At 75.6% G+C, this 48,238-nt stretch carries 48 protein-coding genes; 25 read left to right on the plus strand and 23 right to left on the minus strand.

What is annotated here, in order from left to right:
* Positions 1 to 31 precede the first annotated feature (31 nt).
* Positions 32 to 1,576, minus strand: a complete 1,545-nt coding sequence (locus ACRYM0_RS07610; protein ID WP_432503674.1) for an alpha-N-arabinofuranosidase — start codon at positions 1,574 to 1,576, stop codon at positions 32 to 34.
* 88 nt (positions 1,577 to 1,664) lie between these two features.
* Between ACRYM0_RS07610 and ACRYM0_RS07615 the strand changes: the two genes are divergently transcribed.
* Entirely contained in the window at positions 1,665 to 1,982 is a 318-nt protein-coding gene (locus tag ACRYM0_RS07615; RefSeq protein ID WP_432503676.1) for a GNAT family N-acetyltransferase, read from the plus strand.
* A gap of 106 nt (positions 1,983 to 2,088) precedes the next feature.
* Positions 2,089 to 3,207: a LacI family DNA-binding transcriptional regulator gene (locus tag ACRYM0_RS07620; protein WP_432503763.1), complete on the plus strand. Its 1,119-nt coding sequence runs from the start codon at positions 2,089 to 2,091 to the stop codon at positions 3,205 to 3,207.
* Here the strand turns inward: ACRYM0_RS07620 and ACRYM0_RS07625 are convergent.
* Positions 3,137 to 5,191 carry a protein kinase domain-containing protein gene (locus ACRYM0_RS07625; RefSeq protein WP_432503678.1) on the minus strand — a complete coding sequence of 685 codons (2,055 nt, stop codon included), beginning with the start codon at positions 5,189 to 5,191 and terminating at the stop codon, positions 3,137 to 3,139. The two genes, ACRYM0_RS07620 and ACRYM0_RS07625, sit on opposite strands and share 71 nt — an antisense overlap.
* A 196-nt stretch (positions 5,192 to 5,387) precedes the next feature.
* Here ACRYM0_RS07625 and ACRYM0_RS07630 point away from each other — a divergent pair, with 196 nt between their 5' ends.
* On the plus strand, positions 5,388 to 6,848 hold the full coding sequence (locus ACRYM0_RS07630) for an alpha,alpha-trehalose-phosphate synthase (UDP-forming) (RefSeq protein WP_432503680.1): 1,461 nt from the start codon (positions 5,388 to 5,390) through the stop codon (positions 6,846 to 6,848).
* Complete coding sequence (gene otsB, locus ACRYM0_RS07635) at positions 6,845 to 7,636, plus strand: trehalose-phosphatase (RefSeq protein ID WP_432503682.1); 792 nt, start codon at positions 6,845 to 6,847, stop codon at positions 7,634 to 7,636. The genes ACRYM0_RS07630 and otsB overlap by 4 nt, the downstream gene beginning before the upstream one ends.
* Before the next feature lie 22 nt (positions 7,637 to 7,658).
* On the opposite strand, the gene ACRYM0_RS07640 is transcribed toward otsB, so the two are convergent.
* A complete protein-coding gene (locus ACRYM0_RS07640; RefSeq protein WP_432503684.1) occupies positions 7,659 to 8,846 on the minus strand; it encodes a cation:proton antiporter in 1,188 nt (395 codons plus the stop codon).
* Between the two features lie 51 nt (positions 8,847 to 8,897).
* Positions 8,898 to 9,380: a cation:proton antiporter regulatory subunit gene (locus ACRYM0_RS07645; protein ID WP_432503686.1), complete on the minus strand. Its 483-nt coding sequence runs from the start codon at positions 9,378 to 9,380 to the stop codon at positions 8,898 to 8,900.
* A 386-nt stretch (positions 9,381 to 9,766) separates the two neighbouring features.
* On the opposite strand from ACRYM0_RS07645, the gene ACRYM0_RS07650 reads away from it, so the two are divergent.
* The 3 genes from ACRYM0_RS07650 (at position 9,767) to ACRYM0_RS07660 (ending at position 13,122) form a co-directional block, all read left to right on the plus strand.
* Positions 9,767 to 10,843, plus strand: a complete 1,077-nt coding sequence (locus ACRYM0_RS07650; protein ID WP_432503688.1) for an ABC transporter ATP-binding protein — start codon at positions 9,767 to 9,769, stop codon at positions 10,841 to 10,843.
* Positions 10,844 to 10,952: 109 nt separating this feature from the next.
* Entirely contained in the window at positions 10,953 to 12,215 is a 1,263-nt protein-coding gene (locus ACRYM0_RS07655; protein WP_432503690.1) for a DUF4032 domain-containing protein, read from the plus strand.
* Between the two features lie 22 nt (positions 12,216 to 12,237).
* Positions 12,238 to 13,122 carry an NAD-dependent epimerase/dehydratase family protein gene (locus ACRYM0_RS07660; RefSeq protein WP_432503692.1) on the plus strand — a complete coding sequence of 295 codons (885 nt, stop codon included), beginning with the start codon at positions 12,238 to 12,240 and terminating at the stop codon, positions 13,120 to 13,122.
* 55 nt (positions 13,123 to 13,177) lie between these two features.
* Here the strand turns inward: ACRYM0_RS07660 and ACRYM0_RS07665 are convergent, their stop codons facing one another.
* From ACRYM0_RS07665 to cysS, 4 genes are all read right to left on the minus strand, one after another.
* On the minus strand, positions 13,178 to 14,041 hold the full coding sequence (locus ACRYM0_RS07665) for a phosphatidylinositol-specific phospholipase C/glycerophosphodiester phosphodiesterase family protein (RefSeq protein WP_432503764.1): 864 nt from the start codon (positions 14,039 to 14,041) through the stop codon (positions 13,178 to 13,180).
* Positions 14,042 to 14,288: 247 nt separating this feature from the next.
* Positions 14,289 to 15,113, minus strand: a complete 825-nt coding sequence (locus ACRYM0_RS07670; protein WP_432503695.1) for a DUF559 domain-containing protein — start codon at positions 15,111 to 15,113, stop codon at positions 14,289 to 14,291.
* A 257-nt stretch (positions 15,114 to 15,370) separates the two neighbouring features.
* Positions 15,371 to 16,342 carry a 23S rRNA (guanosine(2251)-2'-O)-methyltransferase RlmB gene (gene rlmB, locus ACRYM0_RS07675; RefSeq protein ID WP_432503697.1) on the minus strand — a complete coding sequence of 324 codons (972 nt, stop codon included), beginning with the start codon at positions 16,340 to 16,342 and terminating at the stop codon, positions 15,371 to 15,373.
* Positions 16,342 to 17,760, minus strand: a complete 1,419-nt coding sequence (cysS, locus tag ACRYM0_RS07680) for a cysteine--tRNA ligase (protein ID WP_432503699.1) — start codon at positions 17,758 to 17,760, stop codon at positions 16,342 to 16,344. The genes rlmB and cysS overlap by 1 nt, the downstream gene beginning before the upstream one ends.
* Before the next feature lie 100 nt (positions 17,761 to 17,860).
* Here cysS and ACRYM0_RS07685 point away from each other — a divergent pair, with 100 nt between their 5' ends.
* From ACRYM0_RS07685 to ACRYM0_RS07695, 3 genes are read left to right on the plus strand one after another with little or no spacing between them, the layout of a single operon-like run.
* A complete protein-coding gene (locus tag ACRYM0_RS07685; protein WP_432503701.1) occupies positions 17,861 to 18,985 on the plus strand; it encodes an S-(hydroxymethyl)mycothiol dehydrogenase in 1,125 nt (374 codons plus the stop codon).
* Positions 18,982 to 19,635, plus strand: a complete 654-nt coding sequence (locus tag ACRYM0_RS07690) for an MBL fold metallo-hydrolase (protein WP_432503703.1) — start codon at positions 18,982 to 18,984, stop codon at positions 19,633 to 19,635. The genes ACRYM0_RS07685 and ACRYM0_RS07690 overlap by 4 nt, the downstream gene beginning before the upstream one ends.
* A 47-nt stretch (positions 19,636 to 19,682) precedes the next feature.
* A complete protein-coding gene (locus tag ACRYM0_RS07695) occupies positions 19,683 to 20,891 on the plus strand; it encodes an AI-2E family transporter (protein ID WP_432503705.1) in 1,209 nt (402 codons plus the stop codon).
* Between the two features lie 82 nt (positions 20,892 to 20,973).
* Here ACRYM0_RS07695 and ispF read toward each other — a convergent pair whose 3' ends face one another.
* From ispF to ACRYM0_RS07710, 3 genes are read right to left on the minus strand one after another with little or no spacing between them, the layout of a single operon-like run.
* On the minus strand, positions 20,974 to 21,465 hold the full coding sequence (ispF, locus tag ACRYM0_RS07700; protein ID WP_432503707.1) for a 2-C-methyl-D-erythritol 2,4-cyclodiphosphate synthase: 492 nt from the start codon (positions 21,463 to 21,465) through the stop codon (positions 20,974 to 20,976).
* A complete protein-coding gene (gene ispD / locus ACRYM0_RS07705; RefSeq protein ID WP_432503710.1) occupies positions 21,462 to 22,088 on the minus strand; it encodes a 2-C-methyl-D-erythritol 4-phosphate cytidylyltransferase in 627 nt (208 codons plus the stop codon). The genes ispF and ispD overlap by 4 nt, the downstream gene beginning before the upstream one ends.
* Before the next feature lie 53 nt (positions 22,089 to 22,141).
* Positions 22,142 to 22,624, minus strand: coding sequence for a CarD family transcriptional regulator (locus tag ACRYM0_RS07710; protein WP_167581000.1), 483 nt, complete (start codon positions 22,622 to 22,624; stop codon positions 22,142 to 22,144).
* Between the two features lie 281 nt (positions 22,625 to 22,905).
* Between ACRYM0_RS07710 and ACRYM0_RS07715 the strand changes: the two genes are divergently transcribed.
* A complete protein-coding gene (locus ACRYM0_RS07715; protein ID WP_432503712.1) occupies positions 22,906 to 23,556 on the plus strand; it encodes a hypothetical protein in 651 nt (216 codons plus the stop codon).
* Between the two features lie 71 nt (positions 23,557 to 23,627).
* Here ACRYM0_RS07715 and ACRYM0_RS07720 read toward each other — a convergent pair whose 3' ends face one another.
* Together ACRYM0_RS07720 and ACRYM0_RS07725 are read right to left on the minus strand one after the other, a co-directional pair.
* Positions 23,628 to 24,308: a winged helix-turn-helix domain-containing protein gene (locus ACRYM0_RS07720; protein ID WP_166610668.1), complete on the minus strand. Its 681-nt coding sequence runs from the start codon at positions 24,306 to 24,308 to the stop codon at positions 23,628 to 23,630.
* Complete coding sequence (locus ACRYM0_RS07725) at positions 24,305 to 25,597, minus strand: sensor histidine kinase (protein ID WP_432503715.1); 1,293 nt, start codon at positions 25,595 to 25,597, stop codon at positions 24,305 to 24,307. Before ACRYM0_RS07725 ends, ACRYM0_RS07720 begins: the two co-directional genes overlap by 4 nt.
* 179 nt (positions 25,598 to 25,776) lie before the next feature.
* Here ACRYM0_RS07725 and phoU point away from each other — a divergent pair, with 179 nt between their 5' ends.
* Complete coding sequence (gene phoU / locus ACRYM0_RS07730) at positions 25,777 to 26,451, plus strand: phosphate signaling complex protein PhoU (RefSeq protein WP_432503717.1); 675 nt, start codon at positions 25,777 to 25,779, stop codon at positions 26,449 to 26,451.
* Positions 26,452 to 26,507: 56 nt separating this feature from the next.
* Positions 26,508 to 27,197, plus strand: a complete 690-nt coding sequence (locus ACRYM0_RS07735; RefSeq protein ID WP_432503719.1) for a hypothetical protein — start codon at positions 26,508 to 26,510, stop codon at positions 27,195 to 27,197.
* A 9-nt stretch (positions 27,198 to 27,206) separates the two neighbouring features.
* Here ACRYM0_RS07735 and ACRYM0_RS07740 read toward each other — a convergent pair whose 3' ends face one another.
* Positions 27,207 to 27,959: a phosphoglyceromutase gene (locus ACRYM0_RS07740; RefSeq protein WP_432503722.1), complete on the minus strand. Its 753-nt coding sequence runs from the start codon at positions 27,957 to 27,959 to the stop codon at positions 27,207 to 27,209.
* A 78-nt stretch (positions 27,960 to 28,037) separates the two neighbouring features.
* Entirely contained in the window at positions 28,038 to 29,276 is a 1,239-nt protein-coding gene (gene mshA, locus ACRYM0_RS07745) for a D-inositol-3-phosphate glycosyltransferase (RefSeq protein WP_432503766.1), read from the minus strand.
* Between the two features lie 107 nt (positions 29,277 to 29,383).
* On the opposite strand from mshA, the gene ACRYM0_RS07750 reads away from it, so the two are divergent.
* Both ACRYM0_RS07750 and ACRYM0_RS07755 read left to right on the plus strand, forming a co-directional pair.
* Entirely contained in the window at positions 29,384 to 30,289 is a 906-nt protein-coding gene (locus ACRYM0_RS07750; RefSeq protein ID WP_432503725.1) for a class I SAM-dependent methyltransferase, read from the plus strand.
* The gene (locus ACRYM0_RS07755; protein ID WP_432503727.1) at positions 30,286 to 31,383 is read left to right on the plus strand and encodes a LacI family DNA-binding transcriptional regulator; all 1,098 of its coding nucleotides are present in this window, start codon (positions 30,286 to 30,288) and stop codon (positions 31,381 to 31,383) included. The genes ACRYM0_RS07750 and ACRYM0_RS07755 overlap by 4 nt, the downstream gene beginning before the upstream one ends.
* Here ACRYM0_RS07755 and dtd read toward each other — a convergent pair.
* Complete coding sequence (gene dtd / locus ACRYM0_RS07760) at positions 31,346 to 31,771, minus strand: D-aminoacyl-tRNA deacylase (RefSeq protein ID WP_432503728.1); 426 nt, start codon at positions 31,769 to 31,771, stop codon at positions 31,346 to 31,348. The two genes, ACRYM0_RS07755 and dtd, sit on opposite strands and share 38 nt — an antisense overlap.
* 94 nt (positions 31,772 to 31,865) lie before the next feature.
* Here dtd and ACRYM0_RS07765 point away from each other — a divergent pair, with 94 nt between their 5' ends.
* Positions 31,866 to 32,192: a hypothetical protein gene (locus ACRYM0_RS07765; RefSeq protein WP_432503730.1), complete on the plus strand. Its 327-nt coding sequence runs from the start codon at positions 31,866 to 31,868 to the stop codon at positions 32,190 to 32,192.
* On the opposite strand, the gene ACRYM0_RS07770 is transcribed toward ACRYM0_RS07765, so the two are convergent.
* Positions 32,177 to 32,533 (minus strand): DUF2516 family protein, encoded by a 357-nt coding sequence (locus tag ACRYM0_RS07770; protein WP_432503732.1) that lies wholly within the window; start codon positions 32,531 to 32,533, stop codon positions 32,177 to 32,179. The two genes, ACRYM0_RS07765 and ACRYM0_RS07770, sit on opposite strands and share 16 nt — an antisense overlap.
* Positions 32,534 to 32,581: 48 nt before the next feature.
* On the minus strand, positions 32,582 to 34,246 hold the full coding sequence (locus tag ACRYM0_RS07775) for an FUSC family protein (RefSeq protein ID WP_432503734.1): 1,665 nt from the start codon (positions 34,244 to 34,246) through the stop codon (positions 32,582 to 32,584).
* A gap of 63 nt (positions 34,247 to 34,309) precedes the next feature.
* Between ACRYM0_RS07775 and ACRYM0_RS07780 the strand changes: the two genes are divergently transcribed.
* Positions 34,310 to 34,825: a MarR family winged helix-turn-helix transcriptional regulator gene (locus ACRYM0_RS07780; RefSeq protein ID WP_432503736.1), complete on the plus strand. Its 516-nt coding sequence runs from the start codon at positions 34,310 to 34,312 to the stop codon at positions 34,823 to 34,825.
* Positions 34,826 to 34,879: 54 nt separating this feature from the next.
* Here the strand turns inward: ACRYM0_RS07780 and ACRYM0_RS07785 are convergent, their stop codons facing one another.
* From ACRYM0_RS07785 to ACRYM0_RS07805, 5 genes are all read right to left on the minus strand, one after another.
* On the minus strand, positions 34,880 to 35,473 hold the full coding sequence (locus ACRYM0_RS07785; RefSeq protein ID WP_432503738.1) for an RsiG family protein: 594 nt from the start codon (positions 35,471 to 35,473) through the stop codon (positions 34,880 to 34,882).
* Between the two features lie 117 nt (positions 35,474 to 35,590).
* Entirely contained in the window at positions 35,591 to 36,697 is a 1,107-nt protein-coding gene (gene ygfZ / locus ACRYM0_RS07790; protein ID WP_432503740.1) for a CAF17-like 4Fe-4S cluster assembly/insertion protein YgfZ, read from the minus strand.
* Entirely contained in the window at positions 36,694 to 37,122 is a 429-nt protein-coding gene (locus ACRYM0_RS07795; RefSeq protein ID WP_432503742.1) for a Fur family transcriptional regulator, read from the minus strand. Before ACRYM0_RS07795 ends, ygfZ begins: the two co-directional genes overlap by 4 nt.
* 29 nt (positions 37,123 to 37,151) lie before the next feature.
* Positions 37,152 to 37,700 carry a nitrobindin family protein gene (locus tag ACRYM0_RS07800; RefSeq protein WP_432503744.1) on the minus strand — a complete coding sequence of 183 codons (549 nt, stop codon included), beginning with the start codon at positions 37,698 to 37,700 and terminating at the stop codon, positions 37,152 to 37,154.
* 213 nt (positions 37,701 to 37,913) lie between these two features.
* On the minus strand, positions 37,914 to 38,699 hold the full coding sequence (locus ACRYM0_RS07805; RefSeq protein ID WP_432503747.1) for a hypothetical protein: 786 nt from the start codon (positions 38,697 to 38,699) through the stop codon (positions 37,914 to 37,916).
* Positions 38,700 to 38,843: 144 nt separating this feature from the next.
* On the opposite strand from ACRYM0_RS07805, the gene ACRYM0_RS07810 reads away from it, so the two are divergent.
* From ACRYM0_RS07810 to pstB, 8 genes are all read left to right on the plus strand, one after another.
* Positions 38,844 to 39,641 carry a winged helix-turn-helix transcriptional regulator gene (locus ACRYM0_RS07810; RefSeq protein ID WP_432503749.1) on the plus strand — a complete coding sequence of 266 codons (798 nt, stop codon included), beginning with the start codon at positions 38,844 to 38,846 and terminating at the stop codon, positions 39,639 to 39,641.
* A 14-nt stretch (positions 39,642 to 39,655) separates the two neighbouring features.
* Entirely contained in the window at positions 39,656 to 40,567 is a 912-nt protein-coding gene (gene mshD / locus ACRYM0_RS07815) for a mycothiol synthase (protein ID WP_432503751.1), read from the plus strand.
* A gap of 130 nt (positions 40,568 to 40,697) precedes the next feature.
* The gene (locus ACRYM0_RS07820) at positions 40,698 to 42,866 is read left to right on the plus strand and encodes an RNA degradosome polyphosphate kinase (protein ID WP_432503753.1); all 2,169 of its coding nucleotides are present in this window, start codon (positions 40,698 to 40,700) and stop codon (positions 42,864 to 42,866) included.
* A complete protein-coding gene (locus ACRYM0_RS07825; RefSeq protein ID WP_432503755.1) occupies positions 42,863 to 43,831 on the plus strand; it encodes an NUDIX hydrolase in 969 nt (322 codons plus the stop codon). Before ACRYM0_RS07820 ends, ACRYM0_RS07825 begins: the two co-directional genes overlap by 4 nt.
* Before the next feature lie 268 nt (positions 43,832 to 44,099).
* Entirely contained in the window at positions 44,100 to 45,206 is a 1,107-nt protein-coding gene (pstS, locus tag ACRYM0_RS07830) for a phosphate ABC transporter substrate-binding protein PstS (RefSeq protein WP_432503756.1), read from the plus strand.
* Between the two features lie 166 nt (positions 45,207 to 45,372).
* The gene (gene pstC / locus ACRYM0_RS07835) at positions 45,373 to 46,281 is read left to right on the plus strand and encodes a phosphate ABC transporter permease subunit PstC (protein WP_432503768.1); all 909 of its coding nucleotides are present in this window, start codon (positions 45,373 to 45,375) and stop codon (positions 46,279 to 46,281) included.
* Complete coding sequence (gene pstA, locus ACRYM0_RS07840; RefSeq protein WP_432503758.1) at positions 46,278 to 47,360, plus strand: phosphate ABC transporter permease PstA; 1,083 nt, start codon at positions 46,278 to 46,280, stop codon at positions 47,358 to 47,360. Before pstC ends, pstA begins: the two co-directional genes overlap by 4 nt.
* A gap of 46 nt (positions 47,361 to 47,406) precedes the next feature.
* The gene (gene pstB / locus ACRYM0_RS07845) at positions 47,407 to 48,186 is read left to right on the plus strand and encodes a phosphate ABC transporter ATP-binding protein PstB (RefSeq protein ID WP_432503760.1); all 780 of its coding nucleotides are present in this window, start codon (positions 47,407 to 47,409) and stop codon (positions 48,184 to 48,186) included.
* Positions 48,187 to 48,238 lie beyond the last annotated feature (52 nt).

Consider the following 48,238-nt stretch of genomic DNA (forward strand, 5'->3'; position numbering starts at 1 on the left):
CGTCCGCCGGCGGACGGGGAACCGGCGGGGCTCAGCCCACCAGCGGCAGCTGCACCGTCGCGAAGGAGTGCGGCGGCAGCTCCACGGTCAGGGTGGAGCCCTCCACGCGGACGCCGTCGAGGGCGCGCGGTTCAACCGCCGTCGCCTGCCCCGGCACGTTGTGCGCGGTCAGGTCCGCGGCGGTGAGGACCTCACCGGTGGGCTCGCCGACGGTGCGGCCGCGCAGGTCCACGGTGAGGGTGACGGGCGCCTCGGCGTCCAGGTTCGTCAGCGACAGCAGGGCCACGTCGTCGCGGACGGACGCGGAGGCGGAGAAGGTGCGCAGCTGCTCGCCGTCGACGTCGCGCGCGGGGGCGTCCTCGCGCAGGTGCACCGCCAGCGACGCGGCGCCCTGGTGGCGGCGGTTCATCCGGAACACGTGGTACGTCGGCGTCAGGACGAGGTCGGCGCCGTCGGTGAGGACCACCGCCTGCAGCACGTTGACGGTCTGGGCGATGTTCGTCATGACGAGGCGGTCCGCGAAGCGGTGGAACACGTCGAAGTGCAGGCTGGCGACCAGCGCGTCGCGCAGGGTGTTCTGCTGGTACAGGAACCCCGGGTTCGTGCCGGGCTCGACGTCGAACCAGGTGCCCCACTCGTCGCAGACGAGACCGATCCGCTTGTCCGGGTCGTAGGCGTCCATGACGCGCGCGTGGCCGCCGAGGACGCGCTCCATGCCCTGCGCCTTGAGCATGGTGCGGTAGTAGTCGTCGGTGCCGAACTGCGTCGCCGAGCCCTTCTGGTCCCAGGTCGGCCCGGTCCACGTGTAGTAGTGGAACGAGACGGCCTGGATGGGCGCGTGCCCGTGGCGCTCCTCGACGCCCTTGCCGCCCAGGCCGCTGACGGTCTTCATCAGCGCCTCGGTCCAGCCGTAGTCGTCGTCGCTGGCGCCGGCGGCGATCCGGTACAGCCGGTTGTCGTCCTGGTCGCGGCAGTAGGTGGCGAACGTGCGGGCCTGCTCGGCGAACTGCTCGGCGGTCATGTTGCCGCCGCAGCCCCAGGCCTCGTTGCCGATGCCCCAGAACTTCACCTTCCAGGGCTCCTCGCGGCCGTTCTCCTTCCGCAGCCGCGCCATCGGGGAGTCGCCGCGGCGGGTGAGGTACTCCACCCACTCGCTCATCTCCCGCACAGTGCCCGAGCCCACGTTGCCGGAGACGTACGGCTCGGTGCCCAGCAGCTCGCACAGGGCCATGAACTCGTGGGTGCCGAAGTGGTTGTTCTCCTCCACGTCGCCCCAGTGGGTGTTCACCATGCGCGGGCGGTCCTGCTTGGGACCGATGCCGTTCATCCAGTGGTACTCGTCGGCGAAGCAGCCGCCCGGCCAGCGCAGGTTCGGGATGTCCAGGGCCTTGAGGGCCTCGACGACGTCCAGGCGGATGCCCCCCTCGTTGGGGATGTCGGAGTCCTCCCCGACGTAGAAGCCCTCGTAGATGCACCGCCCCAGGTGCTCGGCGAAGTGCCCGTAGACGTGGGGGTTGATCGTGGGGCCGGCGACGTCCAGGTCGACGACGGCGCTCACGGGAACGGGTGCGGACACTGATTCCTCCAACGTTGTAAGGACCCGGCGGGACACGACGCTACCCGCGCCGGGGAAGCCCGTCAGCCCCCGGGGCGTTCCCCAGCCCGTGAGCACTCCCCCGAACGACCCCGCCGCCCGCCTCGCCGTCACCCACCACGAGAGCGCCCACCGCTACGAGGGGCGCCTGGACGGCGAGCTGGTGGCGCTGGCCGACTACGTGCCCCAGGAGACCGACCGCGGCACCGCGCTGGCGTTCGTGCACACCGAGGTGGTGCCCGAGCACCAGGACGAGGGGCTGGCCAGCGCCCTCGTCGACGCCGCGCTGCAGGACGTGCGCGAGCGCGGCCTGCGCCTCGTCCCGGCGTGCTCCTTCGTGCGCCTGCACGTGCGCCGGCACCCCGAGCGGTACGCGGACCTCCTCTGACGGCTCCCGGCACGGCAGGATGGGTGCCGTGTCGCAGGAGCCGCAAGCCACGCCGAGCACCGACCGGGTCGTCAGGCGCCGTGCGCGCCGCGCACCCGCCTCCGGCGTGGTGACGCTGCACGACGTCGCCCGCGAGGCGGGGGTGTCGCTGGCCACGGCCTCGCGCGTGCTGAACGGCAGCACCCGCGTGGTCGGTGAGGCGCTGCGCGAGAAGGTCCTCGCGGCGGCGGCACAGCTGGACTACTCCCCCAACGCGCAGGCGCAGGCGATGGCGCGGGGCCGCTCGAACATCGTGGGCCTGGTGGTGCACGACATCGCCGACCCCTACTTCTCGACCATCGCGGCCGGGGTGATGCAGCGCGCGGCCCCCTCCGACGTCATCGTGACGCTCGCGGTGACGGGCGCCTCGGCGGCCACCGAGGTCGCCCACGTCACGGCGCTGCGGCGCCAGCGGGTGCGGGCGGTGCTGCTGGCGGGCAGCCGCTGGCAGGACGACGCGTCCACGCTGGCGCTGCGCGAGGAGCTCAACGCGTTCCGCGCCGACGGTGGCCGGGTCGCCGCCGTCACCCAGGACGTGCTGGGCGTGGACACGGTGCTCATCGACAACCACGACGACGCGCGCCGGCTGGCCGAGGAGCTGGTGGGCCTGGGGTACCGGGAGTTCGTGCTGCTGGCGGGCCCGCGCCAGGTGTCCACCGCGGTGGACCGCAGCGCCGGTTTCCGCGCCGCGCTGGCCGCGCACGGCCTGCCGCCGCTGCTGGACCTGGAGTGCGCCTTCACCCGCGACGGGGCGTACGGGGCGCTGAGCGAGGTGCTGGCTGGCGGGCTGCCGCGCACGGACGGGCGGCCGCCGTGCGTGCTGGCCGCCAACGACGTCATGGCGGTCGGTGCGATGGCGGCGGTGCGCGACGCCGGGCTGGACGTCCCCGGGGACGTGGCGGTGGCCGGGTTCGACGACATCCCCACGCTGCGCGACGTCAGCCCGGCGCTGACGACGGTGCAGCTGCCGCTGGCGGAGATCGGCGGGCGCGCCTTCGACCTGGTGGAGGAGCCCGCCGCGCACCGGCGCGTGGAGCAGGTGCGCGGCCGGGTGCTGCTGCGCGAGAGCACCCCGCCGCTGGGCTCAGAGCCCGGGCCGCGCCCGCGGCCCGGGGCTACTGGAGCCAGTCGAACGGCGACTGCGACAGCGGGCGCCAGTCCGGGGACCCGCCCTGCAGCACCATGACGGTGGCGGCCAGGGCCACCAGCAGCAGCACGCCGATCGCGACGCCCGTCTCGCGCTCGCCGCGCAGGCACGAGCGCACCGCGGTGCGCGTCCCCCGCTGCAGGGAGCGACTGCCCGGCCCGAACCACGCCACGAGGGTGCCCGCCAGCCCGCCCAGGGCCAGCAGGCGCGGTGAGCCCGGCTCGGCACCCACCGGCCAGCCGGCCACGGCGCCGCCGATGAAGACCACGCTGAGGCCGACCAGCAGCGGCACCACCGAGGCGAAGGCGGTGGAGACCGCGGCCCGCAGCAGGTGCCACGGGACGCCGGCCGTCACCGCCAGCGCGTCCGTGGAGCGGGGCCCGGCCTCCCACCGGCGGCGGAACAGCGCCGAGGAGGCGCGGTCCACCGTGCGCGCCAGCACCCCGCCCGCGAACGCGACGACCACGCCCGCGGTGGGCGCGACGGCGAAGACGCCGACCAGGGCCAGCAGTCCCGCGAAGAGGGTCCAGGTGCGCTGCGGGCGCGCCGGCTGCCCGTTCGTGCCCGTCCGGGCGCCGGCGCCCCGCGGCGGTTCCTGCCCGGCGGGCCGGCCCTGCGGGGCGGGGACCGGTGCGGGCCCGCCAGGGCCGGCGGGCGGCTGGACGGGACCGGGACCGGGCACCTGCGGGATCCAGCCGCGCGGCGCCTGCCGGACCCCGGGGCGCGCCGGCGGCTGCGGCACCGGGGTGGTGGGCGGCGCCACCGGAGGCAGCACGCGCGTGGAGTCCGCCGGCAGGTCCGGGTACCCCGGGAGGTGCTGCGGGGAGGACGAGGCGGGCGGCTGCGGGGCGGCCGGCGCCGCGGCGGGCAGGACGGTCGTCTCCGGCGCGGTCGGGTCCGGCCCGATGAGCGCGTCGAAGCGCGACCCCGGCCGTGCGGCCGGCGGTGCCGACGGCGGGGGCACCACGCTCGTCCACGCCGCCCCCGCGGCGTCCTGCGGGTCGACGGCGCCCGGTTGCGGGCCGGTGGTGGCGCCGTCCAGGGCGCGCAGCAGCTGCTCCGGGTCGGGGCGGTGCGCGGGGTTCACCGCGAGCGCCGCCAGCAGCGGACCGCGCAGGTCCGCGGGCACCCCCGTCAGGTCGACGTCGGCGCGGCGCACCCGGTCCAGGACGACCTCCATGGGGCCGGACCCGAACGGCGGGCGGCCGCTGGCGGCGTAGGCGACGGTGGCGGCCCAGCCCCACCAGTCGGTCGCGGTGGACACCCGTCCGCCGGCCACGACCTCCGGGGACAGGTACCCGGGGGTCCCCATGACCAGGCCCGTGGAGGTCAGCCGCACGTCGTCGGCGACGTGCGCGATGCCGAAGTCGATGACGACGGGGGCGCCGTCCAGCACCAGCACGTTGCTGGGCTTGAGGTCGCGGTGCACCACGCCGGCGGCGTGGATGGCCCGCAGCGCCTCGGCCAGGCCGTGGCCCAGGTCGCGCAGGCGCCCGCCGCGCAGCGGCCCGCGCGAGGAGACCACGGCCTCCAGCGAGGGGCCGGGCACGTAGCGCGTCACCAGGTGCGGCCACGGGGAGTCGACGTCGGCGCTGATGACCTCGGCGACGTGGGGCGAGCGCACCCGCTCCAGGGTCTGGACCTCGCGCGCCAGGCGGGCGCGGGCGTCGGGGTCGGCCGCGATGTGCGGCTTGAGGACCTTCAGCGCGACCGCGCGGTGCTCGGCGTCCAGCGCCAGCCACACCACGCCCATGCCGCCCTCGCCGACCACCCGGTCCAGGCGGTAGCCGCCGAGCCGGTCGCCCGGGGCGGGGGTGTGGGGGGCGGGTGCGGCGGGCCGCCAGCCGGTGACCGGCGTGCGCGGGTCGGCCGACGGGGCGGCACCCGCGGCGCGGGGCTCGCCGCCCCGCCACCCGGCGCCGTCCCCGGGGCGTTCCCCGGTGCCGTCGCGGCGGTGGTCCTCGGGCAGGCCCCCGGGGCGCACCGGCGCCGCGTCCGGGGAGCGCGGGAAGGGGGTGACCACGTCCCCACGGTACGGCAGGCACCGCGTCCGGAAGAGGTCCGGCGACACCCCCGTCGAGGCACGTCACCGCCCTGCGCGGCGGCTCGTGGACGCCCTGCGCGCACCCCGTGCGGGGACCGTGGACGGATCGTGGACGGGTCCGTCCGTGACCTTGCGGGTAGGGTCGGCCGCAGCGACCCCGAGGAGGATCATCCCCATGCCCGGCGACTACGACCTGGTGGTGGTGGCCAACCGGCTCCCCGTGGACCGCGTCGAGGAACCCGACGGCTCGACGTCCTGGCGGCGCAGCCCCGGTGGTCTGGTCACGGCCCTCGAACCCGTCATGAAGCGCGAGGACGGCGCGTGGGTCGGCTGGGCCGGCGGCGCCGGCGACGAGGCCCCCGAGCCCTTCGACGCGGAGGGCGTGCGGTGCGTGCCGATCCCCCTGTCCGAGGAGGAGGTCGAGGAGTACTACGAGGGCTTCTCGAACGGCACCCTGTGGCCGCTGTACCACGACGTCATCGTCGCCCCCGGCTACCACCGCAGCTGGTGGGAGGCCTACGTGCGGGTCAACGAGCGGTTCGCGGAGGCGGCCGCCGTGCAGGCCGCGCAGGGCGCCACGGTGTGGGTGCAGGACTACCAGCTGCAGCTGGTGCCGCGGATGCTGCGGCAGCGCCGGCCCGACCTGCAGATCGGGTTCTTCAACCACATCCCCTTCCCCCCGTTCGAGATCTTCGCCCAGCTGCCCTGGCGCAAGGCGATCATCGACGGCCTGCTCGGCGCGGACCTGGTGGGTTTCCAGCGCGCCGCGGACGCCAACAACTTCGCCCGCGCCTGCCGCCGGGCCAGCAACCTGCCGGCGCGCGCCGGCCGCATCCGGCTGGACGCCGAGGGCGGCCGCGAGGTGCGGGCGGCCTCGTTCCCCATCTCCATCGACTTCCGCGCCCTGGACGAGCTGGCCCAGCGCGAGGACGTCAAGGCGCGCGCCGCGGAGATCCGCCGCGACCTGGGCGACCCCGAGCACCTGCTGCTGGGCATCGACCGCCTGGACTACACCAAGGGGATCCTGCACCGGCTGAAGGCCTTCGAGGAGCTGCTGGACGACGGGCGCGTCGACGTCGCCGAGGCCTCCCTGGTCCAGGTCGCCACCCCCAGCCGCGAGCGCGTGGAGCAGTACGTGCAGCTGCGCCAGGACGTGGAGGTGACCGTCGGTCGCATCAACGGCACCCACTCGACCATCGCGCACACCGCCGTGCACTACCTGCACCACTCCTACGGGCGCGAGGAGATGGCGGCGCTGTACCTGGCGGCCGACGTCATGCTCGTGACCGCCCTGCGCGACGGCATGAACCTCGTGGCCAAGGAGTACGTGGCCTCGCGCCACGACGAGCGCGGCGTGCTGGTGCTCAGCGAGTTCACCGGCGCCGCCGACGAGCTGGGCGGGCAGGCCCTGATGGTGAACCCGCACGACATCGACGGGCTGAAGGACGCGGTGCTGCGGGCGCTGCGGATGCCCCCGCGCGAGGCGGGCCGGCGGATGCGGGCCCTGCGCCGGCGGGTGGGCGACCACGACGTGCAGCGCTGGGCGGCCTCGTTCCTGGAGGCGCTGGCCCAGCACGCCCCCGATCCGCGCGGCACCGCCGCGGAGGTGGCGGCCAGCGCGGAGGCGTCGGCGTGAGCGGGCCCGGCGCCGAGCTGGACGCCGGGCTGGCCGGCGCGCTGGAGGCCTTCGCCGCCCGCGGGCGGGTGCTGGTGGCCCTGGACTTCGACGGCGTGCTGTCCCCCATCGTGGACGAGCCGTCTGCGGCCCGGGCGCTGCCGGAGTCCTCGGCGGCGCTGGCGCGCCTGGTCGCCACGACGGACGTGGCGCTGGTGTCCGGCCGCGCGCTGGACGACCTGCGCGCCTGCGCGCAGCCGCCGGAGGGCGTGCTGCTGGTCGGCGGGCACGGCACCCAGTCCTCCCTCGACGGGGACGCGCCGCCGCTGCCGCCGGAGCGGGCGGCGCTGCTGGCCCGCCTGGTCGAGGAGCTGGAGGCCCTGGCGGCCGGCCGCGAGGGCGTGCACGTGGAGCGCAAGCCGATGTCGGCGGTGCTGCACACCCGCCGCGCCGCGCGCGACGTCGCCGCGGAGGTCACCGAGCGGGCGCTGACCGGGCCGGGGGCGCTGCCGGGGGTGCACGCCCTGCGCGGCAAGGAGGTCGTGGAGCTGGGGGCCGTGGAACTGGGCAAGGGCGCCGGTCTGCGGCGCCTGCGCGAACGGCTGTCGGCCGACGGGGCCCCCGTGGAGGCCGTCCTGTTCGCCGGGGACGACGTCACCGACGAGGACGCCTTCGCCGTGCTGTCCCCCGACGCCGGGGACCTGACGGTGAAGGTCGGCGACGGCGACACCGCGGCGGCCCGGCGGGTGGGCTCGCCGCAGGACGTGGCGGTGCTGCTGACGCGGCTGGCGGACCTGCGCGCTCGCTGAGCCCCGCGCCCGCCCGGTGGGCTCAGCGGACGGTGACGGCCGCTGCCCGTTCGCGCTGCCTGCGCACCCACCAGCGCCCGAAGGGGTCGGCGTAGCGGGCCAGGACCGGCCCCAGCACCGCCATGGCCAGCACGTAGGCGGCCGCCAGCGCCGCCAGCTGCGGGTCCAGCCCGCCGGCGGTGGCCAGACCGGCGATGACGATGGAGAACTCCCCGCGGGGGATCAGCGCGGCGCCGGCGCGGATGCGCCCGGGCACCGCGATGCCGATGCGGCGGGCGGCGACCCAGCCGGTGACGAGCTTGGTGGCGACGCCGAGGACGACGAGCGCCAGGGCGGGCAGGAGCACCGGCGGCAGGCTGGTCGGGTCGGTGGTCAGACCGAAGGAGACGAAGAAGACCGCGGCGAACAGGTCGCGCAGCGGCTCCAGGGAGCGGTGCGCCTCCTCCTCGAGGTCGCTGGACAGGCTGATGCCCAGGAGGAACGCGCCGACGGCGGCGGACACGTGCACCGCCTCGGCGAGGCCGGCCACCAGCAGGGCCAGGCCCAGCACCCGCAGCAGCGTCACCTCGGCGCTGCCGGCGGAGACGAACCGGGACACGTGCGAGCCCCACCGCAGGGCCACGAACAGCGCCACGGCCAGGCACGCCAGGGCGATGAGGACCGAGCCGGTGGCCTGCCAGACCCCCGAGGCGGCGAGCACCGCCGTGAGGACCGGCAGGTACACGGCCATGCCGAGGTCCTCCAGCACGAGGATGCCGAGCACGCCGGGGGTCTCGCGGTTGCCCAGGCGGCCGGTGTCGGCGAGCACCTTGGCGACGATGCCGGAGGAGCTGACGGCCGTGATGCCGAACATCGCCAGCGCCCCGACGGGCCCGTAGCCCAGCAGCAGGCCGGCCACCGCACCGGGCAGGCCGTTGAGGACGAGGTCCAGGACGCCCACCGGGGCCTGGCGCTTGAGGTTGCCCAGCAGGTCGTCCGCGGAGTACTCCAGCCCCAGCAGGAGCAGGAGCATGACGACGCCGATCTGGGAGGCGGCCTCCAGGAACCCCTCGGGGGCGTGCAGGGGGAGCACCCCGCCCGTGCCGAAGGCCAGCCCCGCCAGCAGGTACAGCGGCACGGGGGAGATGCCCAGGCGCCCCGCGAGGCGCCCGACGATGCCGAGACCCACGATGATCGCGCCGAGCTCGATGAGCAGAGCCGCGGCGTGCACTCCCCGACCAGCCGCCTTCCCGTGTCCGAGGGCCCTGCGGCCCGTCCTGCGTCAGCCCTTCGCCAGCACCTCGGCGGTGGCGCGCACGCCCTCCTGGGTGCCGACGACCACGATCTTGTCACCCGCCCGGAAGCGCTGGGAGGGCGCCGGGGAGGGGATGACCTCGCCGTCGCGCACGAGGGCCACGACGGAGGCGCCGGTGCGGGTGCGGATGGCGGCGTCGGCGAGGGTCCGGCCCTCGTAGGGCGAACCGGGCTCGACGTAGACGCCCTCGGTGGCCAGGCCCTCGATCTGCTCGCGCAGGCGGGCGAGGCGCTCGATGACGCGGGGCTGGCCGAGCAGCTCGGCCAGGACCTCGGCCTCGTCGGGGTCGAGGTCCACCACGGAGTGGCAGGCGTCGGGGTCGTCCTGCGAGTAGACGAGCAGTTCGCGCTCGCCGCCGCGCGTGGAGATCACGCCGATGCGGCGTCCGCGCGCGGTGGTGAAGTCGTGCCGCAGCCCCACGCCGGGCAGCTTGGTCTCTTCCAGGTCCACGGTAGGGAGTGTCCTCCAGGGCGAGGGGAGCCCGTGACAGGGGCACCGGCTGTCCCCCGGACGCCGCAGCGTCCACCGTGCTCAACGCCGCGCGGGCCGCGCGCCATCCCGCCCGGTGGCCCGGCGGACCCGTCCGGGTGTGTCGCTGCTCACAGTCCTTGCCCCGTGCGGGGACGTGGTGCAGTATCCGGGGCACCGCGACGCCGCGACCACGCAGGCGACGGCGCCGCGGCGGTCGGAGTCGCGGGCGACTCCCCCCGGGCCCGTCGGCCCGCGGGACACCCGCCGCGCCGGTCACAACTGCACACCGCCCGGGAGCAGCAGCGACCGGGTCCGTTCCACTACGGATCGTCCGGCACGTACCTGCCGGTGGAAGGACTGAGACGATGGCCACGGTCACGTTCGACAAGGCGACCCGCATCTACCCCGGCGGCGACAGGCCCGCTGTGGACGCGCTCGACCTGCACGTCGAGGACGGCGAGTTCCTCGTGCTGGTCGGCCCCTCCGGCTGCGGGAAGTCCACCTCGCTGCGCATGCTCGCGGGCCTGGAGGACGTCAACGGCGGGCGCATCCTCATCGGCGACCGCGACGTCACCACGGTCCCCCCGAAGGACCGCGACATCGCGATGGTGTTCCAGAACTACGCGCTCTACCCGCACATGACGGTCGCCGACAACATGGGCTTCGCCCTGAAGATCGCCGGCACCCCCAAGGACGAGATCAAGCGCCGCGTGCAGGAGGCGGCCAAGATCCTCGACCTCGAGCCGTACCTGACCCGCAAGCCCAAGGCCCTCTCCGGCGGTCAGCGCCAGCGCGTGGCCATGGGCCGCGCCATCGTGCGCCAGCCGCAGGTCTTCCTCATGGACGAGCCGCTGTCGAACCTGGACGCCAAGCTGCGCGTGCAGACCCGCACCCAGATCGCCTCCCTGCAGCGGCGCCTGGCCGTCACCACCGTCTACGTCACCCACGACCAGGTCGAGGCCATGACGATGGGCGACCGCGTCGCGGTCCTCAAGGACGGCGTCCTGCAGCAGGTCGACACCCCCCGCCGCATGTACGACCACCCGAACAACGTGTTCGTGGCCGGGTTCATCGGCTCCCCGGCCATGAACCTGCTCACCCTGGACGTCACCGACGGCGGCGTGCGCCTGGGCGACTCCGTGCACCCGGTGGAGCGCACCGCGCTGGCCGGCACGGGCGACAAGCTCACCCTGGGCGTGCGCCCGGAGGACCTGGAGCTGTCCGACCGCGGCCTGCCGGTGCGCGTCGACGTCGTCGAGGAGCTCGGCGCGGACGCGTACATCTACGGCTCCCTGGCCCAGCCGGGCAAGGAGGACCACCAGGTCATCGCCCGCGTCGACGGCCGCCGTCCCCCGGAGAAGGGCTCCACGGTGCACTTCACCCCCAAGGCGGGCCACGTGCACCTGTTCGACCAGCACTCCGGCGAGCGCCTGGGCGCCTGATCCCCCAGCGCGACCACGGACGGGCCGCCACCCCCGCACGCGGGGTGGCGGCCCGTCCTCGCGTGCGGGGACGAGACGCCCCGGCACCGCGTGAGAGAGGATGGCCAGCGTGAGCGCGCCCACCACCACCTCGCTGCAGATCACCGCGGCTCGGCCCTACCCCGACCTGCTGGACCTGCCGTGGGACGTCCCGCTGGAGGAGTGGCCCGACGAGCACCTCGCCGCGCTGCCCCGGGGCATCTCCCGGCACGTCGTGCGGTTCGTGAAGCTGGGCAACCGGGTGCTCGCCGTGAAGGAGACCAACGCGGAGATCGCCCACCGCGAGTACCGGATGCTGCGCATGCTCAACCGGCTCGAGGTGCCCTCGGTCCTGCCCGTCGCCGTCATCACCGGCCGCGTCGGCCGCGACGGCGAACCCCTGAACTCGGTGCTCGTCACCCGGCACCTGCAGTACTCCCTGCCCTACCGCGCCCTGTACAGCCAGACGCTGCGCCCCAGCACCGCCAAGCGCGCCGTCGACGCCCTCGCCGTCCTCCTCGTCCGGCTGCACCTCACCGGTTTCTACTGGGGCGACGTCTCGCTGTCGAACACGCTGTTCCGCCGCGACGCCGGCGCCTTCGCCGCCTACCTCGTGGACGCCGAGACCGGTGAGCTCTACGACGAGCTGTCCACCGGGCAGCGCGAGTACGACCTCGACGTCGCGCGCACCAACATCGCCGGCGAGCTCATGGACGTCGTCGCCAGCGGCGCGCTGGAGGTGGACATGGACGAGGTCCTCAACATCTCCGACCGCATCATCTCCCGCTACCGCGCCCTGTGGTCCGAGCTGACCGAGCCGGAGTCCTTCGAGCGCGGTGAGCGCTGGCGCGTCGAGGCCCGCATCCGCCGCCTGAACGACCTCGGCTTCGACGTCGGCGAGCTCGCCATCACCACGGACATCGACGGCACCAGCGTGCGCATCGAGCCGAAGGTCGTCGACGCCGGCCACCACTCCCGCCGCCTGCTGCGCCTGACCGGCCTGGACGCCGAGGAGAACCAGGCGCGCCGCCTGCTCAACGACCTCGACTCCTACATGGCGGCCGTCGACCGCCAGAACGAGGACGAGGAGATCGTCGCCCACGACTGGATGGCGGAGGTCTTCGAGCCCGTGCAGCGCGCCGTGCCGCGCGAGATGCGCGGCAAGCTGGAGGCCGCCGAGCTGTTCCACGAGGTCCTGGAGCACCGCTGGTACCTGTCCGAGCGGGCCGGCCGCGACGTCGGCCTCGACGAGGCCGTGCACTCCTACGTGGCGAGCGTCCTGCCGAGCAAGCCCGACGAGCGCGCCGTCCTCGGCGTCGACACGCAGTCCATCCGCGTCATCGCGGAACGCTGAACCACACCCCTGGAGGACGACGTTGCCCACCGACAAGCCCCGTGTCGCGCTGACCGGTGCCGCCGGCAAGCTGGGTCAGGTCGTGCTGCGCGACCTGCTGGAGAACGGCTGGTCGGTGCTCGCGCTGGACCAGGTGCGACCGCCGACGCTGCGGGCCGGTGACGACGCGCAGTTCCTGCGCATCGACCTGACCGACCACGGGCAGGTCGTGGAGGCGCTCGCCGGTCGCACCGACGAGCGCCCCGGCCCCCTCGACGCCGTCGTGCACCTGGCGGCGGTCCCGGCCCCAGGGCTGGTGAGCAACTCCGCGACGTTCCGCAACAACTCCGCCGCGACGTGGAACGTGTTCGACGCCGCCCGCGCCGCCGGGATCCGCAACGTGGTGTGGGCCTCCAGCGAGACCCTGCTGGGGCTGCCGTTCGACGCCGCTCCCCCGCCGTACGCGCCGCTGGACGAGGAGTACCGGGTCCGCCCGGAGTCCACGTACTCCCTCGTCAAGGCGCTGGAGGAGGAGATGGCGCACCACTTCTGCCGCTGGGAGCCGCAGCTGACGATGACGGGCCTGCGCTTCTCCAACGTCATGCACGTGGAGGACTACGCGCAGTTCCCGTCCTTCGACGCCGACCCGCACCTGCGCAAGTGGAACCTGTGGGGCTACATCGACGCCCGCGACGGCGCCCAGGCCGTGCGCCGCTCGCTGCAGCGCACCGGTCCCGGTGTGGAGGTGTTCATCGTCGCCAACGCCGACACCGTGATGAGCCGCTCCTCGGCGGAGCTGATGGCCGAGGTGTACCCGGGCGTGGAGGTGCGCGGGCAGCTCGGCGAGCACGAGACGCTGCTGAGCATCGACAAGGCGCGCCGGTTGCTGGGGTTCGAGCCGCAGCACTCCTGGCGCGACCACGTCTGACGCGCGCTGACGCGCCGTGCGGCGCTCCCCGCCGGGGAGCGCCGCACGAGCGGGTTCAGGCCGCCGCTTGCTCCGCCTGCACCGCCAGCAGGAAGTCGCGCAGCGCCGCGAGGTCGTCGGTGTTGATCTGGTCGACGTGGGCGGCGACCAGCTCGCGCCACACCGCTTCGCGCTCGGGACCGGGGGTGTCCGGGGTGGCCCAGAAGCGGACTTCGCGGCCGGCCAGGTGCGCCGCCTCGACGAAGTCGTGCAACCGGGTGCGCTCGTCCTCCGGCATCTCACCCACGCCCTGCCAGGTGAACAGGTTGCTCCAGTTGTCGCTGATCAGGGGCATGAAGTCGGGGTCCGCGCCGCTGGCCAGATCGCCGGAGCGGCCGTCGTAACCGGCGTGGCGCACCTGCTGGCGGGCCATGAGGTCCACCGGCCGGTTCCCGGAGACGACGGCGCTGACCGCGCCGTCCTCGCCGTCGTAGCCGTCCGCGGTCAGCTCGTACGTGGTGAACAGGCCCGCGTCGCGGCCGTCGTACTCGGCCAGGACCGCGTCCAGGGCCTCGTACGTGGCGACCGCGTCGCTCTTGATGTCGATGAGGAGCTGGACCTGCTCGCCGTCGCCGTACACGCTGCCGCCGTTCTCCGCGACGATCCCGGCCAGCGGGTCCAGGTACAGCGACCGCAGGGTGCGGGCGGGGTCGAGGTCCCAGGAGTCGTGGGCGACGAGGAGCTCGCCGTCCACCAGGTAGACGTCGGCCTCGACGCTGGTGAACCCGTGGTCCAGGGCGTCCAGCAGGGGGCGCTCGTGCTCGTAGTCGTTGTGGGCGTGGGCCTGCGGCAGCGACTGCACGGCCGGCGCGGGCGCGGGGGCCGCGCCGGGGTCGGCGGGCAGCGTGGTGGCACCGGCCGCGGTGGCGGTCAGCGGCAGCAGCAGGGCACCGCCGAGGCTGGCGAGCAGGGTGGTGGCGGAACGGCGCACGAGGTCCTCCGTCGTCGGGGGGGTCACGGGAGTGGACGAACGCGCACGCTACGAGGTGATCACGGCGCACCGGCGAACTCCCGGCGACCATCTGCCGAACACCCCGTCCCCGCGGAAACCACCCTTTCCGCCCCAGAGAGGGCCCTCCTGGGGCGGAAAGGGTGGTTTCCGCCCGGGAAGAGGGAAGGGGGCGGTGTCAGGCGGTGCGGTTCTGGCGGGCGACAGCACGGCGCACCGCGTCGACGACGGCGCCGGGTTCCCTCAGCGTCTCAGCGGTCACGTGCACCACCTCCCAGCCGGCGTCCCGCAGAGCCCTCAGGCGTCGGCGGTCCCGTTCCAGCTCCTCGCGCAGCGCGTGCCACGCGCCGTCGTACTCCACGGCGACCCGGAACTCCTCGAGGGCCAGGTCGACCCTCGCCACGAAGCGACCCGCGGCGTCGCGCACCTCCACGGCTGGGACGACGTCCAGCCCGGCGTCCCGGCACAGCACCCGCACCCGGGACTCCTGCGGGGACTCAGCCCGGGGATCGCACATCGTCGCCGCCGCCCGGGCGGGCACGACGTACGGGTCGTGGACGTCCTCCAACCACTGCTGGAACCGGACCGGGTCCAGCAGACCGCCTCGCGCCAACTGGTCCAGACCGGCGACCCCCTCGGGCTTCGGAGTGCGGGAACACACGTCGAACGCCATGCGCTCCGCGCTCACGAGGGGTACGCCGTTCCAGGTGCTCTCCAGTTCCACGGTGCACGCTTGCCGGACGCGCACCCCGGCAGGCATCGTCCAGCGCCCCGGGGCGGGCAGCAGGACCTCCACCTCGTCCCGCGCGCGGGCGAGGGGCACGCCGAGGACGGTGGCCTGGGACCGCCCGGTGACGGCCGCTCCCGGCGGCAGCAGCAGGCCCACCGCCTCGACCCGCAGCGCGTGCGTCAGCGGCACCAGAGCCGGCGCGTAGACGCCACGGACGACTCGCTGCACCCTCGGGCCGCGCAACTGCTTCTCGCTCAGGACTCCGGCTTCCACCGCCTGCCGGCCGAGGAAGACACGCGGCAGCGAAGGCGCCTGGGACCGCTGGCGCGAAGACGTACGTGGGAGCACGGGACCACCGTCCGCGCCCGCGCTGCTCCCCCACCGCGGCGCACGCGCTCCTTGGGGATGTCGCCCGCGGTCACCGCCCTGGGGAGACGGCGCCGTTCCCCGGCGGAAACCATGGTTTCCGCCCTCGTCGCTCCCCCGTCCGGGGCGGAAACCATGGTTTCCGCCCCGGAGGGGGTAGCGGGTCAGCGGTGGCGGGAGACCTCGTACAGGGCGATGCCCGCCGCGACGCCCGCGTTGAGGGACTCCACCGCAGCGGCCATCGGGATGCTCACCACCTGGTCGCACGTCTCGCGCACCAGGCGCGAGAGCCCCGCGCCCTCGGCGCCGACGACCACCACGATCGGGCCGTCGGCCAGCCGCAGCTCGGGCAGCGAGACGTCGCCGTCGGCGTCCAGGCCCACGACGAACAGGCCGGCGTCCTTGTACTCCTGCAGGGCGCGCGTCAGGTTCGTCGCCCGCGCCACCGGCACCCGCGCCGCAGCGCCCGCCGACGTCTTCCACGCCGAGGCCGTCATCCCCGCCGCGCGGCGCTCGGGCACCACGACGCCGTGCCCGCCGAACGCGGCCACCGAGCGCACCACCGCGCCGAGGTTGCGCGGGTCCGTCACCCCGTCCAGCGCCACCACCAGCGGCGGGCGGCCGGCGTCCGCGGCGCGGTCCAGCAGGTCCTGCGGGTGGGCGTAGTCGTACGGCGGGACCGATGCCGCCACGCCCTGGTGCACCGCACCCTCGGTGAAGCGGTCCAGGTCGGCGCGGGAGGCCTCCAGCAGCGGGATGCCGCGGTCACCGGCGGCGGCGAGGATCTCCCGGACGCGGTCGTCGGAGTCGATGCGCGCCGCCACGTACAGGCCCGTGATCGGCAGCCGTGCGCGCAGCGCCTCCACGATGGAGTTGCGGCCCGCGATCCACTCGGTCTCACCGGTCTTCTTCACGGTGCGCCGCACCGGGGGACGGCCACCGGGGCGCGGGTTCGCCGTCGCCGCCCGGTGCGCAGCCTTCGCCGCGCGCGCCGCGGCCGGGTGGTTGGTGCGCTCGGTCGCCTTCGGCGTGGGGCCCTTGCCCTCCAGCGCGCGGCGGTTCTTCCCGCCCGTGCCGATGGTGGGGCCCTTCTTGCCCTTGCTGACAGCGCCTCGGCGCCGGGAGTTGCCCGCCACTACTGCTCACCCTCCAACGACCACCGGGCTCCGGTGGGCGTGTCCTCGATCACGATGCCCGCGTCCTTGAGGGAGTCGCGCACCGCGTCGGCGGTCGCGAAGTCGCGCGCGGCGCGGGCGGCCGCGCGCTCCTCCAGTCGGGCGCGCACCAGGACGTCCAGCGCGTCGCGCGCCGCGTCCGAGGTGCCCGCCCGAGAGACCCACGGCTCGCTCAGCGGGTCCAGCCCCAGCACCCCGAGGCCGGCACGCACCCGGCCGAGGGCCGTGCGCGACGCCGTCTCGTCGCCGTCGGCCAGCGCCTGGTTGCCGTGCCGCGCCGCCTCGTGCAGCGACGCCAGCGCCGCCGGGGTGGCCAGGTCGTCGTCCATCGCGGCGGCGAACTCCGGCGCCACCTCCCCCACGGGGGCCTCCGGACCCAGCCGCTCGGCGGCACGGTGCACGAACCCCTCCAGGCGCGAGTACGCCGCCTCCGCCTCCACCAGGGAGGTGGCGGAGTACTCCAGGGCGGTGCGGTAGTGCGCCGAGACGAGGTAGTAGCGCAGCACCACCGCGCGGTGCTCGCGCAGCAGGGTGGGAATCCCCAGGACGTTGCCCAGCGACTTGCTCATCTTCTCGCCGGCCATCGTCACGAAGTGGTTGTGCAGCCAGTAGTCCGCGAAGCCGTCGCCGGCGGCGCGCGACTGCGCCTGCTCGTTCTCGTGGTGCGGGAAGCGCAGGTCCAGACCACCGCCGTGCACGTCGAAGCGCTCGCCCAGGTAGCGCCCGGCCATCGCCGAGCACTCCAGGTGCCAGCCCGGACGGCCCCGGCCCCACGGCGTCGGCCACGACGCGCTCGCCGGCTCGCCGGCCTTGGCGCCCTTCCACAGCGCGAAGTCGCGCGGGTCGCGCTTGCCGCGGGGGTCGGCGTCCGCGGCCGGCTCCATGTCTTCCAGCCGCTGGTGGGTGAGGCTGCCGTACTCCGGCCAGGAGCGGACGTCGAAGTAGACGTCGCCGGAGCCGTCGGTGGCGGCGTAGGCGTGGCCGCGCTCGATCAGCCGCTCGATCAGCTCGACCATCTCGGGCACGTGGCCGGTGGCGCGCGGCTCCACGGTGGGCGGCAGCACGCCGAGGGCGTCGTAGGCGGCGGAGAACTCCCGCTCGAAGCGAGCCGCGTGCGCCCACCACTCGACGCCGGCCTCGGCGGCCTTGGCGAGGATCTTGTCGTCGATGTCGGTGACGTTGCGCACCAGGGTGACCTCGTGGCCCGTCGCCGTCAGCCAGCGGCGCAGCACGTCGAAGGCGACCTGCGCGCGCACGTGCCCCAGGTGCGGGGAGCCCTGCGGCGTGGCGCCGCAGACGTAGACGCCGACGCGCCCGGGCCGCAGGGGGACGAAGTCGCGCACCGCGCCGGCGGCGCTGTCGTGGAGGCGCAGGGTCACCCCGCCAGGCTACCGGCCGGGCGCGGACCCGCCGTCCGCTCACCGGGACCGCCGTCGGGCACCGGGGCCGCCGTCGGGCCCCTCCACTAGGGTCGGCGCCATGGCCTGGACCGTTCCCGCGATCGTCTCCCGCAGCAAGGGCGCCCCCGTCGAGACCGCCGACGTCGTGGTGCCCGAACCGATCGCCGGGGAGGTGGTCGTGGACGTCGCCGCGTGCGGCGTCTGCCACACCGACCTGCACTACCGCGAGGGCGGCATCAGCGACGAGTTCCCCTTCCTGCTGGGCCACGAGGCCGCCGGCACCGTGGCCGCGATCGGCGAGGGCGTCACGAACGTCGCGGTGGGCGACGCCGTGGTGCTGAACTGGCGCGCGGTGTGCGGGGCCTGCCGCGCGTGCAAGCGCGGGCGCCCGCAGTACTGCTTCAACACGCACAACGCCACCCAGCAGATGAGGCTGAGCGACGGCACGCCGCTGAGCCCGGCGCTGGGCATCGGCGCGTTCGCGCCCAAGACGCTGGTGGCCGCGGGCCAGGCCACCCGCATCGACACCTCCATCTACGACGGCACCGGCACCTCCTTCGACCCGGCGGTGGCCGGGCTGCTGGGCTGCGGGGTCATGGCCGGCATCGGCGCGGCGGTGAACACCGCCCCCGTGACCCGCGGCGACACCGTGGCGGTCATCGGCTGCGGCGGGGTGGGCTGCGCGGCGATCGCCGGGGCGGTGCTGGCCGGGGCACGGCGCATCGTCGCGATCGACCTGGACGACAAGAAGCTGACGTGGGCGCGCCAGCTGGGCGCCACCCACACGATCAACTCCTCCGGGCTGGACGAGGACGGTGTCGTGGCCGCCGTGCGGGAGGTCACCGACTCCTTCGGCGCCGACGTGGTCATCGACGCGGTCGGGCGCCCGCAGACGTGGCGGCAGGCGTTCTACGCCCGCGACCTGGCCGGGGTGGTGGTGCTGGTGGGCGTGCCCACGCCCGAGATGCAGCTGAGCGTGCCGCTGGCGGACGTCTTCGGCCGTGGCGGGGCGTTGAAGTCCAGCTGGTACGGCGACTGCCTACCCGAGCGGGACTTCCCCGCGCTGCTGGAGCTGCACGCCAACGGGCGCCTGCCGCTGGAGGCGTTCGTGACCGAACGCATCGGGCTGGGCGACGTCGAGAAGGCGTTCGCGACCATGAAGAGCGGCGACGTGCTGCGCAGCGTCGTGGTGATGGACCAGTGAACGCGCGCAGCACTGCCCGGATCGAGCACCTGCTCACCTCCGGCACCTTCAGCCTGGACGGGAACACCTTCGACGTCGACAACAACGTCTGGCTGATCGGCGACGACGACGAGGTCGTCGTCCTGGACGCCCCCCACGACGTCGACGCGATCGCCACCGCGATCGGGAACCGGCGCCTGCTGGCCGTGGTGTGCACCCACGCCCACGACGACCACGTGCGCCGCGCCCCGCAGCTGGCCGAGCGCTTCAGCACCGAGCACCACCGCGTCCCGGTGCTGCTGCACCCGGCCGACCGCGAGGTGTGGGAGCTGACCCACGCGCAGGTCCCCACCACCGACCTGGTGCACGGTGAGGTCGTCACCGTGGCCGGTGCCGAGCTGCACGTGCTGCACACCCCCGGGCACACCCCCGGCTCCGTCAGCGTCTACGCCCCCGCCCTGGGCACGGTGTTCACCGGCGACACCCTCTTCGCCGGTGGACCCGGCGCCACGGGGCGCTCCTTCTCCGACTTCGGCACGATCATCGGCTCCATCCGCGACGTGCTGCTGGAGCTGCCCCCGGACACGCGGGTGCTCACCGGCCACGGGGAGAGCACCACCGTCGGGGACGAGGCCCCGCACCTGGACGAGTGGATCGCCCGGGGTCACTGACGCGGCAGACGAGTGGCGGTGTTCCCAGGGCCTGGGAGCATCGCCCCGTGAGCGATCCAACGGGCTCGACCCGCACCGTGAACGTCGTCGAACGCGGCATCGCCGAGGCCGCGAAGTGGGCGCTGCGCCTGCTGGTCCTCGGCATCGGCGTGGCCGGTCTGCTGTGGCTGCTCGGCAAGGGCTGGTCGCTGCTGCTGCCGCTGCTGCTCGCCGTGCTCCTCAGCGCGATCCTGTGGCCGCTGACGCAGGTGCTGCGCGCCGTGCTCCCGCGCGCGATCGCCGCGCTGCTGTCGATCCTCATCCTGGTGGCGCTCGTCGTCGGCATCTTCGCGGCCCTGATCCCCACCGTGGCCGGGCAGGCCGGGGAGGTCGCCGACTCCGCCGTCGCCGGCATCGAGCAGGTGCAGGAGTGGGTCACCGGCCCGCCGCTCAACCTCGGCGACGACGAGATCGGCAACCTCGTCAACCAGGGCCTGCAGGAGCTGCAGAGCAACGCGCAGAACATCGCCCTGAGCGTCGTGGGCGGTCTGGGGACCGTCGGGGCCGGCATCGGCTCCGGCGTGATCACGTTCCTGCTGGTGCTCGTGCTGACCTTCTTCTGCCTCTCCGACGGCGACCGCCTGCTGCCGTGGTCGCGCCGCTGGCTGGACGCCACCACGCACCGACACGCCACCGAGCTCGGCACCCGGGTCTGGGCGACGATCCGCGGCTACATCCTCTCCCAGGCCGCCGTGGCGTTCGTGGACGCGCTCTTCATCGGCATCGGCCTGTGGATCGTCGGCGTGCCGTTCGCCCTGCCGCTGGCCGTGACGATCTTCTTCGCGGCCTTCATCCCCATCGTCGGGGCCGTCGTGACCGGCGTCCTGGCGACGCTGGTCGCGCTCGTCACCCTCGGCTGGGTGCAGGCGCTCATCGTGCTGGGCATCGTGCTGCTGGTGCAGCAGCTGGAGGGCAACGTCCTGCAGCCGCTGCTGGTGGGCAAGACCCTCGCCCTGCACCCGGCGGTGGTCATCGGGGCGGTGACCATCGGCGGCACGCTGTTCGGCATCATCGGCGCGTTCCTCGCGGTGCCCGTGGCCGCGATCATCACGGTCGTGCTGCGCTACGTGCACCACGTGCTGCTGCCGGACGAGCCGGAGAACCCCACGGAGGAGCACGAGGCGAAGAAGAGCCCCCTGCGCCGGGACCCCGCCGCGGCCGAGGGGCAGCCCGCCGCCGCGGCCGCGGAAGGCGCCCACCAGCACGAGCGCTCCTGAGCGGACGCGTCGAGGCCCCCGCCGCAGGGTTCGCGGCGGGGGTCTCGACGCGCTGCGGCGCGCGGGGCGGAAGGACCGCGGTTCAGACGGGGACGACGAGCGCCGTCGCCACCGCGGCGATGCCCTCCCCGCGCCCGGTCAGCCCCAGACCGTCGGTCGTGGTGCCGGAGACGCTCACCGGCGCACCGCACGCCGCCGACAGCGCGGCCTCCGCCTCCGCGCGGCGGGTGCCGATCTTGGGACGGTTCCCCACCACCTGCACGGAGACGTTGCCGATCTCGTAGCCGGCGGCCCGCACCAGGCGGGCCGCCTCGGCGAGCAGCCGGGCCCCGGAGGCACCGGCCCACTCCGGGCGCCCCGTGCCGAAGTGGGCGCCGAGGTCGCCCAGGCCGCTCGCGGCGAACAGGGCGTCGGCGCAGGCGTGCGCGGCCACGTCGCCGTCGGAGTGCCCCTCGGGGCCGAGCGGCTCGTCGGGCCACAGCAGCCCCGCGACCCGGCACTCCCGGCCGGGCGCCAGCGGGTGCACGTCCACCCCGGTGCCCACGCGGGGCCAGCCGTTCCGGCCGGTGCTCACGCGCGCCCTCCGCTCAGCAGCGCCTCGGCCAGGACGAGGTCGACGGGCCGGGTCACCTTGAAGGCGGCGTCCTCGCCCGCCACGGTGACCACCTCGTGCCCCAGGGCCTCGAGCATCCCCGCGTCGTCGGTCGCGGGCGCACCCGACGCGGCGGCCTCGTGGGCGGCGCGCAGCGGGGCGCAGGAGAAGCCCTGGGGGGTCTGGACGGCGACGAGCTCGCGGCGGTCGACGGTCTCCACCACACGACCGCCCACCACGCGCTTGACGGTGTCGGAGACCGCGAGAGCGGGCACCACCGCCACGGCACCGCCGCGCACGGCCGCCACGACGGTGCGGAACACCGAGGGCGGGGTCAGGCAGCGAGCGGCGTCGTGCACCAGGACGACGTCGACGTCGGCGGGCAGGACGGCGAGCCCGCGACGCACGGAGTCCTGACGCTCTGGACCACCGGCGACGACCCGCAGGTCCCCGAGCCCCAGCGGCGCGAGCAGTTCCCGCACGCGCTGTTCCTCACCCTCCGGCGCGACCACCACCACGACGTCGACCACGCCGGACGCCGCCGCACGCCGGAGGGCGTGCAGCAGCAGGGGTTCTCCCGCCAGGGGGACGAGGGCCTTGGGCACCCCCGCCCCCAGGCGTTCGCCCCGGCCGGCGGCCGGGACGACGAGCGCGCAGCTCAGGAGGCCAGGACCTCGTCCAGGAGGGACTCGGCCTTGTCCTCGTTCGTGTTCTCCGCCAGGGCCAGCTCGGAGACGAGGATCTGGCGCGCCTTCGCCAGCATCCGCTTCTCCCCCGCGGACAGGCCGCGGTCCTGGTCCCGTCGCCAGAGGTCGCGGACGACCTCCGCCACCTTGATGACGTCGCCGGAGGCGAGCTTCTCGAGGTTGGCCTTGTAGCGGCGCGACCAGTTGGTCGGCTCCTCGGCGTAGGCCGTGCGCAGGACCGAGAACACCCGGTCCAGGCCCTCGCGGCCGACCACGTCGCGGACGCCGACGAGGTCGACGTTCTCGGCGGGGACCTCGATGGTCAGGTCGCCCTGGGCGACCTTGAGGACGAGGTAGAGCTTCTCCTCGCCCTTGATGGTGCGGGTCTTGATCTCCTCGATCAGTGCGGCCCCGTGATGGGGGTAGACGACCGTTTCGCCGACCGTGAAAGCCATAGAAAGTGACCCCTTTCCCTAGCTCAACCTTACCACGGCGAGCGAGCCCCGAACACCCCTCGTGACCGCGTTTGCGCAGGTCAGAGGCTCGCTCGGGCCTCCAGCACCCCTTGACACGACAGGATCGGCGTGCTTCACGCGCGCACGCCCGCCCGCCGGGAGCACCGCCGGGACCCACCGCGCACCGGGTCCGGGCGGGCTGGACCGGGCGGCGGGACGGGGACACCCCGAGGACACCCGGCACCCGGGTGGGCGGCTACGACTGCCGGTAGTCTGAACGCGTGAAGCTCCGCCAGCGCTCCGCCGTCGCCCTCGTCACCGTCGCGAGCACCCTGGGTGTCGCGGGGTGCTCGACCTTCTCCCCCGCGGTCGTCCTGCGCCCCTACGACCCCAGCGACGGCAAGAACGCCACCGTGGCCGACGTGCAGGTGCGCAACGCCCTCGTCGTCGCGAGCGCCCTGGACGAGCCCGGCGTGGTGTCGGTGACCCTGGTGAACTCCTCGATCGAGGAGGCCTCGGTGACCGTCTCCGCGGACGTGGACGCCGCCGGCGTGGACGCGGCCCAGGCGCCGTCCCAGACCTTCGTGATCCCCGCCGGGCAGCTCGTGCAGATCGGCGCACCGGCCGCCGTCGCGACCGCCTCGCCGGCGGCCACCGCCGACGGGCCCGACGAGCAGCAGCCCGCGTGGATGCAGATCCCCCAGGTGCCCGTCCACGCCGGCGAGACCCTGCCCCTGACGTTCCAGTCCGCCGGGGAGACCATCGAGGTCGAGGCGCCGGTGCTGCTGCCGTGCTTCGCGTACGCGCCCCTGACCCCCACCGCCGCACCGGACCCCGGCGCGGAGACCGCGGCTTCCGCGGACGTCGAGTGCGGGCCCGAGCTCGGCGAGGAGGGCCTCATCGGCCAGGGCGGCGAGGGCGCCGCGCACTGAGCCCACCGCCCGCGGCGGTCGGCCGACGCCGTGGGCCGGGCCGCCCGGCCCGGCCCGGCCCACGGGGACGCTCAGCCCTCGAACTTGTAGCCCAGGCCGCGCACCGTCACCAGGTGGCGGGGGTTGGAGGGGTCCGGCTCGATCTTCGCGCGCAGCCGCTTGACGTGGACGTCGAGCGTCTTGGTGTCACCCACGTAGTCCGAGCCCCACACCCGGTCGATGAGCTGCACCCGGGTCAGCACCCGCCCGGCGTTGCGCAGCAGCATCTCCAGCAGCTCGAACTCCTTCAGCGGCAGGGGGACCTGCTCGCCGCGGACCGTGACCACGTGGCGGTCCACGTCCATGCGGACCCCTCCCGCCTCCACCGTGGTCTGCACCAGTTCCTCCGGCTCGGCCCCGCGGCGCAGCACCGCGCGCACCCGGGCCAGCAGCTCCCGGGAGGAGTACGGCTTCGTGACGTAGTCGTCGGCGCCGATCTCCAGGCCCACGACCTTGTCGATCTCGGAGTCCTTGGCCGTCAGCATGATGACCGGCACGCTCGAGCGGGTGCGCAACTGCCGGCACACCTCGGTCCCCGGGATCCCCGGGAGCATGAGGTCCAGCAGCACCAGGTCGGCGCCGGCCCTGTCGAACTCCTCCAGCGCGGCCGGCCCGGTGTCGCTGACCGCGACGTCGTACCCCTCCCGCCGCAGCAGGTAGGACAACGGGTCGGAGAACGACTCCTCGTCCTCGACCACCAGGATGCGCGTCACGGTCGAACCTCCAGGGGTGAATCCTCCGGGGACTGCCCCGGGGGTCGTCGGGAAGGACCCGCGGGGCCGCGAGGCGCCCGCCGCGGGAGATCGGGGGGTGCGGCACCGGCGGGCTCGGACGGCTCGTCCACCACGGGCCGCGGCGCCTCCGGCAGCCGCAGCGTGAAGGTCGACCCCTCCCCCTCGACGCTCCACACGCGCACCTCGCCGCCGTGCTTGCCGGCGACGTGCTTGACGATCGACAGCCCCAGGCCCGTTCCCCCGGTCAGGCGGGAACGGGCCGGGTCGACGCGGTAGAAGCGCTCGAAGATCCGGTCCAGGTCGGCCGGGCTGATGCCCACGCCGCGGTCGGAGACCGCGATGTCCACGGCCGCGCTGACGGCGGCCTCGTCGCCCTGCGGCGGCCGGACGCGACGGACCTCCACCACGACGCGGCTGCGCTCCGGGGAGTAGGCCAGCGCGTTGTGCACCAGGTTGCGCAGGGCGGTCACCAGCAGCTCGCGGTCCCCCTTGACCAGAACGCCGCGCTCACCGGCGACCACGACCTCCGACTCGCGCTGCTGCGCCACGGAGACGCTGCGGTCGGCGGCCTCGGCGACGAGCGCGTCCACCTCCAGCACGGTGGCCTCGACGACGTTCTCCGCCGCCTGCAGGCGCGACAGGTCGATGATCTCCTGCACCAGCTGGGTCAGCCGCTTGGACTCCCGGCGCATCCGGCGGGCGAAGTGGCGCACCGCCTCGGGGTCGTCGGCGGCGTCCTCCACCGCCTCGGACAGCAGCGACAGCGCGCCCACCGGCGTCTTCAGCTCGTGGCTGACGTTGGCGACGAAGTCGCGGCGCACGGCCTCCACCCGCCGCGACTCGGTGCGGTCCTCCAGCAGGAGCAGCACGTGGCGCGGCCCCAGCGGCGAGACGCGGGCCAGCACGACGGCCGGCGGGCGACCCAGACCGGGGGCCAGCTCGACCTCCACCTCGCGCACCCGGCCGTCGCGGCGGCAGGCGCGGACCATCTCCCGCAGCTGGGCGTCGGTCAGCTCCCGCCCGGCCACGACACCGGCGGCGTACGAGGCGGCGCTGGCCTTGACGACCTCGTCGGTGGCGTCCAGCACCACCGCGGAGGACCGCAGCGCCATCAGCACGTCGCTCACCCCGGGCGGCACGCCCGGCTGCTCCAGCGGCGGCACCTCGGGACGCTGCAGCCGGTCGGAGACGCGGAAGGCGAGCACGCCGGCCGCGCCGGCCAGGACACCGGCAGCAGCGGCGATGCTGCTCGAGATGTCGCCGACCACGTCACCAGCCTAAGGTTCCGCCCGTGCACTCCCCGCACCGCGCGGTTCCCGCAGCCCCGCGGCGCCAGAAGTTCACACCCGGGGTGGCGTGCGTTCACCCCGGCCTGGGAACCTGGGGCCCAGGTGGACGGCGAAGCACCGGCACCCGCGTCCCGCCCGCAGCCCGAGGAGAATCACCCGTGCGCAACGTCTACCACGACGAACTGGTCCACCTCGTCGACACCCTGGTGGAGATGACGAACCTGGCGCGCTCGGCCATGTCCCGCGCCACCACCGCCCTGCTCGACGCCGACCGGGAGCTCGCCGAGAGCGTCATCACCGCCGACCAGCGGATCGACTCCCTCCAGCAGGACCTCGAGGAGCGCTCGCTGCAGCTGCTGGCGCGCCAGCAGCCGGTGGCGACCGACCTGCGCGTCGTGGTCACCGCGCTGCGCATGAGCACCAGCCTGGAGCGCATGGGCGACCTGGCCCGGCACGTCGCCAAGCTGGCCCGGCTGCGCCACCCCGAGCCCGTCGTGCCGCCGGAGTACCGCTCCACCGTGCTGCAGATGGCCCAGGTCGCCGAGCGGATCGTCACCAAGGCCGGCAGTGTCATCGCCTCGCGCGACGTCGAGCTCGCCGCCGAGCTGGAGACGGACGACGACGAGATGGACCGCTTGCACCGCAGCGTGTTCGAGCTGCTGATGTCCCGCAGCACGGAGCAGCCCACCGAGGTGGCGGTCGACCTGACGCTGTGCAGCCGCTACTACGAGCGCTTCGCCGACCACGCCGTCTCCGTCGCCAAGAACGTGACCTTCCTGGTCACCGGTTCCCACAGCGGCCACGAGCCGCACGGCCTCCCGCTCGTCGGCTGAGGCGCGGGGCCGTCACCGCCACGCCGGCCGGCGCGCGCCGGTGTAGCGTCGCGCTCGTGGACTCGTGGCGGTGCCGGCCCCGCGCAGCGCGGGTGGTCGTCACCGCGGCAGCCGCGCTCGTGCTGCTGGCCGGCTGCTCCGGCGACGACGAGGTGATCACCCCGGCTCCCACGACGACGACCGTGGAGCCGACCTCGTCCCCGTCCGCGAGCACGAGCACCCCGCAGCGCAGCGACCCCGCGTTCGACTGCCCGGCGGTGCGCGCCGCGCAGGACGAGCTGGACAGCGCCTTCACCGCGGAGCTGGAACGGCTCGACGTGCCGCGCGGCGACCCCCGGGCGCAGTCGGTCTACGCCCTGGTCACCACCGAGGAGGGACCGGCGTACTACGCCGCCGTGCTGGCGGCCGCCCCCGCCGAGCTGAGCGGGGACGCCCAGCTGGTCCTGGACTACTACCAGCGGCTGGCGCGGGCCGCGGGCGACCTGGACCCCGGCACGGGGTCGAGCGCCGACCTCACGACCGCGATGGCCGCGCTGGACGAGGCCACCGCCGCCGTCGACGGCTCCGCCGCGGGGACCGACGTCGTGGCCGCCCAGGAGAGGCTCCAGAGCGCCGTGGAGCGCTCCTGCAGCGGGGACGCGGACTCCCCGACCGCCACGGCGACCGGTTCCGCGGACCGGACGGTTCCGCCCGCCGCCTCGCCGGCGGCGCCGGTCACGACGTCGGGCGCCGCGACCGGCGCGTGAGCGCCGGGCTCAGCGCCCCTGGCTGGCGACCGCCTGCACCGCGGCGGCCGCGGCGTCGGGGTCGAGGTACTCGCCACCGCGCACCACCGGCTGGAGCTCCGCGTCCAGGCGGTACACCAGCGGGATGCCCGTGGGGATGTTCAGCCCGGCGATGTCGGTGTCGGAGATGCCGTCCAGGTGCTTGACCAGGGCGCGCAGCGAGTTGCCGTGCGCGGCGACCAGCACGACCCCGCCCGAGCGGAGGTCCGGGACGACCTGCTCGTGCCAGTACGGCAGCATCCGCCGCACGACGTCGGCCAGGCACTCGGTGCGCGGCATGTCGTCGCCGAGGCCGGCGTAGCGCGGGTCGCCGTCCTGGGAGAACTCCGAGCCGAGCTCGATCGGCGGCGGCGGCACGTCGAAGGAACGCCGCCACAGCATGAACTGCTCCTCGCCGAACTCCGCGAGGGTCTGCTTCTTGTCCTTGCCCTGCAGCGCGCCGTAGTGGCGCTCGTTGAGGCGCCAGGAGCGGCGCACGTCGATCCAGTGCCGCTCGGCGGCGTCCAGCGCCAGGTGGGCTGTGGTGATCGCGCGGCGCAGCAGCGAGGTGTGCACGACGTCCGGCAGCACCCCGGCCTCGGCCATCAGGCGCCCGCCCCGGGCGGCCTCGGCGCGGCCCTTCTCCGACAGGGGCACGTCCACCCAGCCGGTGAACAGGTTCCTGGCGTTCCACTCGCTCTCGCCGTGCCGCAACAGGACGAGGGTGTGCGCCGCTTCGCTCATGGCCGCAACCCTACCGAGGACCGCCGGTCGCCCCCACCGGCGGCGGGTCCACCCGGGCCGTCCCCGGGGGAGCGCACCTCAGCGCTCCCCCGCCCGGCGGGCGGCCAGCGCCCCCCGGTACAGCTCCAGCGTCGCCTCGGCCGTGCGGTCCCAGCCGAAGCCCCGCGCCCGCTGCGCGGCCCGACGGCCCAGCGCCGCGCGCCGGGCGGGGTCGTCGAGCAGGTCGCGCAGGGCGCGCGCCCACACGCCCGGGTCGTGCGAGTCCACCAGCACCCCCGACTCGCCGTCCGCCACGGCGGTGCGCAGCCCGCCCACCGCAGCCGCCGCCACGGGTGTCGCGCACGCCTGGGCCTCCAGGGCCACCAGGCCGAAGGACTCGTTGTGGGAGGGCACCACGACGACGTCGGCGGCGCGGTAGTGCTCGGCCAGCCGGTCGCGCGGCTCCGGCGGGCGCACCTGCACCACGTCCGCCAGGCCCCGCGCGCGCACCAGGTCGGTCAGCGCGTGCGGGTGCGCCGTGCCGGAGCCGCTGGGTCCGCCCAGCACGAGCACGCGCAGCCGCGAGCGGCGCTGCGGCTGCTCGCGCAGCAGCAGGGCGACGGCCTCCACGAGCACGTCCGGGGCCTTCAGCGGCTGCAGCCTGCCCACGAACAGCAGCAGCTCCGCCTCCGGGGGCAGGCCGAGCCGGGCGCGCGCCGCCGCCCGGCCCCCGTCCGGCGAGAACGTCGCCAGGTCCACGCCCGGGGGGACCACCGCCACCCGGGCGGGGTCGGCGCCGTACAGCTGCACCAGCTCGTCGCGCTCGGCGGGGGTGTTGGCGACCAGGCGGTCGGCGGCCGCCACCACCTGCTCCTCGCCGATCACGCGGCCCGTCGGCTCCGGCGCGTCCCCGGACGCCAGGTGCGCGTTCTTCACCTTCGCCATCGTGTGCATGGAGTGCACCAGCGGCACGTCCCAGCGGTCGGCGGCCAGCCACCCCACCTGCCCGGACAGCCAGTAGTGCGAGTGCACGAGGTCGTAGTGGCCCTCGGTGCGCCGCGCGCCCGTGCGCAGCATCCCGGCCGTGAAGGCGCACAGCTGACCGGGCAGGTCGTCCTTGCCCAGGCCCTCGTAGGGGCCGGCGGGCACGTGCCGCACCGTCACCCCGTCGGCGGCGGTCACCAGCGGCGGCTGCTCGGAGGAGGTGCGCCGGGTGAACACCTCCACCTCGACGCCGCGCCGCGCCAGCTGCCGGGACAGCTCCAGCACGTACACGTTCATGCCGCCGGCGTCGCCGGTGCCCGGCTGCTCCACCGGTGAGGTGTGCACCGACACCATCGCCACCCGCGACACCCCCGCCGCGCTCTGCGCACCCACCGTTCGCTCCTGCCGCCCCTCGCTGGTCCTCGTCCTGCCGCACCGCCCCGGGTGGCTACCGTCGGACGGTGCCCCCCTGGAACGGCGACCGCGCCCCGGCACGGTCCGGCGAGCAGTCTGCCCGGCGTCCCGTGGGGACCGTCACGCGCGGCACCACCGGCCCCGACCGCCTGCGGCGCGTGGAGCGGTGGCTGGCCGGCACCCAGGCCCGCCGGCTGCGCCGGGCCGCCGACCCGCTGGTCGTCGACCTCGGCTACGGCGCCCGCCCCGTGACGGTGACCGACCTGCAGCGCTGGCTGCGCCGGGTGCGCCCCGACGTCCGTGTGGTGGGCCTGGAGGTCTCGCCCGAACGGGTGGCGGCGGCCCGCGCCGCCCTGGCGGGGGTGGCCGGTGCGCCCGAGTTCGCCGTGGGCGGCTTCGAGCTGGCCGTGCCCGGCGGCGGGGACCCGGTGCTGGTGCGCGCCTTCAACGTGCTGCGCCAGTACGACGAGGCCGAGGTGGCCGCCGCCTGGGAGCTGCTGCGCTCGCGCCTGGCACCCGGCGGCCTCGTGGTGGAGGGCACCTGCGACGAGCTGGGGCGGCGAAGCGCCTGGGTCGCGCTGGACGCCCGCGGTCCGCTCTCCCTGACGATCTCGCTGCGCCTGGGTGGGCTGGCGCAGCCGTCCGCCGTGGCCGAGCGGCTGCCCAAGGCGCTCATCCACCGCAACGTGCCCGGTGAGGGCGTGCACGACCTGCTGCGCGCCGCGGACGACGCCTGGGCGCGCGCGGCGCCGGAGGGCACGTTCGGCGCGCGCCAGCGGTGGCTGGCCACCTGCCGCGCGCTGAGCCGGGACTGGCCGGTGCTGGACGGGCCGGCGCGCTGGCGGCTCGGCGAGCTGACCGTGGCGTGGGAGGCGGTGGCGCCCGGCGCCCGGCGCGGCGCCGGTGCACCGGTCGGGCATGATCCTGCGGACGGCACCGGGACCCGGAGGTGAGCGTGGACGGATCGCCGCCCGGCGGGGCGCGCCCCACGATCCGCGACATCGCGCGGCTGGCGGGGGTGTCCAAGGCGTCGGTCTCCTACGCCCTCAACGACCTCCCCGGCGTGTCGGCGGCCACCCGCGAGCGGGTCCTGGGCGCCGCCCGCGAGCTCGGCTGGCGCCCCAGCGCGGCCGCCCGCTCGCTGTCCCGCGCCCGGGCGCACGCCGTGGGGCTGGCCGTGGCACGCGACGTGGAGCTGCTGGGCGAGGAGCCCTACTACATGCGCCTGGTGGCCGGCATGGAGGGCGTGCTGGCCACCGAGTCGGTGTCGCTGCTGATGACGGTGGTGCCCGACGTGGACGCGGCGGTGGACGTGCTGCGCCGGTGGTGGCAGGAGCGGCGGGTGGACGGCGTGGTGCTCACCGACCTGCTCGTGGACGACCCCCGGCTGGCGCTGGTCACCGGGCTGGGCGTGCCGAGCGTGGTGCGCGGCGGCACGGGCGAGGACCTGCCGGGGGTCGCGGAGGGCGCCACCACCGTGGCGGTGTCGGTGGAGGAGGAGCGCGAGCCGCTCGCGCAGGTCGTCGGGCACCTGCTGGCGCGCGGTCACCGGCGGCTGGCGCGCGTCAGCGGGCCGCCGCAGTTCCGGCACACCCGCCGCCGCGACCGGGCCTGGCGGGAGGTCACCGCCGCGGCCCTGGGGGCGGCGCAGGAGGTCGTGGCCGCCGACTACACCGCGCGGGGGGGCCTGCAGGCGACCCGGGAGCTGCTGGCGCGCCCGGAGCCGCCCACCGCGGTGCTGTACGACAACGACGTGATGGCCGCCACGGTGGTGGCCGAGCGGCGCTCCCTGGGGGTGCGGGTGCCCGGGGACCTGGCCGTGGTGGCCGGGGAGGACTCCATCCTGTGCCGGCTGGCCGGTCCGGCCATCACCGCGCTGCGCCGCGACGTCGTGGCCGACGGGGCGGCGACCGCCCGCCTGCTGCTGGACCAGCTGGCGGGCCGGGCACCGGGCCCGCTGCACCTGGAGCCGCGCGAGCTGGTCGTGCGGGCCAGCTCGGGGGCGCGCCTCACACCTCCAGCAGCAGGGTCGTCGGCCCGTCGTTGACCAGCTCGACGGCCATGTCCGCGCCGAAGCGGCCGGTGGCCACCTCCACGCCCTGAGCGCGCAGCGCGTCGGCGACGGCGGCGACCAGGGGCTCGGCGACCTGCGCCGGCGCGGCCGCCGACCAGCTGGGGCGCCGGCCCCTGCGGGTGTCGCCGTAGAGGGTGAACTGGCTGACGAGCAGCACCCCCGCCCCGGTCTCCAGCACGGAACGCTCCTCCCGCAGCACCCGCAGCTGGGCGATCTTGCGGGCGGTGCGCTCGGCCTGCTCCGGCCCGTCGTCGTGGGTGACGCCCAGCAGGACGAGCAGCCCGGGGCCGCCCAGGGCGCCGACCTCCTCGCCGTCGACGGTGACCCGGGCCCGGCTGACGCGCTGCACGACCGCTCTCACGGGAGCAGCGTGTCGCACCGCCACCCGGGTGAACGGACGGGGTGCGCCCGGTGGACCGGGAGCGTCGTGCGGGTTGCGCGCCTACGATCGGGCGGTGCTCGACGTCCCCGTGGTCATCCCCCTGACGCTGCTCGCCCTGGGCGTGGGGGTGCTGGGCTGCCTGGTGCGGCCGCGCTGGGACGTCGCGGTCCTGACGGGGCTGCTCAGCGCGGTGTGGAGCCGGGTGAACGGCCCGGTGGAGGGACGCGTCCTGCACACGTTCAGCTACAGCCGGGGGTTCACCGAGGCGGACGTCCTCTCGGTGCTCGCGCTCCTGGTGGTGGGGTCGGCGCTGCTGCGCTGCGCCCTGCGCGGCGCGCGGCGCTCCCCCGGCGGGAGCGGGCGGGGGGCGACCCCCGCGGGGGCTCACCAGGGGCCGTAGGGCCCCTGGCCGCGGTCGTCGCGGCGCGGACCGCGCCGGCCGCCGAACTGCCGCACGGCCGGGCGCACGTCGGCCATGTACACCGCGGCGGCGACCACGGCGACGATGCCCAGCAGGCCCGGCAGGCCCGCGGCGGAGATGGGCGGCAGGGACACGAAGCCGATCGCCGCGGCGACGGCGAGGATCGCGACCCAGAAGGTCTTGGTCCGCTTGCCGGCGGCGGTGAAGGCGCCGGCGGGGCGGCGCAGGGCGTCGACCAGGGCCCAGGCCGTGAGGGCGAACGCCGCGAAGGCGATCACGAGGAGCACGCCGATCTGCACGGTGCCGACGAGGGAGGTCACGCAGGTCCTACGGTCGGCGGGCCCGCCGGGTTCCCCGCGCGGGCGTCCTCAGGCCCCGGCGCCCAGGAGTTCACCCAGGCGGCGGTAACCGTCCCGCTCGGCCCGCTGGACCCGCTCCGGGTCGACGGTGGCGGTGGGGCCGGTGGCGGCTCCGGCGCGGGCGCCCCAGGAGTCGTCGGCGAGCAGGTCGTGCGCGTCGCGCAGGACGGCCAGGTCGTGCCGCAGCGCCGCGGCGTCGCCGGCCGCGCTGGAGCGGGCGACGGCGCCGAGCGCGCGTTCCAGGTGGGTGCGGGCGTGGCGGTTGCGCACGGCGAGGGCGGCGACCACCCCGATGGCGACGCCCAGCAGGGTGTCGAGGACGCGGTCGCCGGCCAGGCTCTCGAGCGGGGTCGCGGTCGAGCCGAGCCGCGTCAGCAGCAGCGACAGCGCCGTGATGGGCACGGTGCCCAGGGCGAGGTTGCGGGGCATGAGCAGCTCGACGAGGAACATGCACGCGACGGTGCTCGCCCACAGCGAGGCGTCGCCGGTGGCGAGCGGCACGAGGAGCGCGGCGAGCACCAGCCCGGCGAGGGTGCCCAGGGAGCGCTGCACCGCGCGGCGGGTGGTGACGCCCAGCGACGGGGACTGCAGCGCGGCCGCCGCGGCGACCGCGGCCCAGTAGGTGTGCCCCAGGCCCGCAGCGGCGGCGAGCACGGCGCTGACGGCGCAGGCCGCACCCACGCGCAGGGCGGGTGCGTGCAGGACGGAGGCCGGCCGCAGCGCGTCGGCGATCGCCCGCAGCCGCCCGTCGCCGGTGGCGCCGTGCCCCAGGACCTCCGCGAGCGCGCCCGCACGGGCGGGCACGGGCGGCAGGGGACCGCGTCCGCGCAGCGCGGACAGGGCGGCGCGGGCGGCGTCGACGTCGGCGGCGAGGACCCGCCGGCGGGGCGCCGGGACGGTGCCCGCGGTGGGGGCGGGGCCGGCGGCCGCGTGCAGCAGGCGCTCGGCGTGCGCGAGCCAGCGGGCGGGGCCGGTGGGGTCGCCCGCCGTGCGCGCGGCACCGGGGGCCAGCACGTCCCACGCCCGGTGCACGGCGAGGGCGGCCGCGCCGTGCGCGGCGGGGTCGTGCACGGCCGCGAGGACGGCGCCCAGCGCCCGGGCGACGGCGTCGCGCTCGGGGCCGTCGGGGCGGCGCAGGCCCGGGGCGGCGGACACGGCCGCCGCGAACGCGGCGCAGGCGAGGGCGACGAGGACGACGGCGGGCAGGTCGGCGGCGGTGAGGGGGGTGTGCGCGAGGGTGCCGGCGGCGAAGACGGGCATGAGCCCGCCGGGCGGGCCGGTGCGCACGGCGTCGCTGAGCAGCTTGGCCAGCAGGGCCACCACGGCGACGACGAGCGCGGGCACGACCTCGGCGCCCCAGCCGCCGACCGGCAGGGCCCGCCCGGCGATCCCGGCGAGGGCACCGGCGAGCAGCGCGGCGCTCATGACCACGCCGGCGGCCGCCTGGGTGCGCCACCGCCGCGCGTACGGCTCGGCGCGGCCGTACACCCCGGCCATCGCCCCGAAGGTGGCGGGGGCGGCGAGCAGCGGCGTGCCGGCGGCGAGCACGAGGGCCAGCGGGACGGCGGTCCACACCAGGGCGGCGCAGGCGTCCGCCCAGGGGGTGGGACCCGGCGCCAGGCGCCCCCAACCGCGCACGGAGCGGGCGAGGTGCAGGAGGGCGGCGGTGGGCACACCAGGATCTTAGCGGGTGTTTCACCCGTGAAGCACTTCGGCGCGGACGGCTACCCTTGCCGGGTGAGCGACCCCCTCCCCGATCCGCCGGCCGGTCCCGGCCCGGACCCCGTCGACCGGGCCCGCGCCGAGTGGGCGGCGGTGCACCCGCAGCTCGACACCAGCCCCATGGCCGTCTCCGGCCGGCTGCGCCTGGCCGCGGCGGCCGTCGGCCGCGCCGCCGACGAGGTCGTGCGCGAGGAGGGGCTGACCCGCGCGGAGTTCGACGTGCTGTGCGCGCTGCGGCGCAGCCGGCGGCCGCTGACGCCGACGGGGGTCAGCGCCGCCACGCTCGCCTCCGGGGCGGCCACGACCAAGCGGCTGGAGCACCTGACGGCCCGCGGCCTGCTCGAACGCACCCCCGACCCCCGCGACGGCCGGGTCAGCCGCCTGGCCCTGACCCCGGGCGGCACCGCCCTCGTGGACCGGCTGCTGCCCTCCGTGCTGGACGCCGAGCGCCGCGCCACGGCCGCCCTGGACCCGCGTGCGCAGGAGGTCCTGGCCGCCCACCTGCGCACGCTGCTGGCCGCCCGGGGGTGAGCGGGACCGGGGGCGCGGCGGAGGCGGTGCGTCCCCGGGGTCAGCGCCCCCGGGTCAGCGCGCGCCGGGCAGCGCGTCCTCCACGGTGGCGACGCCCTCGCGGTAGCGGCGGGTGATCTCCTCGGTGCAGGCGTCCATGGCCTCCTGCACGCGGTGCCGGTCGGCCGACAGCTCCCCCTCCAGCTCCAGCAGCCGCTCGCGGGCCGCGGCGAGCTGGTCGTCGTCCATGGCGGCCAGGTCCGACAGGCGCGGGTCGGCGACGGCGGCCTCGGCGCGGCGGCGGTGCTCGCCCACGCGGCTGGGCTGCACGGTGGTGTGCCGGCCCATGCCGTGGTCGATGCGCCGGGGGTCGGCCAGCACGTCGGTGAGCCGGGCCACCAGTTCCGCGTCGCTGCGCGCGGCCGGCACGTCCGTGCCGCCGTCGACGTCGGAGCGCTGCTGCAGCTCGGCCCCCAGCAGGTCCAGGCGCCCCTGCAGCAGGCGACGCGCGTAGGAGAGGTCCGCCTCCTCCTGCTCGGCCAGCGAACGGCGCTCGCGCAGCTCGTCCAGGTCGATGGTGCGCAGGTCCGCCAGGAACTCGGGGGCCAGCACGCGGTCGAGCGCCCGCCGTCCGCCCCGCTGGTACCCGCTGACGTGCTCGTCGTCCATGTCGGCCTCCGCTCCCCGATCCGGATGATCGCTCTGAGCGACCAGCGCGCGACTGCGCGTGCGCATCTTGAGGATAGGCCCACGCCGCCGCCCGGGGGGGGCGGACCGCGGGACGGCTCACGGGGCGACGACGACCTCCTGCGCGGCGGCCAGGGGTCGCGGGGCGTCCCCGGCGGCGGAACCGGCCACGGCCAGCAGCGGCGCGTCCACCGGCACCGAGCGCTTGAGGACGGCCAGCGCCACCGGGCCCAGCTCGTGGTGGCGGGCGGCGGTCGTCACGCGCCCGACCGCGCGCTCGGGGCCGTCGGCGAGCACGACGTCGTCGCCGTGCGCGGGCAGGTCGTGCGTGGAGCCGTCCAGGTGCAGCAGCACCAGCCGGCGCGGCGGGCGCCCCAGGTTGTGCACCTTGGCGACGGTCTCCTGCCCGCGGTAGCAGCCCTTGTGCAGGTGCACGGCGGTGCGCAGCCAGTCCAGCTCGTGCGGGATGGAGCGCTCGTCGGTCTCCAGGCCCAGGCGCGGGCGCCACGCCTCCACGCGCAGCGCCTCGCTCGCCCAGGTGCCGGCCGGGCGGCGCCCGGCGGCGCGGGCGGCCAGCTCGCCGCGCGGCACGAGCACCTCGCGCCAGGGCCGCTCGGCGCCCGGGTGCAGGGGGGTGGGCACGGCGGCGTAGCTGGCGGTGTCGGCGGCGCCGCCCTCGTTGGCGGGCACCGGGCCGGGCCAGGGGTCCACCCACACGGGCCCGGCCGCGGCGGCGGGCTCGCGGCTGGGCTCACCGAGCACGGCCCACTCGGCGGTGACGTCCTCGACCTCCACGCGCAGCGTGAAGCGCATCTTCAGCAGCCAGGAGACCAGCGGTTCGCGCTCGCCGGGCTCGACGGTGATCCAGGTGGCGTCCCCGTCGTCGAGCAGGTGCAGGTCGTGCTCGACGCGGCCGGTCGGGGAGAGCACGAGGCTCTCGGTGCTGGTGCCCGCGGGCAGCCCGGCCAGCGCCTGGCTGGTGGTGCTGTGCAGCCAGCTGAGCCGGTCGGGGCCGGTCAGGCGCACGACGCCGCGGTGGGACAGGTCCACGAAGGCCTCACCGCGCACGAGGGCGCGCTGCTCGGCCACCGGGTCGCCGTAGTGCCAGGCGACACCGGCGTCGGGGCCCTCGGCGGCCACCGCGCCGGGCAGGTCCAGCAGGGGCGAGCGCCGGGCGGGGGCGGCTGCGGGGGTGGGGGTGCTCACGACGCCTCCGTCGGGTCGGTGGGGTGGGCGGCGCGGCAGGCGGCGCAGCGCCCGCGCAGCGCCAGGTGGGTCACGTCCGCGGCGAAGCCGGTGCGGTGCAGCAGGTCGCTGGCCAGGCCGGCGGCCGCCTGCGCGGGCGCCTCGGCCACGCCGCCGCAGGCCTCGCAGACCAGGTGCAGGTGCCCGCCGTGCTCGACGGGGTGGAAGGACTCGGCGCGCCGCTCCAGCGCCGTGCGGGCGAGCAGCCCCAGCTCCTCCAGCAGGGCCAGCGCCCGGTACACGGTGGAGGCGTCGACGGCGGGAGCACCGGCCTCGGCGCGCAGGGCGGCGACGACGTCCTCGGGCGTGGCGTGCCCCAGGCGGCGCACGACGGCCAGGACGCGCTGGCGCTGGGGCGTCAGGCGCAGCCCGCGGGCGTGCAGCACCTCGCCGAGCGGGGTGGGCGTCCCGGCCGTCAGGGCACCCGCTTGAGCCGGGCCGAGGCGTAGCTGCGCATCGGGTGGCCGTCGAGGGCGACGTCGAGGGCCCAGAGCAGGTCGCCCTCCACGAGCCCGTACACGCGCGTGGCGGCGGTGTACTCGTGGGCGGTGGTCGTGCGGGCCACCACGTCGGTGGACAGGTCGATGCGCGGGCCGGTGGCCGTGCCGACGAGGACCTCCACGACGCCGGTGGGGTGCGCGAGCAGCACCTCCAGCTCCACCGGGCGCGGTCCGTCGGCGGGCGCCGGGGCGGCCGGGTCCAGCGGCTGCGGGCGCCAGTAGCCGGTCTCGACGTCGAGGGGGTCGGTGGTGCGCCCCTCCTCGTCCAGGGCCCACGTGGTGGAGGTGTAGCTCAGGAAGTCGCGACCGTCGTGGGAGAACTCCACGACCTGCCCGAAGCGGGTGTCCTCACCGCGCGCGGGGTGGCCGAGCACGCCGGCGCCCTCCCAGCGGCCCAGCAGCCAGGACAGCGGGACCAGCGGCAGGGGCGTGTCGGTGCGCAGGGGGACGGGAGCGCCTGCCACGGGTCAGCGCTGACCCTTGAACAGGCGGTACACCACGAAGCCGGCGAACCACGCGATCACGATGCTGACCACGATCAGCAGGACGAGGAAGAACACTTCGAGGGCGTGCACGTGGCGAGCCTAACCCTCGCCGCACCGCGCGGGGCCGCCGACGTGGGCGGCCTCACGCCCGGCGCCGCGCGGACGGGCCCGGGGCGGGGCCCGCGCGGGCGGTCACAGCAGCAGCAGGCGCCCCACCAGGTAGGCGCCGCCGCCGGCGAGGCAGACCGGGGCGGCCGCCACCGCGAACGCCGCCGGCAGCGTGCCGGCGGCCGGCAGGCGCGCCGAGTGCGCGCGCCAGGCGGCGACCGCCACCCCCGCGCCGGCGCCGGCGACCAGGCCCGCCACGGCCCAGCGGGCGGGCGGGACGATCCCGGCGCCGCCCAGGGCCACGCTCGCCGAGCCGGCCAGCCAGCCGGCCAGGGCTCCCGCCCCGACGGCGACCGGCCCGGCCACGCGCAGCGGCCAGCTCGTGGCGCAGACCGCGGCGGCGGCGCAGACCGCGACCAGCACGACGGGGGCCAGCGGCGCCCCGGCGTACGTGGCGGGCACCGCGCTCCAGCAGGCGGCCAGGACGCCGAGCGCCTGGCCGGTGACGGTGCCGCTGACCGACTCCACGAGCCGCGGGCGGCCGTCGCGGCGGGCCAGCTGGTGCACGAAGGCGGCCAGCAGGGCCAGGGCCGCGACGGCGGGCACCCCGGCCAGGGGGCCCGCCCCCAGCGCGTCCCGGTCGGCGCTCACCACCGCGGTGCCGGTGGCGACGGCTCCCAGGCCGGCGAGCGCGACGACCGCGGTCGTGCCGCGCGGGGAGGGCAGGCTCAGCAGGGCCGGCCAGCCCACCGCCACCAGCGCCACCAGCAGGACCAGGGCCAGGGCCAGTGCGAAGGGTCCGGCGAAGGCGGCCAGCGCGACGAGGACGGCCAGGGCCAGGGTGGTCGTCGCCGTCGCCGCAGGTGTCACGGCGCGATCCTCCCGCACGCGCCGCCGCGGTGGACGCGCGGTGGGGGCGCGGCGGGCGCGGAGCCGGGCTGGCGGCCGTTAAGCTGCCGGCTCGGCGGGTCGCCCGGGCGGCCCGATCGCACGGACGGGAGGGCGAGACCGCGGGTGGCCCAGATCCTCGTGCTGACCAACGCGCTGACCCCCTCGACCGACGTGCTGCCGGCGCTGGGGCTGCTGCCGCACAGCGTCCGCGTCCTGCCGGCGGAGGCCTCGGTGCTGGTGGACGGCCCCGCCGGGGACGCCGTCCTGGTCGACGGCCGGCGCGAGCTGGCCGCGGCCCGCTCCCTGTGCCGGGTGCTGCGGGCCACGGGGCTGACGCAACCCCTGCTGCTGGTGCTCACCGAGGGCGGCATGGCCGCGGTCGCCGCCGACTGGGGCGCCGACGACGTGCTGCTGGACACGTGCGGCCCCGCGGAGCTGGACGCGCGGTTGCGCCTGGCCGCCGGGCGCAACCGCCTCGCCGCGACGGAGGAGGCGCCCGACGGCGGCGCCGGGGAGATCCGCGCGGGTGACGTCGTCATCGACGAGACCGCCTACTCCGCGCGGGTGCGCGGGCGCCAGCTGGACCTGACCTACAAGGAGTTCGAGCTGCTCAAGCACCTCGCGCAGCACCCCGGGCGGGTCTTCACCCGCGCGCAGCTGCTGCAGGAGGTGTGGGGCTACGACTACTTCGGGGGCACCCGCACCGTCGACGTCCACGTGCGGCGGCTGCGCGCCAAGCTGGGCGCCGAGCACGAGGGGGCCATCGGCACGGTGCGCAACGTGGGTTACCGGTTCGTCTCCAGCGGCCGCGAGGACGGGGGCGCGCTGGACGCGGCGACCCTCGACGAGGCGTCCGGCCCGCTCGACGAGCAGGAGAGCGGCGGGGCGGGCGCCCTGCCCGGCGCACCGCGGAACGGGTGAGCGGGGCGAGCGGGGTGAGCGCCACGGTCGTGGCCGGCGCCCTGGCGCCGGAGGTCCGCGAGGAGGTGCGACGGCTGGCTGACGCGGCGTCGGCGGCCGACGGCTCGGACGCCCTGAGCGAGGACGCGCTGCTGCGCGCGCGCACGGGCGCCGACGGGGTGCGCCACGTCCTGCTGCGCGCGCCCCGTACGGGTTCGGGCGAGTCCGCCCCGGTGGGGTACGCGCAACTGGCCGACGCCGGCGCGGAGCTGGCCGGCGAGCTGCTCGTGCACCCGGACGCGCGCGGTCGCGGTCACGGGCGCGCCCTGCTGGGCCTGGTGCGCGAGCTGGCGGCGGGGCGGCGGGTGCTGCTGTGGGCCCACGGCGACTCCCCCGCCGCGGCGGCGCTGGCGGCGGGGGCCGGGTGGGTGCGCACCCGCGAGCTGCTGCGCCTGCACCGCCCGGTCGCGGGCCTGGCGGAGCTGGCCGAGCCGGCGCTGCCGGCGGGCGTGGTGGTGCGCCCGTTCGTGCCGGGCGCCGACGACGAGGCGTGGACGGCCCTGAACGCCGCGGCCTTCGCGGCGCACCCCGAGCAGGGGCGCTGGAGCGTGCACGACCTGCGGCTGCGCCTGGCGGAGCCGTGGTTCGACCCGTCGGTGTTCCTGCTGGCGCAGGGGGGCGAGGGGCTGCTGGGGTTCTGCTGGATGAAGGTCCAGCCGCACGCCTCGGAGCTGTACGTGCTGGGGGTGCACCCGGCGGCCGCGGGCCGCGGGCTGGGGCGGGCGCTGCTGGTGCGCGGGCTGCGCGCGGTGGCCGGCCCGGGCGCGCCCGGCGAGGTGGAGCTGTACGTGGACGGCGACAACGTCCCCGCGGTGCGGCTGTACGAGGGCCTGGGGTTCGCGCGGGCCGCCGTGGACGTGCAGTACGCGAGCGCACCGGCGCCCTGAGCGCCGTCCCGGGGCCGCCGGAGCGCCTCGTCCACCGGCCGTCCACCGGGGCGCCACCCCCTCGTCACCGCCGGTGCGGGCACCGCGCCCGCGCCGGGGACGAGCCCCGTCCCGGTGGCAGGATGGGGACATGACGGCGACGACCCGGGCCGGTTCTGCCGCCCCGCTCCCTGCGATCCCCCGCTCCGACGACCCCGTGGAGCTCCCCGAGGACCGCTTCGCCGACCGGGAGGTCTCCTGGCTGGCGTTCAACGAGCGCGTGCTGGAGATGGCGGAGGACCCCAGCACCCACCTGCTGGAGCGGGCGCGGTTCCTGTCCATCTTCGCCAACAACCTCGACGAGTTCTTCATGGTCCGGGTGGCGGGGCTCAAGCGCCGCATCGCCACGGGCCTGGCCGTCACCGCGGCCAGCGGCCTGGAGCCGCGCGAGGTGCTGGACGCGATCTCCGCGCGCGCCCACGAGCTGACCGAGCGCCACGCGAACGCCTTCCTGGAGGGCGTGCGCCCGGCGCTGGCCGAGGCCGGCATCACGATCGTGCGCTGGGACGAGCTGTCGACCAACGAGCAGGTGCGCCTGCACGGCTTCTTCCGCGACCAGGTGTTCCCGGTGCTGACGCCCCTGGCGGTGGACCCCGCGCACCCGTTCCCGTACATCTCGGGGCTGTCGCTGAACCTGGCGGTGGTGGTGCGCAACCCCACCACCGACAAGGAGCACTTCGCGCGGGTGAAGGTGCCGCCGCTGCTGCCGCGGTTCGTGGCGGTGGCGCAGGCGGACGGCGACGACGCGCGCTCGGCGCGGTTCGTGCCCCTGGAGGACGTCATCTCCGTGCACCTGGACCAGCTGTTCCCGGGCATGGAGGTCGTGCAGCACCACACGTTCCGCGTCACCCGCAACGAGGACCTCGAGGTCGAGGAGGACGACGCGGAGAACCTCCTGCAGGCGCTGGAGAAGGAGCTGCTGCGCCGCCGCTTCGGGCCGCCGGTGCGCCTGGAGGTCGCCTCGGACATCGACCCCACCGTGCGCGACCTGCTGGTGCGCGAGCTGGGCGTGGCCGAGCAGGAGGTGTACGAGCTGCCGGAGCCGCTGGACCTGCGCGGGCTGGGCGACATCGCCGACATCGACCGCCCGGAGCTGAAGTACCCGAAGTTCGTGGCGCGCACGCACCGCGACCTGACGGACGGCGCCGAGACCGCCAAGCCCTCGGACGTGTTCGGCGCGATCCGCAACCGCGACGTCCTGCTGCACCACCCGTACGACTCGTTCTCCACGAGCGTGCAGGCGTTCCTGGAGCAGGCGGCCTCCGACCCGCGCGTGCTGGCCATCAAGCAGACCCTGTACCGCACCTCGGGGGACTCCCCCATCGTCGACGCGCTCATCGACGCGGCCGAGGCCGGCAAGCAGGTGCTGGCCCTGGTGGAGATCAAGGCGCGCTTCGACGAGCAGGCGAACATCACGTGGGCGCGCAAGCTGGAGCAGGCCGGCGTGCACGTGGTGTACGGCCTGGTGGGGCTGAAGACCCACGCGAAGCTGAGCCTGGTGGTGCGCCAGGAGTCCGGCGGCCTGCGCCGCTACTGCCACGTGGGCACGGGCAACTACAACCCCAAGACCGCCCGGCTGTACGAGGACCTGGGCCTGTTGACCGACGACCCGCAGGTGGGCGAGGACCTGACGCGGTTGTTCAACCAGCTGTCGGGGTACGCGCCGAAGACCGCCTACAAGCGCCTGCTGGTGGCGCCGCGCTCGCTGCGCACCGGGCTGGTGGACCGCGTGGACCGCGAGATCGACAACCACCGCCAGGGCCTGCCCGCGGGCGTGCGGATCAAGGTGAACTCCATCGTCGACGAGGCGCTGATCGACGCGCTGTACCGCGCCTCCCGGGCGGGGGTGCCGGTGGACGTGGTGGTGCGCGGCATCTGCGCGCTGAAGCCGGGCGTGCCGGGGCTGAGCGAGAACATCCGGGTGCGCAGCATCCTGGGCCGCTTCCTGGAGCACAGCCGCATCTTCTGGTTCGCCTCCGGCGGCGACCCGGTGGTGATGATCGGCAGCGCGGACATGATGCACCGCAACCTGGACCGGCGCGTGGAGGCCGTGGTGCGCCTGACCGACCCGCGCCACGTGCGGGAGGTCTCGCAGCTGCTGGACGCGTGCATGAGCGAGACCACCGCCTCGTGGCACCTGGACGCGGACGGGGCGTGGACGCGCCACCACCTGGACGCCGAGGGCCGCCCGCTGACGGACCTGCAGGAGCACATCATCGCGACCCGCCCCGGGCGCCGGCCCTCCGCGCGGCGCCGGTGACACCGCCCGCCGCCGGTACCGCCGCCCCCGCCGACGTGGAGGCGGCGGGGTGCGTGGTCGTGCGCCGCTCCCGCGGCGGAGAACCGCAGGTGCTGCTGGTGCACCGGCCGGCCACGCACCGCCACGGCCGGGACTGGTCCTGGCCCAAGGGCAAGCTGGAGGACGGCGAGCCGCACGCGGTGGCCGCGGTGCGCGAGACGCTGGAGGAGACCGGCTGCCGGGTGCAGCTGACCCGGCCGCTGCCGCAGCTGAAGTACCGCGTGGCGGACGGGCGCCGCAAGCGGGTGCGCTACTGGCTGGCGTTCACCGCTCCCGGTGAGCAGGCGGGCACGCCCTCGCCGGAGGAGGTGGACGAGGTCCGCTGGTGCAGCGGCGCGGAGGCCCGTGAGCTGCTGACGTACCCGCACGACGTGCGGGTGCTGGACGCCGCCCTGGCCGCGGCCCGGGTGCGCACGTGGCCGCTGGTGGTGCTGCGCCACGCCAAGGCGGTGGCGCGGGCCCGCTGGACGGGCCCGGAGGACTCCACCCGACCCCTGCTGGACCGGGGCCACGAGCAGGCGCACGCGCTGGCGCCGCTGCTGGCCTGCTTCGACGTGCGCGAGGCGGTGACCTCGCCGTGGGCGCGCTGCGTGCAGACGCTGCTGCCCGCGGCGGACACGGCCTCGTGGCGCGTGCGCGAGGACGAGGCGCTCAGCGAGGACGGCTTCGTGGCCGACCCGTCGGGGGCCGACGCGGTGGTGACCGGGGTGCTGGCCGGCGGGCGCGGGGCGGTGCTGTGCTCGCACCGCCCGGTGCTGCCGGCGGTGCAGCAGCGGCTCGCGGACCTGGCGCAGGACGCGGACGACCGGGCGCTGCTGCTGGGCAAGCTCGCCAAGGGCGAGTTCGCCGTGGCGCACGTGAGCGGCCGCGGCGCGGAGGCGCGCGTGGTGGCGGTGGAGCGCCACCAGCCGGTCGTCGGGAGCTGACCGGGGCGCTCACGGGGGGCGCGCCCGGGCTCCGGGGGCCGGTCTCGACCGGGGGTGGTGTGGCAGTGACGCGCTGTGACACCCTTCACTCGTTCACCCAGCCGTCAGCGTCGCGTCCCGCGCCCGCCGCCGACCGGCCCGCTCCGGTTAACCCGGCGTTCACTGTCGCCGGGGTATCACGTCACCTCGGATGCTTACCGTCTTCGCACGTCAGACCCCGGCCGGCGCTGCCCCGCGCCCGCCCGTCGAGCGAAAGCGAGCCTCATCCGTGAACCGCAGGACCTTCCGCCGTGCCGCCGTCCCGGCCGCCCTCGCCCTCACCCTGGGCCTCGCCGCCTGCAGCGGGAGCAACGAGACGACCACCACCGGCGGCGAGGGAGCGAACGCCTCGGACCTCAGCGGCAGCATCGCCGGCGCCGGCGCCAGCACCCAGACCGCCGCGCAGCAGGCCTGGGCCGCCGGCTTCAACGCCACGAACCCCGACGTCACGGTGAACTACGACCCGGTCGGCTCCGGCGCGGGCCGCGAGCAGTTCCTCACCGGCGGCGTGCCGTTCGCCGGCTCCGACGCCTACCTCGACGAGGAGGAGCTGACCGCCTCCGAGGAGCGCTGCGCCGGAGGCAACGCCATCGACCTGCCGGTCTACGTCTCCCCCATCGCCGTGGCCTACAACCTGCCCGGCGTGGAGAACCTGCAGCTGTCGCCCACCGTCCTGGCGAACATCTTCAACGGCACCATCACCACCTGGAACGACCCGGCGATCGCCGCCGACAACCCGGGCGTGACCCTGCCGGCCACCACGGTGAACCCGGTGCACCGCTCCGACGACTCGGGCACCACCGAGAACTTCACCGACTACCTGCACGCCACCGCCCCCGAGGCGTGGACCACCGAGGCCGACGGCGAGTGGCCGCTGCAGACCGGCGAGGCCGCCCAGGGCACCTCCGGCGTGGTGCAGGCCATCGGCGCCGGCGAGGGCTCCATCGGCTACGCCGACGAGAGCCAGGTCGCCGCCAGCGCCCTGCAGACCGCCTCCCTGAAGGTCGGCGAGAGCTGGGTCGCCCCCAGCGCCGAGGCCGCCGCCACCGCGCTGGACTCCTCCAGCCGCGTCGAGGGCCGCCCCGAGGGCGACATCGCCATCGAGATCGACCGCACCACCACCGCGGACGGGGCCTACCCTCTGTTCATCGTCTCCTACGCGATCGCCTGCACCGCGTACGAGGACGCCACCCAGGGCGAGCTCGTCAAGGCGTACCTGACCTACGTCACCAGCGAGGAGGGCCAGCAGGCCGCGGCGGACAACGCCGGGTCCGCCCCCATCTCGGAGACGCTGCGCGAGGACATCACCACGTCGCTCGACATGATCGGCGCCTGAGCCCGATCCTCGACCGCAGAGGGGCGGACGGCCGGCACGGCCGTCCGCCCCTTCCCGCACCAGGCGCGGCCCGCACCGCGCACCGCCCCCGCACCAGGAGGACCCCCGGGTGAGCACCCCGACGCAGCAGCCGACCCGAGACCCCGGACCGGACGGCAGAGGCAGCATCGCCACCGGCACCACCCGCAAGGGCGACGCCGTCTTCAAGGGCACCTCCACGGGCGCCGGCGTGATCATCCTGCTCGTCCTGGCGGGTGTCGCGGCCTTCCTGATCGGGCAGTCCATCCCGGCTCTGACGGCCTCGCCCGAGGACCTGCCGGAGGGGCAGACGGTCACCGCGTACGTGTGGCCGCTGCTGTTCGGCACCGTCCTGGCCGCACTCATCGCACTGCTGGTGGCCACCCCGATCGCCGTGGGGATCGGCCTGTTCATCTCGCACTTCGCGCCGCGCCGCGCCGCGCAGACCCTGGGCTACCTCGTCGACCTGCTCGCCGCGGTGCCGAGCATCGTCTACGGCATCTGGGGCGCCGTGGTCCTGTCCGCGTGGCTGGTGCCGATCTACCAGTGGCTGGAGCGCAACGCCGGCTTCCTGCCCTTCTTCGAGGGGCCGGCCCTGCCCTCGGGCCGCACGATGCTCACCGCCGGTCTGGTGCTGGCCGTGATGATCCTGCCGATCATCACCGCCCTGTCGCGCGACGTCTTCCTGCAGACGCCGCGGCTGCACGAGGAGGCCGCCCTGGCCCTGGGCGCCACCCGCTGGGAGATGATCCGGTACGCCGTCATCCCCTACGGCCGCTCCGGCGTCGTCAGCGCCGCGATGCTCGGCCTGGGCCGCGCGCTCGGCGAGACGATGGCGGTGGCGCTGGTGCTCTCCGGCGCCCGCATCGTCACGTTCGACCTCATCGGCGCCGCCAACCCGCTGACGATCGCCGCCAACATCGCGCTGGCGTTCCCCGAGTCCTCGGGCCTGACCACGAACACCCTCATCGCCAGCGGCCTGGCCCTGTTCGTCATCACCTTCCTGGTGAACTTCGCCGCCCGCTGGATCGTCTCGCGCTCCGGAGCCAAGGCATGACCACCACCACCGGCAAGTCCCCCCGCGAGGGGCTGATGTCCGTCGACCTGCCGCTGACGAAGGCCGCCCTGCCCGGCTGGACGCCGTGGGCCCTGCTGGCCGCCTCCGCCGTGATCGCCACGGCGGTCCTGCTGCCCGGCGGCACCTCGATCGCAGCCGTCGCGGTCCTGACGGCGATCGTGCACCTGGTCCTGACCGGCGTCGTCTCCGGCGCCAAGGAGGGCAGCCGCAAGGCCAAGGACCGCCTCGTCACCGCCCTGGTGACGATCGCCTTCCTGCTGGCGATGGTGCCGCTGGTCTCCGTCGTGTGGACGGTCGTGTCCAACGGCCTCACCCGCTTCGACGCGACCTTCTTCACCTGGTCGATGCAGGGCGTCGTCGGTGAGGGCGGCGGGGCGCTGCACGCCATCTGGGGCACGATCATCGTCACCCTCGTGGCGACAGTCATCTCCGTGCCGATCGGCCTGCTCACGGCCGTCTACCTGGTGGAGTACGGCGGGAAGTCCGCCCTGGCGCGCGCCATCACCTTCCTCGTCGACGTCATGACGGGCATCCCGTCCATCGTCGCCGGCCTGTTCGTGGCGGCCCTGTTCGTGCTCCTCATGGGCCCCGGCACGAAGCTGGGCATCATGGGTTCCATCGCCCTGGCCGTCCTGATGATCCCCGTGGTGGTCCGCTCCACCGAGGAGATGCTCAAGCTCGTCCCCAACGACCTGCGCGAGGCGGCGTACGCCCTGGGCGTGCCGAAGTGGCGCACGATCATCAAGGTCGTCCTGCGCACCAGCATCTCGGGCATCGCCACCGGCATCACGCTGGCCGTGGCTCGCGTGGCCGGCGAGACCGCCCCCCTGCTGGTGACGGTCGGCACGACGGTCGCGACGAACTTCAACCCGTTCGAGGGCCGCATGGCCACGCTGCCGGTGTACGCCTACTACAGCTACACCCAGCCCGGCGTGCCGCCGCAGCCCGGGATCGACCGCGCCTGGACGGCGGCGCTGGTCCTCATCATCCTGGTGATGGCGCTGAACCTCGTCGCCCGGCTGATCTCCCGCTTCTTCTCCCCCAAGGCCGGTCGCTGAGCGGCCCCGCCGCCGCACCCCGACCCAGATCGACCAAGGAGCCGACGTGGCCAAGCTCATCGACGTGAGCGACCTGAACATCTACTACGGCGACTTCCTCGCCGTGGAAGCCGTCAACATGACCATCGAGCCGCGGGCCGTGACCGCGCTGATCGGCCCGTCCGGCTGCGGGAAGTCCACCTTCCTGCGCTCGCTGAACCGCATGCACGAGGTCATCCCGGGCGCCCGCGTCGAGGGCAAGGTCGTCATGGACGGCCAGGACCTCTACGACAAGGACGTCGACCCCGTCTCGGTGCGCCAGCACATCGGCATGGTCTTCCAGCGCCCCAACCCGTTCCCGACGATGTCCATCTACGAGAACGTCGCCGCCGGCGTGCGCCTGAACGCCAAGCGCATGAAGAAGAGCGACATGGACGACCTCGTGGAGTCCTCGCTGCGCGGCGCGAACCTCTGGACCGAGGTCAAGGACCGCCTCGACAAGCCCGGCATGGGCCTGTCCGGCGGTCAGCAGCAGCGCCTGTGCATCGCCCGGGCCATCGCGATCCGCCCCTCGGTGCTGCTGATGGACGAGCCGTGCTCGGCCCTGGACCCCATCTCCACCCTCGCCGTGGAGGACCTCATCGCCGAGCTCAAGAACGAGTACACGATCGTGATCGTGACCCACAACATGCAGCAGGCCGCCCGCGTGTCCGACCAGACCGGCTTCTTCAACCTGGCCGGCATCGGCAAGCCCGGCAAGCTCGTGGAGATCGACAGCACCTCGACGATCTTCTCCAACCCGTCGCAGAAGGCGACCGAGGACTACATCTCCGGCCGCTTCGGCTGACCCTCCGCCCCGCGGACGACGAGCGCCCGGTCACCTCCTGGGAGGTGACCGG

The organism is Kineococcus arenarius subsp. arenarius (assembly GCF_050871845.1).
GTDB lineage: Bacteria > Actinomycetota > Actinomycetes > Actinomycetales > Kineococcaceae > Kineococcus.

Coding starts and splice junctions, on each gene's coding strand:
- ACRYM0_RS07630 (WP_432503680.1), top strand. CDS start 5,388: ATGCCCGGCGACTACGACCTGGTGGTGGTGGCCAACCGGCTCCCCGTG.
- ACRYM0_RS07650 (WP_432503688.1), top strand. CDS start 9,767: ATGGCCACGGTCACGTTCGACAAGGCGACCCGCATCTACCCCGGCGGC.
- ACRYM0_RS07685 (WP_432503701.1), top strand. CDS start 17,861: ATGGCCTGGACCGTTCCCGCGATCGTCTCCCGCAGCAAGGGCGCCCCC.
- ACRYM0_RS07710 (WP_167581000.1), bottom strand. CDS start 22,624: ATGGCTTTCACGGTCGGCGAAACGGTCGTCTACCCCCATCACGGGGCC.
- ACRYM0_RS07740 (WP_432503722.1), bottom strand. CDS start 27,959: ATGAGCGAAGCGGCGCACACCCTCGTCCTGTTGCGGCACGGCGAGAGC.
- mshA (WP_432503766.1), bottom strand. CDS start 29,276: ATGGTGTCGGTGCACACCTCACCGGTGGAGCAGCCGGGCACCGGCGAC.
- ACRYM0_RS07785 (WP_432503738.1), bottom strand. CDS start 35,473: ATGGACGACGAGCACGTCAGCGGGTACCAGCGGGGCGGACGGCGGGCG.
- ACRYM0_RS07820 (WP_432503753.1), top strand. CDS start 40,698: ATGACGGCGACGACCCGGGCCGGTTCTGCCGCCCCGCTCCCTGCGATC.
- pstA (WP_432503758.1), top strand. CDS start 46,278: ATGACCACCACCACCGGCAAGTCCCCCCGCGAGGGGCTGATGTCCGTC.